55 protein-coding genes and 2 pseudogenes (2 of these 57 cut by a window edge) are annotated in these 57671 nt (G+C 61.2%); 32 read left to right on the top strand and 25 right to left on the bottom strand.

Annotated features, from left to right (window positions below; genetic code table 11):
• Nucleotides 1-45 carry the beginning of a DNA polymerase I gene (gene polA / locus R3E82_23095; protein ID MEZ5553782.1) on the bottom strand. The gene continues 2694 nt to the left of window position 1, outside the view, so 45 of the gene's 2739 nt are visible here — the first part of the coding sequence; it begins with the start codon at nucleotides 43-45; its stop codon lies off the left edge, out of view.
• Nucleotides 46-104: 59 nt separating this feature from the next.
• On the opposite strand from polA, the gene R3E82_23090 reads away from it, so the two are divergent.
• Together R3E82_23090 and R3E82_23085 are read left to right on the top strand one after the other, a co-directional pair.
• Nucleotides 105-452, top strand: a complete 348-nt coding sequence (locus tag R3E82_23090; protein ID MEZ5553781.1) for a DUF2782 domain-containing protein — start codon at nucleotides 105-107, stop codon at nucleotides 450-452.
• A gap of 84 nt (nucleotides 453-536) precedes the next feature.
• A complete protein-coding gene (locus R3E82_23085) occupies nucleotides 537-1517 on the top strand; it encodes a homoserine kinase (GenBank protein MEZ5553780.1) in 981 nt (326 codons plus the stop codon).
• A 509-nt stretch (nucleotides 1518-2026) separates the two neighbouring features.
• Here the strand turns inward: R3E82_23085 and R3E82_23080 are convergent.
• The 15 genes and pseudogenes from R3E82_23080 to R3E82_23010 all read right to left on the bottom strand — a co-directional run bounded on the left by R3E82_23080 (nucleotide 2027) and on the right by R3E82_23010 (nucleotide 15005).
• The gene (locus tag R3E82_23080) at nucleotides 2027-2686 is read right to left on the bottom strand and encodes an SCO family protein (GenBank protein ID MEZ5553779.1); all 660 of its coding nucleotides are present in this window, start codon (nucleotides 2684-2686) and stop codon (nucleotides 2027-2029) included.
• Complete coding sequence (gene cyoE, locus R3E82_23075) at nucleotides 2683-3609, bottom strand: heme o synthase (protein ID MEZ5553778.1); 927 nt, start codon at nucleotides 3607-3609, stop codon at nucleotides 2683-2685. The genes R3E82_23080 and cyoE overlap by 4 nt, the downstream gene beginning before the upstream one ends.
• A gap of 57 nt (nucleotides 3610-3666) precedes the next feature.
• Entirely contained in the window at nucleotides 3667-4212 is a 546-nt protein-coding gene (locus R3E82_23070) for a hypothetical protein (GenBank protein ID MEZ5553777.1), read from the bottom strand.
• Complete coding sequence (locus tag R3E82_23065) at nucleotides 4205-4909, bottom strand: SURF1 family protein (protein MEZ5553776.1); 705 nt, start codon at nucleotides 4907-4909, stop codon at nucleotides 4205-4207. The genes R3E82_23070 and R3E82_23065 overlap by 8 nt, the downstream gene beginning before the upstream one ends.
• An 80-nt stretch (nucleotides 4910-4989) precedes the next feature.
• Nucleotides 4990-5202, bottom strand: a pseudogene (locus tag R3E82_23060) (twin transmembrane helix small protein).
• 145 nt (nucleotides 5203-5347) lie between these two features.
• A complete protein-coding gene (locus R3E82_23055; GenBank protein MEZ5553775.1) occupies nucleotides 5348-6262 on the bottom strand; it encodes a cytochrome c oxidase subunit 3 in 915 nt (304 codons plus the stop codon).
• A gap of 85 nt (nucleotides 6263-6347) precedes the next feature.
• Nucleotides 6348-6953 carry a cytochrome c oxidase assembly protein gene (locus R3E82_23050; GenBank protein ID MEZ5553774.1) on the bottom strand — a complete coding sequence of 202 codons (606 nt, stop codon included), beginning with the start codon at nucleotides 6951-6953 and terminating at the stop codon, nucleotides 6348-6350.
• Nucleotides 6954-6970: 17 nt separating this feature from the next.
• Entirely contained in the window at nucleotides 6971-8584 is a 1614-nt protein-coding gene (gene ctaD / locus R3E82_23045) for a cytochrome c oxidase subunit I (protein MEZ5553773.1), read from the bottom strand.
• A gap of 18 nt (nucleotides 8585-8602) precedes the next feature.
• Complete coding sequence (gene coxB / locus R3E82_23040) at nucleotides 8603-9658, bottom strand: cytochrome c oxidase subunit II (protein ID MEZ5553772.1); 1056 nt, start codon at nucleotides 9656-9658, stop codon at nucleotides 8603-8605.
• Nucleotides 9659-10305: 647 nt separating this feature from the next.
• Nucleotides 10306-10620, bottom strand: a complete 315-nt coding sequence (locus tag R3E82_23035; protein MEZ5553771.1) for a YheV family putative metal-binding protein — start codon at nucleotides 10618-10620, stop codon at nucleotides 10306-10308.
• Nucleotides 10617-11453, bottom strand: coding sequence for a shikimate dehydrogenase (gene aroE, locus R3E82_23030; GenBank protein MEZ5553770.1), 837 nt, complete (start codon nucleotides 11451-11453; stop codon nucleotides 10617-10619). Before aroE ends, R3E82_23035 begins: the two co-directional genes overlap by 4 nt.
• Entirely contained in the window at nucleotides 11453-12061 is a 609-nt protein-coding gene (locus R3E82_23025) for an L-threonylcarbamoyladenylate synthase (GenBank protein ID MEZ5553769.1), read from the bottom strand. Before R3E82_23025 ends, aroE begins: the two co-directional genes overlap by 1 nt.
• A 35-nt stretch (nucleotides 12062-12096) precedes the next feature.
• Nucleotides 12097-12591 carry a 5-(carboxyamino)imidazole ribonucleotide mutase gene (gene purE / locus R3E82_23020; protein MEZ5553768.1) on the bottom strand — a complete coding sequence of 165 codons (495 nt, stop codon included), beginning with the start codon at nucleotides 12589-12591 and terminating at the stop codon, nucleotides 12097-12099.
• A 64-nt stretch (nucleotides 12592-12655) separates the two neighbouring features.
• Nucleotides 12656-13672 (bottom strand): DNA-processing protein DprA, encoded by a 1017-nt coding sequence (gene dprA / locus R3E82_23015; GenBank protein ID MEZ5553767.1) that lies wholly within the window; start codon nucleotides 13670-13672, stop codon nucleotides 12656-12658.
• Nucleotides 13673-13931: 259 nt separating this feature from the next.
• Nucleotides 13932-15005, bottom strand: coding sequence for a LysM peptidoglycan-binding domain-containing protein (locus R3E82_23010; protein ID MEZ5553766.1), 1074 nt, complete (start codon nucleotides 15003-15005; stop codon nucleotides 13932-13934).
• Nucleotides 15006-15274: 269 nt separating this feature from the next.
• On the opposite strand from R3E82_23010, the gene def reads away from it, so the two are divergent.
• Genes def through R3E82_22985 form a run of 5 tightly spaced genes read left to right on the top strand, consistent with a single transcriptional unit; the run spans nucleotide 15275 to nucleotide 21084 of the window.
• On the top strand, nucleotides 15275-15778 hold the full coding sequence (gene def / locus R3E82_23005; protein ID MEZ5553765.1) for a peptide deformylase: 504 nt from the start codon (nucleotides 15275-15277) through the stop codon (nucleotides 15776-15778).
• Nucleotides 15779-15782: 4 nt separating this feature from the next.
• Nucleotides 15783-16877 (top strand): methionyl-tRNA formyltransferase, encoded by a 1095-nt coding sequence (gene fmt, locus R3E82_23000; GenBank protein MEZ5553764.1) that lies wholly within the window; start codon nucleotides 15783-15785, stop codon nucleotides 16875-16877.
• Nucleotides 16864-18234, top strand: a complete 1371-nt coding sequence (gene rsmB / locus R3E82_22995; GenBank protein ID MEZ5553763.1) for a 16S rRNA (cytosine(967)-C(5))-methyltransferase RsmB — start codon at nucleotides 16864-16866, stop codon at nucleotides 18232-18234. The genes fmt and rsmB overlap by 14 nt, the downstream gene beginning before the upstream one ends.
• Before the next feature lie 12 nt (nucleotides 18235-18246).
• Nucleotides 18247-19620, top strand: coding sequence for a Trk system potassium transporter TrkA (gene trkA / locus R3E82_22990; GenBank protein ID MEZ5553762.1), 1374 nt, complete (start codon nucleotides 18247-18249; stop codon nucleotides 19618-19620).
• A gap of 18 nt (nucleotides 19621-19638) precedes the next feature.
• A complete protein-coding gene (locus tag R3E82_22985) occupies nucleotides 19639-21084 on the top strand; it encodes a TrkH family potassium uptake protein (protein MEZ5553761.1) in 1446 nt (481 codons plus the stop codon).
• A 6-nt stretch (nucleotides 21085-21090) separates the two neighbouring features.
• Here R3E82_22985 and R3E82_22980 read toward each other — a convergent pair whose 3' ends face one another.
• Both R3E82_22980 and R3E82_22975 read right to left on the bottom strand, forming a co-directional pair.
• Complete coding sequence (locus R3E82_22980) at nucleotides 21091-21975, bottom strand: lysophospholipid acyltransferase family protein (protein MEZ5553760.1); 885 nt, start codon at nucleotides 21973-21975, stop codon at nucleotides 21091-21093.
• Complete coding sequence (locus R3E82_22975) at nucleotides 21963-22553, bottom strand: DNA-3-methyladenine glycosylase I (GenBank protein ID MEZ5553759.1); 591 nt, start codon at nucleotides 22551-22553, stop codon at nucleotides 21963-21965. Before R3E82_22975 ends, R3E82_22980 begins: the two co-directional genes overlap by 13 nt.
• Before the next feature lie 64 nt (nucleotides 22554-22617).
• Here R3E82_22975 and gmhB point away from each other — a divergent pair, with 64 nt between their 5' ends.
• Nucleotides 22618-23235: a D-glycero-beta-D-manno-heptose 1,7-bisphosphate 7-phosphatase gene (gmhB, locus tag R3E82_22970; GenBank protein MEZ5553758.1), complete on the top strand. Its 618-nt coding sequence runs from the start codon at nucleotides 22618-22620 to the stop codon at nucleotides 23233-23235.
• Nucleotides 23232-23993 carry a lysophospholipid acyltransferase family protein gene (locus R3E82_22965; protein ID MEZ5553757.1) on the top strand — a complete coding sequence of 254 codons (762 nt, stop codon included), beginning with the start codon at nucleotides 23232-23234 and terminating at the stop codon, nucleotides 23991-23993. Before gmhB ends, R3E82_22965 begins: the two co-directional genes overlap by 4 nt.
• On the opposite strand, the gene gyrB is transcribed toward R3E82_22965, so the two are convergent.
• The 4 genes from gyrB to dnaA form a co-directional block, all read right to left on the bottom strand.
• Nucleotides 23977-26379, bottom strand: a complete 2403-nt coding sequence (gene gyrB, locus R3E82_22960) for a DNA topoisomerase (ATP-hydrolyzing) subunit B (GenBank protein MEZ5553756.1) — start codon at nucleotides 26377-26379, stop codon at nucleotides 23977-23979. The two genes, R3E82_22965 and gyrB, sit on opposite strands and share 17 nt — an antisense overlap.
• Nucleotides 26380-27609, bottom strand: coding sequence for a DNA replication/repair protein RecF (recF, locus tag R3E82_22955; GenBank protein MEZ5553755.1), 1230 nt, complete (start codon nucleotides 27607-27609; stop codon nucleotides 26380-26382). It abuts the gene before it with no gap.
• 23 nt (nucleotides 27610-27632) lie between these two features.
• A complete protein-coding gene (gene dnaN / locus R3E82_22950) occupies nucleotides 27633-28748 on the bottom strand; it encodes a DNA polymerase III subunit beta (protein MEZ5553754.1) in 1116 nt (371 codons plus the stop codon).
• 155 nt (nucleotides 28749-28903) lie between these two features.
• Complete coding sequence (gene dnaA, locus R3E82_22945; protein MEZ5553753.1) at nucleotides 28904-30244, bottom strand: chromosomal replication initiator protein DnaA; 1341 nt, start codon at nucleotides 30242-30244, stop codon at nucleotides 28904-28906.
• Between the two features lie 1069 nt (nucleotides 30245-31313).
• Between dnaA and rpmH the strand changes: the two genes are divergently transcribed.
• The 20 genes and pseudogenes from rpmH to R3E82_22845 all read left to right on the top strand — a co-directional run bounded on the left by rpmH (nucleotide 31314) and on the right by R3E82_22845 (nucleotide 51217).
• Nucleotides 31314-31448 carry a 50S ribosomal protein L34 gene (gene rpmH / locus R3E82_22940; protein ID MEZ5553752.1) on the top strand — a complete coding sequence of 45 codons (135 nt, stop codon included), beginning with the start codon at nucleotides 31314-31316 and terminating at the stop codon, nucleotides 31446-31448.
• A gap of 524 nt (nucleotides 31449-31972) precedes the next feature.
• Nucleotides 31973-32200: pseudogene (yidD, locus tag R3E82_22935) on the top strand (membrane protein insertion efficiency factor YidD).
• Between the two features lie 143 nt (nucleotides 32201-32343).
• On the top strand, nucleotides 32344-34071 hold the full coding sequence (yidC, locus tag R3E82_22930; protein MEZ5553751.1) for a membrane protein insertase YidC: 1728 nt from the start codon (nucleotides 32344-32346) through the stop codon (nucleotides 34069-34071).
• Entirely contained in the window at nucleotides 34049-35470 is a 1422-nt protein-coding gene (mnmE, locus tag R3E82_22925) for a tRNA uridine-5-carboxymethylaminomethyl(34) synthesis GTPase MnmE (protein ID MEZ5553750.1), read from the top strand. Before yidC ends, mnmE begins: the two co-directional genes overlap by 23 nt.
• A gap of 48 nt (nucleotides 35471-35518) precedes the next feature.
• Nucleotides 35519-37549 carry a tRNA uridine-5-carboxymethylaminomethyl(34) synthesis enzyme MnmG gene (locus R3E82_22920; protein MEZ5553749.1) on the top strand — a complete coding sequence of 677 codons (2031 nt, stop codon included), beginning with the start codon at nucleotides 35519-35521 and terminating at the stop codon, nucleotides 37547-37549.
• Nucleotides 37549-38280 carry a 16S rRNA (guanine(527)-N(7))-methyltransferase RsmG gene (rsmG, locus tag R3E82_22915; protein ID MEZ5553748.1) on the top strand — a complete coding sequence of 244 codons (732 nt, stop codon included), beginning with the start codon at nucleotides 37549-37551 and terminating at the stop codon, nucleotides 38278-38280. The genes R3E82_22920 and rsmG overlap by 1 nt, the downstream gene beginning before the upstream one ends.
• Nucleotides 38265-39095 (top strand): ParA family protein, encoded by an 831-nt coding sequence (locus tag R3E82_22910; GenBank protein ID MEZ5553747.1) that lies wholly within the window; start codon nucleotides 38265-38267, stop codon nucleotides 39093-39095. Before rsmG ends, R3E82_22910 begins: the two co-directional genes overlap by 16 nt.
• The gene (locus R3E82_22905; protein ID MEZ5553746.1) at nucleotides 39088-39978 is read left to right on the top strand and encodes a ParB/RepB/Spo0J family partition protein; all 891 of its coding nucleotides are present in this window, start codon (nucleotides 39088-39090) and stop codon (nucleotides 39976-39978) included. The genes R3E82_22910 and R3E82_22905 overlap by 8 nt, the downstream gene beginning before the upstream one ends.
• A gap of 145 nt (nucleotides 39979-40123) precedes the next feature.
• Nucleotides 40124-40465, top strand: coding sequence for an ATP synthase subunit I (locus R3E82_22900; GenBank protein MEZ5553745.1), 342 nt, complete (start codon nucleotides 40124-40126; stop codon nucleotides 40463-40465).
• A gap of 137 nt (nucleotides 40466-40602) precedes the next feature.
• The gene (gene atpB, locus R3E82_22895; protein ID MEZ5553744.1) at nucleotides 40603-41451 is read left to right on the top strand and encodes a F0F1 ATP synthase subunit A; all 849 of its coding nucleotides are present in this window, start codon (nucleotides 40603-40605) and stop codon (nucleotides 41449-41451) included.
• Between the two features lie 86 nt (nucleotides 41452-41537).
• Nucleotides 41538-41774: a F0F1 ATP synthase subunit C gene (gene atpE, locus R3E82_22890; protein ID MEZ5553743.1), complete on the top strand. Its 237-nt coding sequence runs from the start codon at nucleotides 41538-41540 to the stop codon at nucleotides 41772-41774.
• A 43-nt stretch (nucleotides 41775-41817) separates the two neighbouring features.
• Entirely contained in the window at nucleotides 41818-42288 is a 471-nt protein-coding gene (locus tag R3E82_22885) for a F0F1 ATP synthase subunit B (protein ID MEZ5553742.1), read from the top strand.
• Nucleotides 42289-42302: 14 nt separating this feature from the next.
• On the top strand, nucleotides 42303-42842 hold the full coding sequence (locus tag R3E82_22880; protein ID MEZ5553741.1) for a F0F1 ATP synthase subunit delta: 540 nt from the start codon (nucleotides 42303-42305) through the stop codon (nucleotides 42840-42842).
• 61 nt (nucleotides 42843-42903) lie between these two features.
• A complete protein-coding gene (gene atpA / locus R3E82_22875; protein ID MEZ5553740.1) occupies nucleotides 42904-44448 on the top strand; it encodes a F0F1 ATP synthase subunit alpha in 1545 nt (514 codons plus the stop codon).
• A 22-nt stretch (nucleotides 44449-44470) separates the two neighbouring features.
• Nucleotides 44471-45331 carry a F0F1 ATP synthase subunit gamma gene (atpG, locus tag R3E82_22870; protein ID MEZ5553739.1) on the top strand — a complete coding sequence of 287 codons (861 nt, stop codon included), beginning with the start codon at nucleotides 44471-44473 and terminating at the stop codon, nucleotides 45329-45331.
• Between the two features lie 239 nt (nucleotides 45332-45570).
• Nucleotides 45571-46953, top strand: coding sequence for a F0F1 ATP synthase subunit beta (gene atpD, locus R3E82_22865; protein MEZ5553738.1), 1383 nt, complete (start codon nucleotides 45571-45573; stop codon nucleotides 46951-46953).
• Between the two features lie 20 nt (nucleotides 46954-46973).
• On the top strand, nucleotides 46974-47396 hold the full coding sequence (locus R3E82_22860) for a F0F1 ATP synthase subunit epsilon (protein ID MEZ5553737.1): 423 nt from the start codon (nucleotides 46974-46976) through the stop codon (nucleotides 47394-47396).
• Nucleotides 47397-47561: 165 nt separating this feature from the next.
• Nucleotides 47562-48980 carry a bifunctional UDP-N-acetylglucosamine diphosphorylase/glucosamine-1-phosphate N-acetyltransferase GlmU gene (gene glmU / locus R3E82_22855; GenBank protein ID MEZ5553736.1) on the top strand — a complete coding sequence of 473 codons (1419 nt, stop codon included), beginning with the start codon at nucleotides 47562-47564 and terminating at the stop codon, nucleotides 48978-48980.
• Between the two features lie 5 nt (nucleotides 48981-48985).
• A complete protein-coding gene (gene glmS, locus R3E82_22850) occupies nucleotides 48986-50821 on the top strand; it encodes a glutamine--fructose-6-phosphate transaminase (isomerizing) (GenBank protein MEZ5553735.1) in 1836 nt (611 codons plus the stop codon).
• Between the two features lie 111 nt (nucleotides 50822-50932).
• Nucleotides 50933-51217 carry a hypothetical protein gene (locus R3E82_22845; GenBank protein MEZ5553734.1) on the top strand — a complete coding sequence of 95 codons (285 nt, stop codon included), beginning with the start codon at nucleotides 50933-50935 and terminating at the stop codon, nucleotides 51215-51217.
• 6 nt (nucleotides 51218-51223) lie between these two features.
• Here the strand turns inward: R3E82_22845 and R3E82_22840 are convergent, their stop codons facing one another.
• Nucleotides 51224-51751: a hypothetical protein gene (locus R3E82_22840; protein MEZ5553733.1), complete on the bottom strand. Its 528-nt coding sequence runs from the start codon at nucleotides 51749-51751 to the stop codon at nucleotides 51224-51226.
• A gap of 266 nt (nucleotides 51752-52017) precedes the next feature.
• Between R3E82_22840 and uvrD the strand changes: the two genes are divergently transcribed.
• From uvrD to R3E82_22825, 3 genes are read left to right on the top strand one after another with little or no spacing between them, the layout of a single operon-like run.
• Nucleotides 52018-54261, top strand: coding sequence for a DNA helicase II (gene uvrD / locus R3E82_22835; GenBank protein ID MEZ5553732.1), 2244 nt, complete (start codon nucleotides 52018-52020; stop codon nucleotides 54259-54261).
• Between the two features lie 6 nt (nucleotides 54262-54267).
• Nucleotides 54268-55482, top strand: coding sequence for a TRAP transporter substrate-binding protein (locus R3E82_22830; GenBank protein ID MEZ5553731.1), 1215 nt, complete (start codon nucleotides 54268-54270; stop codon nucleotides 55480-55482).
• A gap of 1 nt (nucleotide 55483) precedes the next feature.
• Nucleotides 55484-56344, top strand: coding sequence for an enoyl-CoA hydratase-related protein (locus R3E82_22825; GenBank protein ID MEZ5553730.1), 861 nt, complete (start codon nucleotides 55484-55486; stop codon nucleotides 56342-56344).
• Between the two features lie 21 nt (nucleotides 56345-56365).
• Here R3E82_22825 and R3E82_22820 read toward each other — a convergent pair whose 3' ends face one another.
• Both R3E82_22820 and R3E82_22815 read right to left on the bottom strand, forming a co-directional pair.
• Nucleotides 56366-57535 carry an amidohydrolase family protein gene (locus R3E82_22820; GenBank protein MEZ5553729.1) on the bottom strand — a complete coding sequence of 390 codons (1170 nt, stop codon included), beginning with the start codon at nucleotides 57533-57535 and terminating at the stop codon, nucleotides 56366-56368.
• Between the two features lie 16 nt (nucleotides 57536-57551).
• A protein-coding gene (locus R3E82_22815) for a TRAP transporter large permease subunit (protein ID MEZ5553728.1) crosses the window boundary here: on the bottom strand, nucleotides 57552-57671 show its 3' end. 1332 nt of this gene lie beyond the right edge of the window; 120 of the gene's 1452 nt are visible here — the last part of the coding sequence; the start codon falls outside the window, past its right edge; the stop codon is at nucleotides 57552-57554.

Genomic DNA, 57671 nt, shown 5'->3' with positions numbered 1-57671 from the left:
CAGGTATGAAGACCCGTCCACCAGCACCAGTGGTTTATCCGCCATGTGTTTTGCCTTGCCGCCCCGAATGGTTCACCATTCTACTTGAAGGTAAGGACGCATCGATGCGGCATCTAACTGCACAACACCCACGGCCCCGGCTCATCCGCCACGCACACCGCATATCGGGGCGCCGGCTGCCGGGTTTCGCCCTTCTCAGCGCCTGTTTACTTTTCCCCGCCGCCGGCTGGTCGGCGGAGTCCGTGGACATCCGCGGCCCGGATGTCACCATCATCGCCGAAGAAGAACGCACCGTATTCGAATACCGCCAGGGCGGCGTGCTGCGCATGGTGCGCGTCGTACCCAACTGGGGAAAGCCCTACTACCTGGTACCCCGCGACCAGACCACCGGTGAGACAGATCTGGAGCGCGCCGAAACCCTGATCCCCAGCTGGGTGATCGTGGAATTCTGATGAGCGGCCATCGCTTATGCATGCCGGTTCGCAATGAATGCACGGTTACAACGACCGCAAGGTCAGCTTGAACGCTCGGTCAGCATGAACGCCATTACCAGACTCGATGTGCTGGACCTGGAAGACACCATCGCCCGCTACGGTATCGGCGAACTGGTGAGCTACCGACCGGCCGCCAACGGCATCGAGAACTCCAACTATTTCCTCCGCACCCTCACCCGGGGCCGCGAACGGGAGTTTGTGCTCACCGTGCTGGAGCAGGCTTCCAATGCGGGTACTGCGTTCGTTCCTCTGTTAGATCTGTGTATCGAATCCGGACTGCCTGTCCCCGGCATACTGCGCAATCTGGCCGGTGAGCCCTTCGAAGTCTTCGAGCATAAGCCGGTGGTGCTCGCCCCTCGACTGCCCGGGCGCCACGTCTACAACCCGACCCTGCGCCAGGTCGAAGCCCTGGCACGCTTCATCGGGCGATTTCATGTCGCGACCGCAGGATGGTCCCAGACAGTACCCGCTCATCCCCGCAGAACCGACTGGCTCAAACACCACGCCCAGCTCACCCGGGGTTATCTGCCCTATCTGTCGTCCAGGCTGCTGGATGAGACGGTCAAGGAGGTGACCTCACTGCTTGCACGCCACGATGTTCAGTCCCTGCCGAAAGGCGTCATCCATGCAGACCTGTTCCGCGACAACGTGCTCTTCAACGAGCGGGGCTTGAGTGGTGTGCTGGATTTTCACCACGCATCGGAAGGATTTCTGCTCTATGACCTGGCAGTGGCCGCCAACGACTGGTGCACGGACGCCAGCGGTCTGCTCGATGAAGAGCGCACCCTGCGCCTCATCCGCACCTACCACCAGATCCGACCCCTGTCCCGTGCGGAGCTGTGTTTCTTCTCCGCCTTCGCCCTCTACGCCGCCCTCGCGTTCTGGCTGTCCCGTCTTGCGGTCGCCGCCAGACGCGATGAAACCGGCGCCGTGCGTTTCAACAATCCGGAAGAGTTCCAGCGCATCGTGCAGCAGCATCGCGCCCACTTTCTCTATCTGGACGAGCGCATGCTCGAAGCCTGATTTCGCCGCCTGTTGAGCGGTCTGTTATCAGAGCTGTTAGAGAGGCTGGGGTGGAGAGGGGGGTGTGACGGACCTACGCTCGGGCCCTCCGGGCTACCCTCCGTTGACGGACTTGCCTCGCGTGAGGCACGCGAGTCAATCCGTCGCCCTCGGCCTCGCTCCACGGTCCGTCACACCCCCCACTCCACCCCACCTTCGCGATCGATCCGAGACAGGCGGTCGGGGCAGCGACGACATGAGCGTTTCGGAAGTCGAGCAGGACCCACAGTCAATCGATCCCCCCTGCGCCAGCCAGACACACAGACACGAAACTCGGAAAGATTTACCTGGCGTGGGTGAGAACCCGTGTCCCCGGGCCGTGTAGCGAGGCCGAGTACGGCGTTTTGACTCGTGTTCCTACGCGAGGCAAAACGCCACACGAGGGCACAGCGGAGCTGCCGAGCGAGGCCCGGGGACACGGGTTCTCACCCGCGCCCTGATCAACCTCATTCCGAAATTCTGAGCTGAGATTAAAAGCGCGCCTGCAACGACCGAAAGGTCGCCAGCACATTCTCCGCCGTCTGGGGATATTTGATGAAACCGTGGTAATGACCACGGGGATTGATGATCACGATGTTGGCCGAGTGATCCACATCATAGCTGTCGGTCAGCACTTCTCCTGCCTCATCGCGTCGAGGCACCTTGGCGAACGCCACATTGACCTGATCGGCGAAAACAGCCAGCGCCTGGGGCTCGCCCCGCACACCGAGGAAGTCGGCGGAGAAGGCGCTTACATAGCGGCCGAGGGTTTCGGCGTCGTCCCGTTCCGGATCGACCGAGACCAGCACACCCTGGAACAGGCCCGCCAGCTCCGCATCCGCTGCAGCCAGCGTCCGATAAGCCTGGCCCATGACCGCCATAGTGGTGGGGCATATGTCCGGGCAGTTGGTAAAACCGAAGAAGGCAAACGTCCAGCGTCCCTGCAGATCGTCCAGATCAAATGCCGCACCGGTGTGCGTGTTCAGCTCGAAGGGCGTGATCTCCCGCGGCCTGGGCAGGATGAAGGTGCCCACCGCACGCAGCTCTTCTTCGGTCAGGGTGGGGGTGCGGGTCACACTGTTGACAAACAGCCCCACCACCACCGCGATGAAGAAAATGCACAGCGCAACCGTGGTGCGGACAGGTGTCACGTGCCGGACGCGGTCCCGACAAATCCGGTACCGATGCCGGCCACAACCAGGTAGTGATCCACCAGCAGCAGGGTAAAGAGTGCGATCAGGTAAACGATCGAGTACTTGAAGGTTTCCATCGGTGCGGCCGGATTGCGGTTGCGCAGCAGCACCACCGCCCAGTAGATGAACCCGGCACCCAGCGCCAGGGCACCCGCCAGATAGAGCAGCCCGCTCATGCCGATCACGAAGGGCAGCAGACTGCCGGCGAGGAGAATCAGTGTGTACAGAAAGATCTGCAGGCGCGTGTGCGACTCGCCGTGTGTGACCGGCAGCATGGGTACACCGGCGGATGCGTAGTCCGCCTTGCGGTCCAGCGCCAGCGCCCAGAAGTGCGGCGGGGTCCAGGCGAAGATGATGAGCACCAGCAGCAGCGCACCGGGCTCGATGCTGTTGCTCACCGCCGCCCAGCCAAACAGCGGCGGCGCGGCGCCGAACAGGCCACCGATCACGATGTTCTGGGGTGTGGCTCGCTTCAGAAAGAGGGTATAGATCAGGCCATAACCCACCCAGGAGGCCAGGTTCAGCCAGGCAGTCAGGGGATTGACCAGAAAATACAGCATCGCCATGCCCGAGACGCCAAGCAGGGCGGAAAACGCGACGCCCTGAAGGAGATCCACCCGGCCCGTGGCGACAGGACGGGCCCGGGTCCGGTCCATGCGGGAGTCTATCTCGGCATCCGCAATGTGGTTCACCACCGCGGCGGATCCTGCCACCAGCCCGATGCCGGTCAGGCCGAACACCAGCACCGGCCAGGGCACCATGCCCGGCACCGCCAGAAACATTCCGACCAGTGCGCAGAGCAGCATCAGCAGCACCACGCGGGGCTTGGTCATTTCCAGATAATCGCGCCAGCCGGCGCGGCTGATGGTCAGTTCACTCACTTTTTTCGCTGGGGTGGTTTGTGCGGGCCGCTAGTCTACGCAAGGCGGCCTCAGGTTTCATCCAATCTGGGACAGCTTGAGCAGACGTTTCAGATCTTCCAGCACCGGCTTCCCGGCATCGGCAAGGGGATACCAGAACACCAGATTACCGATCGGATCCACCACATAGACGCCCGTCTTCAGTGCCTCCAGATTGCCCTGCAGGTGCCGCAGTTTCGGAAATTCCGCCAGTACCCCGGGCGCTGGCGAGCCCTGCTGAGTAACCAGACCCCGCTGCACCCGGGCAGCATCCTTGGCCAGCAGCACGTGCAGCTGACGCAGCTGCAGCACCGCATCGGCACAGCCGCTGTCGCAGGATTCCCGGGCCACCACCCACAGCCACCAGGTTTCACCCGTGCTGAGCACCTGGCCTTCCGAATCTTCCAGCTGCAGCTCGGCCAGGGTCAGTGCGGGCTGCACGAATTCGCCATGGTTCACCGTGCCCCAGACACCGCCACTGCGCGCACCGTAAAACAGCGCCGATGCGCCAGCCAGAGTTAATCCGGCAATACCGAACAGGGCCACCAGCTGCAGCCGGTTGCGTCGTTTCAAACCTTCATCCATCTTTTCTGAATCCAAATATCAGATAACCGATTGCCAGAGCCGCACTGAGCCCCAGCCACTGCGCAGCGTAGCCGAGGTGTTTTGCCGGCGTCACCACCAGCTCCAGCCTGGCTGGCACGAAGACACCCGGTGAGCCCCGCTCGAGTCGCACCTCCAGCGGCGTGGTGCGCTCGATCAGGCCGGCCATCCGCGTCACATCGAGGCGCTGCACCCGCTTCGGCCAGTGCTCCGGCCAGTCGTCGGGTTTCAGCAGCGGTGGCAGACCGAGTTCCGGCCAGATCACGCCGACAATACTCACCCGACCCTCAGGGACGGTAACGCCCGGCAGCCGCTCTCGGGATTGTGGTGCTGGCACCCAGCCACGATTGATCAGCCAGCGCCGGTCATCCTCCGTCTCAAACACACCAACCACCTGATAGCCAACCTGGCCGTCCTGAATCTGATTGTCGATGAGGAAGTAGCGCACCGGATCATAACGGCCGTCGAGGCGAACCCTCAGGAAGTCCCCCTCCGCGCCTTCGAGGGCAGCCGCTGCAGGCACAACGGGCATCTCGCCGAGGCGCTGGTAGTAGCGATCCTCATACACACGTTTCTCGTCTGCCCGATCGAGCTGCCACAGACCCAGACTCAGCACCAGTGGCAGCATGAGCACCGTGAACAGCGTCATTTTCCAACCCGGATGCCAGCGCCTGCTCATGACACGAGTCCTGCTCAGTCCGGGACGGGCTCCACAGGCGCCGTCTCCCCGGGTGCGGCTTCCGGATGCCGCTCGGCATGCCAGGGTGCATTACTGCCCAGACGCAGCTGGCCGGAGTAGAAGCCGTAGAAGATCGTACCGAGCAGCGCTGCCGCCAGGGTAATGCGCACGCCGAGCGCATGCAGGGTGCGGCGGGAGTCAGGCTTCCCGGTGTCCTTGAACAGAAACACCAGTCCGCTGAACAGACTCACCAGCACCCCGATGAGCAGCACGACGATGATGGTCTTCAGCAGCAACAGGCCCGATCCTCACCCGGTATAGCCCGGATTTCAGCAGGCGCCTCCTGGAAGCGCCCCGTAGAAAGTAAAAGGCGGGCTCCATGGCCCGCCTCCTGTTCGATGTGCGAGTTCCACGGGCCCTCGGCCGTGGAAGAGACCGCTACATCACATAGACGAAGATAAACAGGCACACCCACACCACATCCACGAAGTGCCAGTACCAGGATGCGGATTCGAACCCGAAACAGTCCTCGGGTTCAAAATGCCCTTTGAACGCCCGCAGCAGCTGAATCAGCAGGATGAATGTCCCGAGGGTGACGTGGAAGCCGTGGAAGCCCGTGAGAATGAAGAAGGTGGATCCGTAAATGCCGCTCGAAAGGGTAAGTCCGAGCTCGTTGTAGGCGTGGATGTATTCTTCCGCCTGCAGGGCAAGGAACATCACTCCGAGCAGCACCGTCAGTCCCAGCCAGCCCAGCAGCTTGCCGCGCGCTCTGTCTTTGATCGCCGTGTGGGCGAAGTGCACGGTCACGCTGGAGGACAGCAGAATCACCGTGTTCCAGAAGGGCAGATAGGACGCCCAGCTCAACACACCGGGTGCCGCCATACTCTCGTGTGGATTGGCGAACCGACTCGGATCCGGATTGTTGACCACCGGCCATTCCGGCGTGAACTCCGGCCACAGGTAGTCTCCCGTGAGGCCCTTGTCACCTTCGCCACCGAGCCAGGACACGGCAAATTCCCGCGCATAAAAAAGCGCGCCAAAGAAGGCGGCAAAGAACATCACTTCAGAGAATATGAACCAGCCCATGCCCCAGACATAAGAGCGCTTGAGCTGGGCATTGGCCAGGCCCTGATGATTTTCTTCAATGACCTTCGCGAACCAGTAGAAAAGCACAACGCCGAGAATCGCTCCGCCAATATACATCGGCGCAACACTGCCAGGTTCACCCGCCTTGATGGCGTTGAGCCAGAAGCCCAGGCCGCCGAGCAGACAGGCCACTCCCGCCGCTACACCAATCGGATACCAGCCGTTATGGGGAATGTAGTAGACCGATTGATCGCTCTGACTAGCCATTGGATGTGTCTCCAGTTCTCTGCAATTCTTTTTTCATGCGTCCTGTCTGTATCGTCTCAGGCGCTGTTCTATCTGTGTTCCGCAATCAGTCGCCGTTGTTGCCACTGCCCGGGAGCGCAGCCTGCCCGGAGAGCTCAGTCACATCGAAGAGTGCATAACTCAGCGAGATCGACTGCACCGACTTCGGCAGGCTGGCATCCACCACAAAGCGCATCGGCATCTCCATCACCTCGCCGGGTTCGAGCACCTGGGAGTTGAAGCAGAAGCATTCCGTCTTGTGAAAATAATCGGTTGCCGAAAGCGGTACCAGAGAGGGCACAGCCTGGCCCACCATGCGCCGGCTGGTCGTGTTCTTCACATAGAACATGGCTTCGTTGAGTTCGCCCGGGTGCACGCGCACCCCGCCTTTCTCGGACCAGAATTCCCAGGGCATTCCGCCATTGGCATTGGTGATGAAATTCACCTTCACCAGCCGGTTGCGATCGATACGTGTTTCGGCCGCATCGAAGGCATAGGCGCCGCCCGTGCGGCCACCAAGTCCGGTGATATCGCACAACAGGTCATACAACGGCACCAGCGCAAACCCGAAGGCGGACATGCCGACCACGATCAGGCACAGCTTCGCGACTGTACGCCTGATCGGTACACCCGCCTGGGTGTTCTGACTCTTCATGTCCTGCCGTGTATCCATCTATGCCCGGACCCGCCTTACGAGTGCGCCTCTGCATCGGTGATCTTCGGCGGGTGGGTGAAGCTGTGATAGGGCGCCGGTGAGGGAATCGTCCACTCCAGGCCGTGTGCACCTTCCCAGACCCGATCCGTGGCCGGCCTGCCGCTGCGGATGGCCTTGATCACCACATAAAGGAAGAACACCTGGGAGAAGCCGAAGATGTAGGCGCCGATCGACGACACCATATTGAAATCGGCGAACTGCAGCGCGTAGTCGGGTATCCGCCGCGGCATGCCGGCCAGGCCCGAGAAGTGCTGTGGAAAGAAGGTGACGTTCACACCGATGAAAGACAGCCAGAAGTGCAGCTTGCCCAGTGTCTCGTCGTAATAGCGTCCACACCACTTCGGCAGCCAGTAGTACACGGCAGCGATGATCGAAAACAGCGCGCCCGGCACCAGCACGTAGTGGAAGTGCGCGACCACAAAGTAGGTGTCGTGATACTGATAGTCGACAGGCGTGATGGCGAGCATCAGCCCGGAGAATCCACCGATGGTGAAAAGCACCACGAAGGCGATCGCAAACAGCATGGGGGTTTCGAACGTCATCGAACCTCGCCACATGGTCGAGACCCAGTTGAATACCTTCACTCCGGTGGGCACCGCAATCAGCATGGTCGAGTACATGAAGAACAGCTGACCGGCCAGCGGCATACCCACGGTGAACATGTGGTGCGCCCACACGATGAAGGAAAGGAAAGCGATACTGGCCGTGGCGTAGACCATCGAGTCGTAACCAAACAGCGGTTTACGCGAGAAGGTCGGAATGATCTGGGACACCACGCCGAACGCCGGCAGAATCATGATGTACACCTCGGGATGCCCGAAAAACCAGAAGATGTGCTGGAACATTACCGGGTCGCCACCACCCGCGGCATTGAAGAAGCTGGTGCCGAAGTGGATGTCGAACAGCATCATGGTGACCGCACCGGCGAGGACCGGCATCACTGCCAGCAGCAGGTAGGCGGTGATCAGCCAGGTCCACACGAACAGCGGCATCTTCATCAGGGTCATGCCCGGGGCGCGCATGTTCAGAATGGTGGCGATGATGTTGATCGATCCCATGATCGATGAGGCACCCATCATGTGCACACCGAAGATGAAGAAGGTCACCGTCTCCGGCGCATAGGTTGTGGACAGCGGTGCATAAAAGGTCCAGCCGAAGTTCGGGCCGCCGCCTTCCATGAACAGGGTGGAAATCAGCAGCGCGAAGGCGAAGGGCAGGATCCAGAAAGACAGGTTGTTCATGCGCGGCAGCGCCATATCCGGCGCGCCCACCATCATCGGCACCAGCCAGTTCGCCAGGCCCACAAAGCCGGGCATGATTGCGCCGAACACCATGATCAGGCCATGGTTGGTCGTCATCTGGTTGAAGAATTCCGGCTGCACGAACTGCAGGCCAGGCTGGAACAGTTCAGCGCGGATGATCAGCGCCATCACCCCACCGATGAGGAACATGGTGAAGCTGAACCACAGATACAGCGTGCCGATGTCCTTATGGTTGGTGGTGAACAGCCAGCGCGCCAGACCTTTGGCAGGTCCGTGATCGTGGTGATCATCGTGGGAATCGTGGTGTGTCTCTACGACTTCGCTCATTGCTCGTCCGCCTTCTGCTTACTGTTGCCCGGACATGAATTCGATCACGTCCCGGGGTTGGGTAATGTCACCGGTGCTGTTGGTCCAGGCATGACGCTCGTAATGGGTGACCGCCGCAATCTGCGCGGCATCGAGCTGTCGGCCGAAAGCCTGCATTGCGGTGCCCGTCTTACCATTGACGATGATGTCCAGGTGCGCATCACGCGGACCGATGGCGATCGCGCTGCCGTCGAGCGCCGGGAACACCGGGGGAATGCCTTTGCCGTTTGCCTGGTGGCAGGAGGCACAGAAAGTCGCATAGACCTGCTCTCCCTGCACCATCAGTTCTTCTTCAGTGAAGGTTTTCGACAGGGCTTCCTTACGGACCTGCTCGGCGCTCACCTGCTGTGCATACCAGGCGTCGTACTCCGCCTGAGGCAGCGCCTCCACGACAATGGGCATGAACCCGTGGTCCTTGCCGCACAGCTCGGTGCACTGACCGCGATAGATGCCCGGTTCCGGCACGATGGTCCAGAGTTCGTTCAGCATGCCCGGCACTGCATCACGCTTGATGCCGAAGTCCGGCACCCACCAGGCGTGGATCACATCTTCAGCGGTGATCAGAAACCGCACCTTGCGGTCCACCGGAATGCGCAGCGGGTTGTCCACCTCCAGCAGGTAGTACTCGCCCTTGGCCTGACGGTTATCGATTTCGTCTCTCGGGGTGGACAGGTTGGAGAAGAAACCGAAAGTGCTGTTGAAGTCCTCGTCCAGGTACTTGTACTGCCACTTCCACTGATAGCCGCGCACTTCGACCACCATGTCTTCACCGCCGGTGTCGTACATGGCAACCAGAGTCTGCGTAGCCGGCCAGGCGCACATGATGAGAATAAGGGTGGGAATGAGCGTCCAGCCGATTTCCAGCCTCGTGCTCTCGTGGAACTGCGCCGCGACGTGTCCGGCGGATTTCCGATGGTGGATGACCGACCAGAACATGGCGCCGAACACTACGATGCCAATCACCACGCAGATCCAGAAAAGGAACATATGCAGGTCATACACTGAGTTGCTGATCTCGGTGACGCCACGACGCATGTTCAGCTCGTCTGCCACCGCGCCAAACGCCAGCGTGGCAAGCACACCTGCGAGACCCCACCGGGTCATCTGCCTTGTTTTTCTCACTTCGGTCTTCACCTCGGTCTTCACCTATATACCTGTGTGCTTCTCTCAGGCACCTTATATCAGGTCCCTTTTGTCGGGCCACTTTTCCTGAGCCGACTCAGTCTTTACTCAAACGCCTGAACCGAAAGGTCCGGGCGGGTGAGCTGCCCTGTCATACCTGTCGGAAGCAGAGTTTGAGAAACAGGAGGAAAAGCCCGCCGTTCGCCTGCCAGCGAGATTTTCCTTCTGCCATCGCAATCTTTGAGCCCGATCCCCGATCCCCGATCCCCGATCCCCGATTACAAGTCGACTTCCACACCGCGGGCTCGACGGTGGTTTGTCCCGGTCCGTATTGCTCAGATCCTGTTGTGTATCTGCTCTATCGCCGATGCTGCGGCGAATCTATCACCGCTGCTGTGGCTCGAAACCGAACCTCGACTCGCTGCGCCTGGCTCCTGCTATCCCCGGGTAGCCCGCTGAACCGGCGGCGGCAATTATACTGTGGCGCATCAATAACACAACAAAACCCAACGGAACTACTAGGTTTTCAAGGTGTTAGCCAGATACCTCGCGATCCGACCTCAGCCCCGCCGCGGATCGATGATGCGCACCGGATCTGCAGGTGTGGCGGGATCTTCAGCCGGCCGTTTCAGCCCACCGTCGAGGCGGGTTCGCGGCGCGCCGGCCCCCGCCACCGGCTTCTCATCGATAAACCCACAGTTCACGCAGCGACGGTATTCCTTCCCGGGTCCACGCCCGGCGGAGGATCGCCCGGCGGACGCGTCGTCGGCACCGGGGTCCGCCGGTTCCACAGGGTGCAGCGTCTCCACCACCAGGCGATCCGTTTCGCCGCACTCGGGACACACCGCTCCTGCAATGAAGCGCCTGCGGCTCAAGTTGATCCATCCTCTCTCAGTGCAGTCAGCACGGGCCCGGTTTCCGGGCGCACACCCCGCCACAGCTCGAAAGCCAGCGCTGCCTGTTCCACCAGCATGCCCAGCCCATCGACCGCGACACGGGCCCCGGCCCTCCGAGCCCAGCGGCAGAAAGCCGTCTCAGCGCCATAAACCATGTCGTAGCAGAGGGCACCCCTGGCCAGCGCCGGGTCAATGGCCGGTGCCTGATCATCGAGACCGGCAGAGCTTGCGTTGATGACCAGATCAAAGGCACCCGAAGGCGCTTCCAGACCACCGCCGGAAACTTCCAGACCCGGTATCTGAGCGCTCAGTGCCGCAGCGATCTGTCCGGCGCGCTCCGGGGTCCGATTGGCAATCACCAGCCGGCTGGCCAGCGCCCTGGCCAGCGGCCGGGCCACACCCCGGGCCGCGCCACCGGCACCCAGCAGCAGAATGTTCAGTTTCACCCCGGACCTGACATGGCGTCCAAGGTCGGCGACCAGCCCCGGACCGTCGGTGTTGAAGCCCTCCAACGCTCCGCCCGGGAGCAGTCGTATCGTATTCACCGCGCCTGCAAAGCGCGCGTCTTCGTCCAGTTCGTCCACCCAGGCCGCAGCTTCGAGCTTGAACGGCACGGTTACATTCAGGCCCCGGCCACCGGCTGCGAAAAACCCAGCTGCCGCTTCCCGAAAGCCATCCAGCGGTGCGAGCAGACGGTCGTACTGCAGGCGCTGGCCGGTCTGCTCTGCGAACAGGCTGTGAATGCGCGGCGACAGGGAATGGCCGATCGGGTTGCCGATTACCGCGTAGCGGTCTGTCCCGGGTGTTGCCATCAGTGCCGGACCGCGCCTGCAGATTCCCGCAGGGTGGCACCTTCCGGGGTGCGGATTGCACTGGGTCCCCGCAATCCCAGCACCTCGCCCGGAAGCATGTAGTCGACGGCAGGTTCGGATCGGCTGGCGAAGCGCAGTGCCTGCCAGCGATTACCCGCAGGCTTCTGTCCGCCCGCATTGGCGGAAGTGGAAACCAGGGGGCCGCCGAAGCCCGCAGCCAGCGCGCGCGCCTGGGGATGACCCGGTACCCGCACCGCGACCGTTTCGTGTTCACCTGTGATCCACGCCGGGAACCGCTGTTGCGGCAGAATCCAGGTTACGGCGCCGGGCCAGGTGGCTTCGATCCGCGTGCGCGAAGCCGGGTCGACCAGCAACAGCTCCGGCTCGAAACAGTCGGCTGTGGACCCGATCAGAATCAGTCCCTTGTTGACGGGGCGTCGCTTGATCGCCAGCAGGCGCGTAACAGCGCGCGCATTGAAGGGGTCGCAGGCGAGACCCCATACGCCTTCTGTAGCGTGGAGCACGATGCCGCCCGATCGCAGAACGCGCACCGCCACTGTAATGTGCCAGCCACCCGCCGTGCAGGCAGGACCGGTCCCGGCAGGCATCGGACCTGGGGCGGCGGCGCTGGACGGATGCGCGCTCACAGTTCCTTTTGCAGCGCCTCGTTCTGCTCCGCGATCTTCTGCTGATTTGCCTCCCGGTCGGCGATCAGCCGTTTGCCCAGCGCTGCATCCGACAGCGCCAGCATCTGGGCGGCCAGATAACCCGCATTCTTCGCTCCAGCCTTACCCACGGCAACCGTGGCCACCGGGATACCGCCGGGCATCTGCACGGTGGACAACAGTGCATCGAATCCCGCCAGTGGGCCGGCGTCGATCGGCACACCAATCACGGGCCGGGTGGTGTGCGCGGCAACTGCGCCGGCCAGGTGCGCGGCCATGCCTGCGCCGCAGATGAACACAGCACAGTCTCTGCTTACCGCATCGGCAACATAGGCTGCCGTCTGTGCAGGCGTGCGATGTGCAGAGCTGACCCGAACTTCATAGCGGATGCCGAGGCTCTCCAGCACTTCGCTGGCACTGCGCATGGTGGGCCAGTCGTTTTTCGATCCCATCAGAATGGCGACAAAACTCATACTTACTCCAGGTCGGATGTCTTTCAGGCGTCTACCGGAACGACGGTGTGCCTCACCGGGCGACTCAGGAAGGCCGGCGAATATACCCCTCACCGCTGCGAGCGACAAACCCCTCAAGCTCGAGCTCGGTGATCGCCACAGCAATCTCCTGGGTGGCCAGATTCAGGCGGGCGCCGAGCTGGTCGGTGTCCAGCGGACCGGGACCGAGCAGCTCGAGGATGCGCTGTGCGTTCCTGCTCAGCGCGGCCCTGATACCGTCTTCGAAACGCTCCGGTATCTGGTCGCTGATCAGCCCCAGAGCATCGAAGACATCCGCCGCACTTTCCACCAGCGCAGCACCCTGACGCAGCAGCCGGTGACAACCCGCATTGCCATTCAGCCCTGCCGCACCCGGTACCGCCATCACTTCCCGACCCTGCTCGAGGGCACAACGCGCAGTAATCAGCGAACCGCTGCGCAGCGAAGCCTCCACCACGATGACCCCGGCACTCAGTCCGCTGATGAGGCGGTTGCGTTCAGGAAAGTGGTGCGGCAGCGCGGAGCGCGCCAGCGGGTACTCGCTGAGCAGACCCCCACCTGCCTCCAGTATCCGTCGTGCCAGGCCCAGGTTGGACACCGGCGCGATGCGCTCGAGCCCGCTGCCCAGCACCCCGACAGTAGCACCTTGCGAAATCAGGGCACCGCGATGCGCGGCGCTGTCAATGCCCAGCGCCAGGCCACTGACGATGACAGCACCTCGAGCCGCAAGATCTGCTGCGAGCTGTTGCGCAAACTGCAGACCGTAAGCGCTGGCACGCCGGGTCCCGACGATGGCGATTGCGGGTCTGTTCAACAGCTCGGTGTTGCCCTGGTAGTGGAGAATCAGCGGCGGATCCGGAATGCTGCCGAGGCGCGCCGGATACTCCGGACTGTCCTGAACGAGGAGGGCGACTGCGCTCTGAGCGCAGAGATGCAGCAGATTGTTCACCAGCAACGGACCACGCAGCGGCTGCAGGCGGGACAAAGCCGTCCACGCATCGCCGTGCTCGGCCAGCAGTCGCGCCAGCGCTGCCCGGGACCTCTGTTCTGACAGGATGGCCAACGCAGCCGCCCGACGGTCAGAATCCGCAGCAGCCCGCTTGAGACGGCTCACAGAATACTTAACACCCCGCTGCTCTGAATTCCTGAGGCAGGCGATGTTAAATCCTCTGGTCGAAGGGCGTTGTAAGCCAGGCGCGCGAGGGTGCTGCAGTGCATGCCATGCCGGCATGTGCGTCGGCGCACACGCTGAAAACGGCAGGTAGAGGGGTTACCGTCGAAAACGGTCACCCTCATAAAAGTTGCGGATTAAAAGTTGCGGATTAAGGGTTGCGGATTTCGTCTCCGACTTCCAGAGGTCGCTCGGTGGCCAGAACCAGAGCGTAAGCCAGCTTCTCGAAGGTGCGGAACACCATCATGATCCCGGCACGCTCGCTCGGCAGCTGCACCATCTGTTTCGCGATCCGGTCCCGGGCCAGTTCGCCCTTCTTGTAGATGGCGAACACGTTCCCGACTTTCAGCATTTCCCGCTCACCGCGGTTGATCACCACCACGTCGTACTGACCGACCTGGGTCACACCGCCGAACACCGAAATGATCTCACCCCGGATCGACTGGGAGGGTGCGCTCGGGAAAAAGGTCGAGTCGACCCGGCGCTCTTCGGTCGGCAGTACACGGTCACCAATCTGAACTTCTTCCCGGGTATCACTCATGATCATGGTGGCAATATCCGCCTCCTGACCGACCACCTGACCGAGTCCGATGTAGGTTGCTTCGCGACCCAGCACCTCATTCGTCTGCGGATCGACGTAAAGCGGGCCCCGCCGCACCAGGTTGAAGCTTTCGCTTTCCGGCAGCAGACCGCGGATATAGAGCCGGTCACCGGCGCCCAGAATCAGCCGCTCGCTTTCACCCTGCACGACATAAGGCGCATTCGAGAGTACCTCGGGATCCACAACCCGGTTCTGCACCAGGAATCCCTGAATGGCATCGAGGCGGATGGCCGGGATCGCAGACTCCAGGGGCTCGTAACGGATCTCAGGATGCAGCGTCTCGGTGTCTGAAGGCGTCATGCGCACGGTGCGTCCGGCGTCACCGCGCTCCAGCATGAGTCGAGGCTGACCATCGATATAAACCAGCGCGATGCGGTCACCGGGATAGATGAGATGCGGATTTTCGATCTGGGGATTGTTGCGCCACAGTTCGGGCCACAGCCAGGGCCGCTGCAGAAATTTTCCGGAGATGTCCCAGAGCGTGTCGCCCTTTACCACTGTGTAGACGTCCGGGTGATCGGCCTTGAGATATTGACTCAGATCCCCGGTCGCACTCCATGCCAATGCGGCAATGCTGACAGCCAGACCGAGCAGGACCTGGCGTAAGGTGCGCATCTTCCTCATCGTTGACGTTCCTTTTCTTTTCACGACTGCGAAATCTGCAGCCGGGTAGCTTATCCTTACCGACGAGCCTTCATTCTTCGTTCGCATCCGACTTCATCTGCAGCCGGCAGATGGCGTAAAAGGCGCGCACTCGGTCGAAACCTGAAGAAAAACTTTATAGACTTCACAATCTTAGCAGCCCGAATTAGACCAATACTAGAGATAGATCACACCGATGTGCACCCCGCTGGCACCCTTAACTGAGACTGGCTGAGCATCGCCGATTCATTATGGCCATACTGCAGATTCTCGAATACCCGGATCCCCGCCTGCGCACCAGGGCGAGCGCCGTTGCTCATGTGGATGACGGCCTGCGCGACTTTATCGACAGCCTGTTTGAAACCATGTACGCCGCACCAGGCATCGGCCTCGCAGCCAGTCAGGTGAATGTCCACAAACGCATCATCGTCGTGGATGTCTCGGAAAACCGGGATGAGCCGCACGCTTTCATCAATCCTGAGCTGACCCTGCTCGGGGAGCGGATCGAGACGGAAGAGGGTTGTCTTTCCGTGCCGGGCTTCTATGAACCGGTGATCCGTTCGGAGCGGGTCCGGGTTGAGGCACTGAATCGGGAAGGTGCCCCCATTTCCCTGGAGCTTGACGGGATGCTGGCGGTCTGTGTCCAGCACGAATGCGACCATCTCGAGGGCAAGCTGTTCGTCGACTACCTTTCCAACCTGAAGCGCTCGCGGATTCGCAGGAAGCTCGAAAAGCAGCACAGAGAGCGCGCCTGAGTCTGTGAGTGCCCCACTTCGTCTGGGTTTCGCGGGGACACCGGCATTTGCAGCCACCATTCTTGAGCGACTGCTCGGTGCAGGTTTCCCCGTTCATCTGGTCCTCACCCAGCCGGATCGTCCCACCGGTCGCGGCCGCAAACTCCAGCCCAGTCCCGTCAAGGTGCTGGCCCAGAGTCACAACATCCCGTTGCGGCAGCCGTCGTCTCTGCGGCGTGAATCTCTCGTCGACGACCGCCTCGATGTCCTGATCGTCGCCGCCTATGGTCTGCTGCTTCCCGCACACATTCTCACCGCCCCCCGCCTGGGCTGCGTCAACGTGCACGCCTCGCTGCTGCCCCGCTGGCGCGGCGCGGCTCCGGTGGAGCGCGCCATCATGGCCGGGGATGAGACGACCGGGGTCTGCATCATGAGGATGGATGAAGGGCTGGATACCGGACCGGTCTATGCGCGGGTGGAACTGCCCATCGCTGCGGACATCAGCGGCGGCGAGCTCGAAACCGAGCTGGCAAAGCTGGGTGCGGAGCTGCTGATCGACGTCCTGCCCCGGCTCGAGACCCTGATGCCCCAGCCTCAATCCGAAGTGGGCGCTAACTACGCGCGTAAGCTCAGTCCGGCAGACAGCCGTGTCGACTGGCAGCGCAGTGCCTGGGAAATCGAGCGGCAGATCCGGGCCATGAGGGACCGCGCCCCGGTCACGCTGTTCGGCGTCCGGTCCGACACAATCCGGCCCGCTGAACCGGCAGGCCCGACTCCGGGTGCGAGGCCCGACCGCAACGCGGTGCTGCGCATCCGGCTGCTGGCAGCGGCGGTCCTGGACACTGCGCCACTGGAAACGACGGCGCAGCGCGGGGCACCAGCGGAGACCAGCACATCCGCGCCTGTCGAGCCAGGTACCCTCACAGCCACAGACGGACAGCACATCGACGTACGTTGTGGCAGTGGCCTGCTGCGCATCACCCGGGTACAGCTCGATCGAGGCAAGGGCCGGCCGCTCGACGCCCGCAGTGCCCTCAATGGCTTCGGAGAATACTTTACACCCGGTGCACGCCTACTGGCCGCAGACCCGACGGCGGATACCGGACATGGCGGACGCTAACGAGCGCGCCCAGGCAGCCCGCCTGCTGGAAGCGGTGATCTGCCAGCATCAAACAACCGACCAGTCATTCGGTAACCAGACGGTTACTTCCCTGGTCAGCGAGCTGGTCTACGGCACGCTGCGACACTACTTCTCCCTCACCGAGGCGCTCGACCGCCACCTCAGCCGCCCCTTGAGAAGCAAAGACCAGGACCTGTACTGCCTGATGTTAGTAGGCGCTTACCAACTCAGGCATTTGCGGATTCCGGCCCACGCAGCCGTCCATGCGACGGTCGACGGGTGCCGGACACTGCGCAAACCCTGGGCGGCAAAACTGGTGAACGCAGTGCTCCGGGCGATGGCTGCAGAAGCGTCGGCGGCCGAGCCGGAGTCCGCACAAAACGAACGATCGTTTGAGTTACCCGATTGGCTCAAAGCCCGCCTGGAGGCGGAATATGGCGGTCGCGCCCCGGCCCTCATGGGGGGCCTCCTCAAGCGGGCGCCCATGTGCCTGCGCGTCAATCAGACACGCACAAGTGTCACCGATTACACCACCCGGCTGAACGAAGCAGGGATTGCGCATCGCCCGGGCTGGATGCCCGAAAGTCTGTACCTCGAAGTGCCGGTGCCCGCCAGAAAGCTCCCCGGCCTGGCGTCCGGGGAGGTGAGTATCCAGGATGCCGGGGCGCTGTTTGCCTGTGGTCTCCTCACCAGGCCTCATGCCGCCAACCCCTATGCCCCCGATCTGCAGACCGCCGACCACCGACCGCCGTCAGGCGAAGCACAGGACATCCTCGATGCCTGCGCGGCGCCAGGCGGCAAACTCTTCCATCTCGCAGAGGCATGCCCCGACGCCAGCCTGTGGGGAGTTGAGCTGAGCAGGTCGCGCCTGGAACACCTCCGCACCGAGGCCAGGCGCCTCGGTCACAATCAGGTCAACCTTATCGAAGGAGATGCCACGGAACAGACCTGGTGGCCGGGCCAGGCCTTCGACGCCATTCTCCTCGACGCCCCCTGCAGCGGCACCGGCACCCTGCGCCGTCATCCCGATATCAAAATACTGCTGGCACCCGAACGGCTGACCGAATACGCCGGTCTGCAGAGCGCCCTTCTGCGCAATCTCTGGCAGATGCTCCGACCGGGTGGGGTGCTCGTGTACTGCACCTGTTCACTGCTCGAAGCGGAAAACGATGCAGTGATCGGCGCCTTTCTCGCAGAAACCGCCGATGCTGCGATCGCGCCCTTTGCACTGCCAACCGGAATTCCGACCCGCCACGGCTGGCAGTTACTTCCCGGCATCGAGCCGCCGGCGGCGCCGGCCCTGAGCACGGATGGTTTTTATTACGCCCGCCTCTTCCGTCGGCACAAAGCGGGGTAAGATGCGCCCCCAATGAAAATACTCATCATCGGCGCCGGCAAAGTCGGCGGCACACTGGCTGAAAATCTCGCGAGCGAAAAGTTCGACATCACTTTAGTCGACAGCAATGTGGTCGCCCTTGAAGAGCTGCGCAACAAGATAGATATCCAGACCGTCGCCGGTCATGGCTCCCATCCTGACGTGCTGCGCAGGGCGGGTGCGGACGACGCCGATATGCTGATCGCGGTGACCTCCAGCGACGAGGTCAACATGGTGGCCTGCCAGGTCTGCTACTCGCTGTTCCGCACGCCGACCAAGATCGCCCGTATCCGCTCCACCAGTTATCTCACCCGGGAGGGTTTTTTCAGCAAAGAGCACATGCCCATCGATGTGCTGATCAATCCGGAAGTGGTCGTGACCACCAACATCCGCCAGCTGCTCGAACACCCGGGCGCGCTGCAGGTGCTCGACTTCGCCGATGGCCGTGTGCAGCTGGTTGCTGTGAAGGCCTACTACGGCGGTCCGCTCGTCGGGCAGGAACTCAGCTTCTTAAGAGAGCATGTGCCTAACGTGGAGATGCGGGTCGCCGCAATCTTCCGCCGCGGCAAAGCCCTGATCCCGAAGGGCAACACGGTAATCGAGGCGGACGACGAGGTCTTCTTCATCGCGGCCTCTGAACACATCAATGCGGTGATGGCCGAGCTGCGCCGGGTGGAGCGGCCCTTCAAACGGATCATGATTGCCGGCGGCGGCAATATCGGCACCGCTCTGGCGAAGGCGATCGAGCCCTACTTTTCGGTGAAGGTGCTGGAGCTGAACGCACAGCGCTGCGAAGAACTTGCCGAGATTCTCGACAGCACTGTGGTGTTGAACATGGACGTCACCGACCGGGAGATGCTCCTCGAGGAAAACATCGAACAGTGCGACGCTTTCTGCGCAGTGACCAACGACGACGAGGTCAACATCATGTCGTCGCTGCTCGCCAAGAAACTGGGCGCGCGCCAGGTCATCACCCTGATCGGCAAACCGGCCTATGTGGATCTGGTGCAGGGCGGTGAAATCGATATTGCGATATCGCCCCAGCAGGCAACCACCAGTCAGCTGCTCACCCATGTACGCAAGGCTGACGTGGTGCAGGTGCACAGTCTTCGCCGCGGCGCCGCCGAGGCCCTTGAGGCCATCGCCCACGGCGATCCTAAGAGTTCCAAAGTGGTTGGCCGCGCCCTGCGGGACATCGATCTGCCAGAAGGCTCTTCGATCGGGGCAATCGTGCGCGGCGGCGAAGTGATCATCGGACACGACGATGTGGTGATCGAGTCTGAGGACCACGTGATTCTGTTCCTCACGGACAAAAAGCAGGTGAGCGCAGTCGAAAAACTTTTCCAGGTCGGCCTGACCTTTTTTTAGGCAACCACCCGGGGCGTCATGCATTTCTCTGTCATTCTGCGCATCACCGGCATCCTGCTGATGCTGTTCAGCACCACGCTGGCTTTACCGGTGATCGTCGCCCAGATTTATCAGGAGACCACCACCCCCGCCTTTGCCCTGGCGTTCGCCATCACCCTCTTCACCGGTCTGCTGCTTTCCCTTGCACCCAGGGGCCGGCGCGAGCTGCGCGGGGGTGACGGGTTTCTGATCACCGTGCTGTTCTATCTCGGGATCGGACTGTACGGGGCGCTGCCCTTCTACCTGACGGACTCGGTGCATGCGACCTTCACGGATGCTGCGTTTGAATCTCTGTCGGCACTCACGACCACCGGCGCCACCGTGTTTACCGGTCTGGATGATCTGCCGAAGTCGCTGCTGATATACCGCCAGTTCCTGCAGTGGCTCGGCGGCATGGGCATCATTGTACTGGCAGTCGCCATCCTGCCGATGCTGGGTATCGGTGGCATGCAGTTATACCGGGCGGAGTCTCCCGGCCCGGTCAAAGACGCCAAGCTTACCCCGCGGATTACCGAAACGGCCAAAGCACTGTGGATCCTCTATCTGATCCTCACCACCAGTTGTGCCTTCAGCTACTGGCTGGCCGGGATGTCAGTTTTTGATGCCATCGCCCACAGTTTCTCTACGGTCGCCATCGGCGGTTTCTCGACACACGATGCCAGCATCGGTTATTTCAACAGCGCCGCGGTAGAAGGGGTGGCCATCGTCTTCATGCTTTTTTCCGGCATCAATTTCGGACTGCACTTCATGGCCTTCAACCGGCGCAACCCTGCGCTCTACCTGCGGGATACTGAATCCCGCGTGTACGTCTTTGTTGTCAGCGCAGTGGCCGCCGTAGTCTGCTGGGTGCTGATACAGCATCCCGAGGCCACGGATACTCCTATTCGTTCGGGCCTGTTCCAGGCGGTATCGATCGCCACCACGACCGGATTCACCACCACCAACTTCAGCCTCTGGCCGTCGGTCACGCCCGTACTCCTCATGCTCGCCGCGTTCGCCGGTGGCTGTGCGGGATCAACTGCCGGTGGCTTGAAGATCATCCGGGTGCTGTTGATCTACAAACAGGGGGCGAGGGAGATCAAACGTCTCATCCATCCGAATGGCGTGTTCCCGATAAAGATTGGTGCTCAACGCGTCCCCGGGCGGGTGATCGAAGCCGTGTGGAGCTTCTTTTCGGTTTATGTGCTGGTGTTTCTCACCATGCTCACCCTGCTGATGCTGATTTCCGATCTCGATTTCACCACGGCGTTTTCAGCCATCGCGGCCTGCCTGAATAATCTCGGCCCCGGCCTGGGCAGTGTGGCCCTGCACTACGGTGATCTGTCCGAGCCGGTGAAGTGGCTGCTGGTGTTTGTGATGCTGCTGGGGCGCCTGGAAATATTCACACTGCTGGTGCTGCTTACTCCGGCATTCTGGCGCCGCTGAGCAGGTTCAGTCCGCGTAGAGTCTGGTTGCGCCAGCCGGCAGCCGCTTGAATCTTTTGTACTCCCACTGATACTGCGCGGGATCCTTTCTCACCAGGGTTTCGATGGCCCGGTTCATAGCGGTCACAGAGACGAGCTGGTCTTCTGAATACACCGCCTCATCCACCGGCTCGAAGCACAGTTTGAAGCCGTCCTTTACCCGTCGACACGAACACAGCAGCACCAGCGGTTTCGTGCTCTGAATGAGCCGGTGGGCAAAGGTCATGGTCAGCGCCGGGCGTCCGAAGAAAGGCGCATAGATGCCTGCGCTGGGCGCTGGAACCTGATCCGGGAGCAGCGCCGTGAGCCGACCGGATTTCAGCGCCTGAAAGACGGAGCGCAGTCCCGGGCCATCGATGGGTGCAAGGCTGCCGCCCGTCCGTTCCCTTGTTTTTCTGATCTGTGCATCCAGCGATGCCACCCGCGGCGGATCGTAAAGCGCGGTAAAACCGTAGCGTCCGATGTAGAGGGCTATCATCTCCCAGTTACCGAAGTGCGGGGCCAGCAGCAGCACGCCCTTTTTGATCGCCAGGGACGACTCCAGATACGAAGCGCCTTCGACATCCCTGTAGAGCGTCTCGAGTCTGTCCGGGCTCCAGTGAAAAGTGATGCCGGTCTCGGCCAGCAGACGACCGGTATGGCAGAGACTGGCTTTCGTGAGCCGATCGATTTCTGCATCGCGTAGCGCAGGGAAGCAGTGTTTGAGGTTGGCGCGGGTGACCTTCGCCGGTCGGGTTCTGAACAGCCAGCCGATCTGACCGATGAAGTTGCCAACCGTCACCGTGGCCCGGAACGGCAGTGCGGCCATGATCCGGGTCCAGATGCTCAGCAGCAGCGGGGCTAGAGCAGCCAAGACTTTGCCTCAACAGAGCATCGTTTGTGTGCCGCGCAGTCCACGAGGTGATCGTTCACCATTCCTGCACTCTGCATCAGGGCATAGCAGGTCGTCGGGCCGACAAAGCGAAAACCGGCTTTTTTGAGCGCGCCGGCCATCGCCCTGGATTCGCTGGTTTCCGATGGCACATCGGCCATGCGTTTGTAACGGTTCTGGATGGGTCTGCCATCCACAAAGGACCACAACAGATGCGCGAGTCCGCCGTCGAGCGCCAGCGTGGCCCGGGCGTTGCCGATCATGGCTTCGAGTTTACCCCGGTGACGGATCACCCCGGCGTCGTTCATCCAGCGCTCGAGCGCGGGTGTCCCTGCACTACTCAGCTTTGCGGGCTCAAAATTGAAAAATACCTTCTGCATGTGTGCCCGCTTGCGCAGCACGGTCAGCCAGGACAGCCCGGCCTGCATGCCTTCCAGCACCAGGCGCTCGAACAGCGCCCGCTCGTCGGCGACAGGGACACCCCATTCCTCGTCGTGGTACGAGACATAGAGCGGGTCGTCCCGGCACCATGGGCAGCGTCGGGGGTCGGTTTTGACCATGATCGGAAAGTCCCGTAGATTGCGCCGCGATTGTAACCAACCGCCCACCGAGAATAAGCGAACAATGTCCGATCACGCCAATTCGAATTGGGACCGGGGTGGTCCGGCGCCTCGGCGCCTGATCCTCCTGGATCGGGACGGCGTGATCAACTTCGACTCCCCGGCATTCATCCGCTCCGTCAGCGACTGGCGTCCGATCCCGGGTGCCCTCGAGGCAATTGCCCGGCTGCACCACCGCGGGTTTCAGATCGGTGTCTGCACCAATCAGTCCGGAATCGGCCGGGGTCTGCTTACCGAAGCCACGCTACTGGAGATCCACGCTCGCATTGACCGGGAACTGGCCGCCATGGGAGCCGGTATTCACGCCTGGCGCTATTGCCCGCACCTGCCTGAGGCGGGTTGCAGCTGCCGCAAACCCCGGCCGGGCATGCTCCTGGATCTCATCGCCACTTTCGCTGCGAACGCCGCCGACACCTGCTTTGTGGGAGATTCGCTGCGCGACCTGCAGTCCGCACAGGCCGCCGGCTGCGAGCCGGTTCTGGTACGCACAGGGCACGGACAGGCAGCGGAGGCCGAAGCGCGATCCTCCGGGGTAACACGGATCTACGATGACCTGCAGGCGTTCGCCACCGCGGAGATCGAAGCCCTCGGCAAACCGGCGGACGGACTGCAACATAAATGATGTTGCGCTCCGCCGCCTTTTATCTGGGGTATTCCCTCGCCACCATTGTCTGGGGGGCACTGTCAGTCCTCTTTGCCTGGATACTGCCGTACCGCCAGCGTTTCGCTTTTGTGGTCGGCTGCTGGACCCGCTTTTCGCTCTGGTGGCTGCGCATCACCTGCGGCATCGGACATCAGATCGAAGGTCTGGAGCATCTCCCGACCAACCCCTGTGTGGTGATGTGTCGCCACGAGAGCACCTGGGAGACCCTGTTTCTACAGACGCTGCTGGCCCCCCAGGCCACGCTCATCAAACGCGAACTGCTGTGGATTCCCTTCTTCGGCTGGGCATTCGCCCTGCTCAGGCCCATCGCCATAGACCGCAACAAATCACGTGGTGCGCTGAAGCGGCTGATCCGTTCCGGCCGCGAACGGCTGGACGACAACATCTGGGTGGTGATGTTCCCGGAGGGTACCCGCATGCCACCTGGCAAGACAGGTCGCTTTCAGGTGGGTGGTGCCGCTCTGGCAAGCGCCGCCGGCTCGCCACTGGTGGTGATCGCCCACGATGCGGGCCGGTACTGGCCGGCGCATCGGTTTCTGAAGACCCCAGGCACCATCCGGGTGAAGATCGCACCACCGATTCACAGCGCAGGCCGGGACAGCAAAGCGCTGACCCGGGAGGCAGCCAGCACTACGGAGCGACTAGTAAAAGAGCTTTACAGTGTTGCTGCGGTTGCGCAACGGCATCCTGCACCCGGTCTTAGACGTCCAGGTTGACCACCGACAGCGCGTTCGTTTCGATGAACTCCCGCCTCGGCTCCACCTGGTCACCCATCAGGGTAGTGAACATCTGATCCGCTGCGATCGCGTCATCCACAGTCACCCGCAACATCCGGCGGACTTCCGGATCCATGGTGGTCTTCCAGAGCTGGTCCGGATTCATTTCGCCCAGCCCTTTATAGCGCTGGATGTCCACACCCCTGCGGGCTTCGGTCAGCAGCCAGTCGACCACTTCCCCGAAGCGTGAAACCGGGGTCGATTTGTCACCCCGGCGAATATAGGCGCCCGGGTTCAGGAGGCTGGCCAGACGCTCACTCATCCGGGCGATACCCCGGTATTCGGTGCCGGAAAAGAACGCGTGGCTCAGTGTGATCTGCTCGGTAATACCCCGGATACGCAGCTCGACCCGCGGACAGTAGACCTGACGCTCCGGATCGAGACGAAGATCGACACTCACATTTTCAGCGGCGAGACGGGTTTGTAAGCGCTCGCTCCAGACCTTCATCTGCGCTTCGTCGTGGAGCATTTCCAGGGTGACGGCCGGCATGTCGATCAGGGCCTCGGTGATGCTCAGGGGATAGGCCCGGGACGCCTGCTCGAGCCGCAGCAGCAGCATCCGGTAGTCCTTCGCCAGGGTTTCCAGTTCGGCGCTGGCCATGGGTGTTGCATCCGGGCTGGTATAAAGCTGAGCTTCTTCCAAGGCAGTGGAAAGAAAGTGGCCATTGAGCTCCACATCGTCTTTTACGTAACGCTCCTGCTTGCCTTTCCGGACTTTGTAGAGCGGTGGCTGAGCGATGAAAATGTGTCCGCGCTCGATCAGCTCGGGCATCTGCCGGAAGAAAAAGGTGAGCAGCAGAGTACGGATGTGAGAACCGTCCACATCCGCGTCGGTCATGATGATGACCCTGTGGTAGCGCAGCTTTTCGATCGCGAATTCATCCCGGCCGATGCCGCAACCCAATGCGGTAACCAGATTGCCCACTTCTGCAGAAGAAAGCATCTTGTCGAAACGCGCCTTCTCGACGTTCAGGATCTTGCCGCGCAGCGGCAGGATCGCCTGGGTACGTCGGTCGCGACCCTGCTTGGCAGATCCGCCGGCAGAATCACCCTCCACCAGATAAAGCTCGGAGTGAGCGGGATCTTTTTCCTGACAGTCAGCCAGCTTGCCGGGCAGTCCGGCGATATCCAGTGCGCCTTTGCGCCGGGTCATTTCCCGGGCCTTACGGGCGGCCTCCCGCGCGCGCGCAGCGTCAATCATCTTGCCAACAACCGCCCGAGCATCCTGGGGATGCTCCACCAGATAATCCGAAAAATATTGGGCAAGTTCCTGTTCAACCGCAGTCTTGACCTCACTGGAAACCAGTTTGTCTTTTGTCTGTGAAGAAAATTTCGGATCATGCACCTTGACGCTGACCACAGCGGTCAGACCCTCCCGGGCGTCATCACCGGTGGTAGATACCTGGATCTTCTTCAGCAGCCCCTCCCGCTCGATGTAGCCATTCAGAGTCCGGGTAAGTCCCGCCCGAAAGCCGGCCAGATGGGTACCACCATCGCCCTGGGGGATGTTGTTGGTATAGGCAAACACCTGTTCCTGAAAGGCATCATTCCACTGCATCGCAACTTCCACAGTGATACCGTCTTGCCGCTCGCTGACGAAATGAAAGACCTGGTTCAGCGTGGTCTTTTTACCGTTAAGGTACTCTACAAAGGCCTTTAATCCACCTTCGTAAAGAAACTCTTCTGATTTACCCGTCCGCTCATCTTTCAGGCGTATGCAGACCCCGGAGTTGAGGAAAGCCAATTCCCGCAAGCGCTTTGTCAGAACATCGTAGTGAAACTGGATGTTCTTGAAGGTCTTATCCGAAGGTTTGAAGTAACACTCGGTGCCCCTGTTGCTGGTTTCACCGATTTCAGCGAGGGGCGCTTCCGGCACGCCATCCCGGTAGGTCTGTTCATACACCTTGCCATCCCGGCGTACGGTCAGACGGAACTCTTCAGAAAGGGCGTTGACTACGGAGACACCTACGCCGTGCAGACCACCGGACACTTTGTAGCTGTTGTCATCAAATTTCCCCCCGGCATGCAGGGTGGTCATGATCACCTCGGCGGCGGAAACACCTTCTTCTCCGTGTATGTCTACCGGAATACCGCGGCCGTTGTCCCGGACAGTAACCGCTTCGCCACTGTGAACAATGACATCTACCTGATCACAGTGACCCGCCAGCGCTTCGTCGATGGCGTTGTCCACCAGTTCCTGCACCATGTGGTGCAGCCCGGTGCCATCCTCCGTGTCGCCAATGTACATTCCCGGACGCTTCCGCACCGCATCCAGTCCCTTCAGGACTTTGATGTTTTTTGAGTCGTAGGTCGTATCCTGTGGCATTTAGTCTCCTGTGGGGCGCTCGCCCCGTTCCCTCTGCACCACGCCCTGTTTCACGTGGAACATCCTGAATTCCTGTCCTGACCCAACGTCCGGTGCCTGCGCAGGGGCTTGTGCACCCGTGAACCCAGCCGGAATAGCCGCTTCGACTGCACTGTCCCTGGCCAGCATACGGGGTGGGCCACCATCTGCGGAGAAAAGCGCCGCTAACTGCAGTTCCTGCGGCGGTGGGGTCGTACCCGTCGCCAGAATCTGGGCGCCGGTATCCCTCAACAGTGTGAGCAGCCTGCGGCCGTGATCAATATCCAGCTCCGCGCCCAGGTCATCTATGAGAAATACCGTGCTTCTCTGCTGGGTTTCAGCAAGCAGCGCGGCCTGACTGATCAACAGCGCACTCGCGACGATCTTCGCCTGGCCCCGCGACAGCACACCGGCTACCGCCTTTGTTTCATGGGTCAATACCACATCGGCTCTGTGTGGGCCGGATTGCGTCGCGCCGAATTTTAACTCGCGGCCCAGGCTTTCACCCAACACTTTCTCAAGCCCCGCCTCTTCCGACCAGCCGCAGACGTAATCAACCGTTATCTGCAGGCCCGGTGCAAGTGTCGCCAGAGTCTTATCGAAATGAGGCGACAGACGCTGCAGATAATCCCTGCGCTGCCCGGTAACCGTTTGCGCAAGTTCGACAAACTGACGGGTCCAGGGCGCGAGCCTGTCTGCTGCTGCACCGTCCCGGAGCAATGCGTTGCGCTGCTTGAGTACCCGCAGACACTCACGCAGTGTGATGAGGTAGTCATGTTTCACGTGAAACGTACCCCAATCCAGCCAGCGTCTTCGTTCTCCCGGTGCCCCGAAGACCAGTTCAGCGACATCCGGCAGCATTACCTGTAGTGGGGTCAGTCGCGCAATCTCAGACATGCGCTTCTCCTGGGCGCCATCTATCCGGAGTTCTGTTTTTAACTGGCGGTCTTTCCGCACAGCCAGTGTCACCTCACCCCGCCACTCGTCCAATCCCCGCGCCCGGACGATCAGCTCTTCCGAGCCATGAGAGATCAGGGGCTGGATTTTCGCCGTACGAAAGGATCGCCCTCTGCACAGGATATGCAGGGCTTCGAGCAGCGCCGTCTTCCCGGCGCCGTTGTTGCCACGGAAAAAATTGAGTCCACCGGCCAGCTCGATTGAAACCGACGCGAGATTCCGAACGTTCTGAATGTCGAGGCGCTGGAAACGCACGCGATAGGGTGCGCGCCGACTGGCTAGAGGCGCATGGGCATGACGACGTAAACCGCGTCTTCCTTACCCACGCCTTCAATCAGGGCGCTGCTGTTGGCATCGGAAACGCTGATCTGAATCTGTTCCGTGTGCAGCACAGACAGTACGTCCTGGAGATAACTGACATTGAAGCCGATTTCCACCTTCTCGCCCTGGTAAGCGACAGGCACGATTTCTTCAGCCTCTTCCTGCTCCGGGTTATTCGCCTGGATCGTCAGCTGATCATCCTCAACGATCAGGCGGACGCCGCGATACTTTTCGTTTGAAAGAATCGACGCGCGAATGAACGCCTGCCGGAGCGTCTCACGATCACCGGTGACCGACCGATTGAGATCCCGGGGCAGAACCTTTTCATAGTCAGGAAACTTACCATCTACAAGTTTCGTGGTCAGCTGATAAGCGCCGCGGGAAACCTTCAGGTGATTGGAGCCCAGCTGCAGAACCACCTCGTCATCGCCATCATCCAGCAACCTGCTGAGCTCGAGGACGCCTTTGCGCGGCACGATGGCCTGAACCCGACTGTCCCCCACGCCCTTTCCTTTCAGCGTGCACATCGCAAGCCGATGTCCATCCGTGGCGACCGCCCTCACATGATCCCGGCTGATCTCGAGGAGCATGCCATTGAGAAAATACCGCACGTCCTGCTGAGCCATGGAAAAGCTGACCTGGTCCAGCAAACTGCGGAACTCACCCTGGGTGAGGCGGATTTCGGTATCTCCAGCACCCCCCTCGACCTTCGGAAAATCCTGTGCCGGGAGTGTCGCCAGGGAAAACCGGCTGCGACCGGACCGGACTACCGCACGTTCGCCCCCCACCTCGACCGTGACCTGCGAGCCCTCCGGCAGCGAGCGCCAGATATCACTGAGTTTGCGCGCAGGAATGGTGACCTCACCTTCCTGGGTGATGTTGATTGCACCCGATTCAGTACTGAGCTCGGAGACCAGCTCAACTTCCAGATCCGTGCCGGTCAGGGAGAGCTGCCCATCCCGGGCCACCACTAACAGGTTTGCCAACACCGGCAGAGTCTGGCGGCGTTCGACCACCCCGGTAACCAGCTGCAGGGGACGCAGGAGTGACTCTCGATCGGTGGTGAATTTCATAGCTTACCTATTATCAACGTCGGGTTATCAGCGTCGGGCGTTCCACACCCGGTACGGGGCCCGGGGTTCGTTTTTCCAGGGCTGCAGCGCAAAAACAACCCACCGCCCAGACACCGGGCCCTCGTCGATATCGAGCCCGAACCCCGTCGCTGCCCTCAGTTGGTCAGAAGCCTGTTCAGGTTTTTGTAGTCTTCCGCGATATCCGCATTTGACTCTCTGAGCTCGGCAATCTTCCGACAGGCATGCAGCACCGTCGTATGGTCACGGCCGCCAAAGGCTTCCCCGATCTCAGGAAGCGAGTGATTGGTCACCTCTTTCGCCAGCGCCATCGCAACCTGTCGAGGTCTGGCAATGGTCCGATTTCGACGCTTGGAGAGAATATCGGAAATCTTGATGTTGTAGTACTCGGCAACCGTGCGCTGGATGTTGTCGATACTCACCTGACGATCCTGAATCGCCAGCAGGTCCCGCAGTGCACGCTTGACCTGTTCGATGCTGATGCGGCAACCGGTAAACCTCGCGTTCGCGATGACCCGCCGGAGGGCACCTTCGAGTTCCCGGACATTGGAGCGGATACGCTCCGCAATGAAAAAGGCTACCGAGGGCTCGAGGTCGATCTGCTCGGCCTCCGCCTTCTTCATCAGAATAGCCACCCGGGTCTCGAGCTCCGGTGGTTCAACTTCAACCGTGAGGCCCCAGACGAAACGTGATTTGAGGCGCTCCTCCAGGCCGTCGATCTCCCTGGGATACCGGTCGGAGGTCAACACCATCTGCCGGCCCTGCTCGAGCAGAGCGTTGAATACATGGAAGAATTCTTCCTGTGAGCGCAGCTTCTTGGCGAAAAACTGAATGTCGTCGATGAGCAGCATGTCCACCGACCGATAGTAGGACATGAAATCCGCCATCGTCCCCTGCTTGAGGGCACTGACCATATCCTGCACAAAGCGCTGGGAATGCAGGTAGACGACCTTGGCATCCGGATTGGCCTGTCTGACCGAATTACCGACCGCCTGCATGAGGTGCGTCTTGCCGAGTCCAACGCCGCCATATAGTAGAAGCGGGTTATAGGAACGACCGGCGTTCTGGGCAACCTGAGAAGCTGCCGCTTTCGCCATTTCGTTCGACTTCCCCTCGACAAATGTGCCGAAGGTGAACTCATCATTGAGCTTATGGATACCCTGGCGCTCTGCTACACCGCCGCTGCCATCCGCCCTCACAGGGGACGGTTCCGAGTCGGACCCGGTGTCCGTCGCAGCACCAATTTCCAGATGTACTTCGAGTGACTCACTGGCATCACCCAACTGTGCAAGCAGTTCGGTTATCCGATCAAGGTAGTCCGCCTGAATCTGATTCCGCACATAACGATTTGGCGCCATGATGCGCAGACGATTGTCTTCACGACGCGCCTGCAGCGGTCTGATCCAGGTGTTGTATTGTTGCGAGGATAGCTCATCCTGTAGCCGGTCAAGGCACTTGTGCCAAACGGAACGTCCCACCTAACTCTGCCCCCGAAAGTCATCCGTTCTCTTATTTTTAAGGGTCATTAAACCGTCCGACCCTTCGCTTTTATCAGCGCTCGTACTGCTGAGTCTGCTGTTATTCTCAGTTATTCATTCTGAGTAGTTTCAGTTTAGTCGCTTGCTTCTCTTATTCTTTTTTAGCTCTTATTCTTTTTTCAGCTCTTATTCTTTTTAACTTTCATTTCTTTTTAACTTTCATTTCTTTTTAACTTTCATTTCTTTTTAGCGCTTGTTTTTACTCTTCTTTCTGCTCTTCCACATTCTGTTTTGTCGTCTGCCGGGCAGCTTCGGGCAATCTCATCACCACCAGACCTGCCGGCACACTTAGACGACAAAGCCTTCCCGGTATCGAGCCTCCAGACTATTCGAATTTCCCGGACAGCAGTACTTCGTATTTCAGCTGATTCAAAGAGCTCGGATGGTGCAGAACCCGTCGAGCGCTCAACCCTCTTCTTCCGGGGTCTCGCTCGCTTAAGGCTGTCGTTTCCGATTCGCAGTCATTCTAGCCACGGTGCTGCGCAAATTGCTACGCAATGCTGAGCAATTACCGGCGCTTTTTTTTATCCCGCGCAATATCAGAAACTTAGCAGCCGGCCAGGTACATCTTATGTACCCACAACGCCGGACTACAGTGTGTGCAACCCGCTGGAGAACCTGTGGATAAAATGCGTTTCAAGACGGTTTTCCAGTGGCTATCCGGCCTGCCCGCATTCTATCCACACTCAACCACCGTTACTCAGGCCGGGATGTACACAGTTCCCCCCGGCCACAAGTCGCTCTTACCACTACGGAAACGGGCTTTATCAACAGGTCCGGGCGGCTCAACAAACAACAACCATATATCTCATTTCAAAATAGAAATTATTATTCTTAACTAACTCATCGTCATGTCAGTTCCCCGGTGCAAGGTCCGCGAGGGCCCGGGTCACGCACTGGCCACACCGGCGTTGACAGCCGCCTGCAGCGTTCATACAATCCCGCGCCCTTGTCGAGCCAGACCTTCTTACGACAGAGCGGTCCGGAGCGCGTCAACAGCGGTGACATCATGAAGCGAACCTTTCAGCCGAGTAACATCAAGCGCCTGCGCACCCACGGATTCCGTGCCCGCATGGCCACAAAAAACGGTCAGAAAGTGCTCAACGCCCGCCGTTCCAAGGGTCGCAAGCGCCTCTGCGTCTGAGCCCGGAGGTTTTGCATTGCTGTACCGGCGCTGAGGTCCCATTCCCGGCAGGTCCCCAGTTACAGGATCTCTGAACCCGCGCAGCTGAGGGCACCATCATGGCCACAGCCCCCGCGTTTGCGTTTCCTCCCAGCGCGCGTCTTTTAAAATCTGTCGAATTCGAGCAGGTATTGCGACGAGCGGATATCCGCCTGCGCGATGGACCGTTACGTCTGAACGCGGTTTTCACTAGAATGCACGACGCTCGACTCGGACTGATTGTGGGTAAGAAGGCCATTCCCCGGGCCCACACCCGAAATCGCGTCAAGCGTATCGTGCGCAACCGGTTTCGGTGCTGCAGGAGCACGCTGGGGCCTGTGGACGTGGTGGTACAGGTCGTCGGACCCGTAACACCTGCCCAGCTGCATCGGCATCTGGACCATCTGTTTGATGAACTGGAAGGCAGATGCAGGTCGGCGGCTGACACTGGGCGGCTGCCGGGGCAGCCCGGCTCAGATGATTGAAATGGAGAAATTGGGCGGACTATGAGACTGACGCATCTGCCAGCGCTGCTCGCCAGGGTGGTAATCCGCACCTATCAGGTGGTGTTGAGTCCTTTCATCGGCAATCAGTGCCGGTTTCATCCCACCTGCTCTCATTATGCGCTCGAGGCGATCGAACACTATGGTGCCGTTCGCGGGAGCTGGATGGCGCTGCGGCGTATCGGTCGCTGTCACCCGTTCAATCCCGGCGGTATGGATCCGGTGCCCCCTCGTGACTCCGGCAACCAGACCTCCCCGGGCAGGCCTCATCCGCTTACAGGAAAAAACAGCATGCACACACAGGCCCGGCACAGTGACGAAAAGACCCGCAGCCCTTCAACCGTGAGCCCGGGTTGATGGAGGGGTTGAAGTCCATGTTACCCACTGAGATCCAGAGAATCGTACTGCTCATCGGTCTGGCCGCGACCGGCTATCTGATGATCCTCGCCTGGAATGATGACTATGTGCAGAATCGTCCGGCCGCCAGCTATTCGAGCGCGCCAGACCCGCAGGCCGACAGTGCCGGCACAGATCAGCCCCTGGCAGACGCCGCACCCGTCGAGACCCCTTCCACTCAACTCACTGATGTTCCCGACGCTTCCCTGATCAGTGCGGGCGAGTCCAGCGCTCAGCCAGGGGTGCCGGTTGCAGAGGTCAGTGTCGATCGGCTTGTCAAAGTACAGACCCCCGAGCTGAACCTGTGGATCGATCGACGCGGTGGTGATGTGGTGAGGGTCGAGCTGCCGGCGTTCCCCATCTCCATCGACGAGCCGGACGTGCCCTATCTGCTGCTCGACAACGGTCAGGGACGCACTTATGTCGCCCAGAGTGGCCTGATCGGCGCAGACGGCATCGATGCCGGCAATGGCCGGCCATTGTATTCCTCAGCGTCTTCGACCTATCAGACGACTGGCACCGAGCCTTTGTCTGTCGTATTGCGGGCCGTCGTCGACGGTCAGGACGTGACCAAGACCTATCGCTTCACACCGGGCACCTATCTGGTAGATGTTTCCTACCAGGTGGTCAACCAGCTGGACAGGCCCATTCAGGCCAGCCTGTTTGCCCAGATCAAGCGGGATGACGGCGAAGCTTATGGTGAGTCCTCCTTCGCACTGGGCCCAAAACCCTATTTAGGCGGTGCGCTCACCACCAACGAAGAGCGTTACGAAAAACTCCACTTCGACGATCTGGAGGATGAGCAGTTCCGGCAGTCCGTAAATGGGGGTTGGATCGCCTTTCTGCAGCACTACTTCCTGAGCGCCTGGATTGCTGAACCTGACCAGACCAACACTTACTACGGCCAGAAGCGCAGCGATAACACTTATGTGTTCGGCTTTACCGCACCGCTGAAGACGGTCGCTCCAGGCGGTACCGGTATCTGGAAGGCCCAGTTCTATGCCGGCCCCAAGGATCAGAAGCAGCTCGAACTGATCTCGCCGAATCTCAATCTCACAATCGACTACGGCTTTCTGTGGTGGCTGGCGGTACCGCTGTTTTATGTGCTCGACTGGTTCCACGGATTTGCGGGGAACTGGGGAGTTGCGATCATTCTCCTCACCGTGCTCGTCAAAGCCATCCTCTATCCGCTGAGCGCAGCCAGTTACAGATCGATGGCCAACATGCGCCGGGTTGCGCCCCAGATGAAGCGACTGCAGGAGCGCTTCGCGGACGACCGGCAGAAGCTCTCTACGGAAATGATGGCACTGTACAAAAAGGAGCAGGTCAATCCGCTCGGGGGGTGTCTGCCGATGCTGCTGCCCATGCCGATTTTCATTGCCCTTTACTGGGTTCTGTTCGAAAGCGTGGAACTCCGGCAGGCACCTTTTGCACTGTGGATCAACGACCTGGCGGCCATGGACCCCTACTTTGTGCTGCCTCTGCTTATGGGTGCCAGCATGTACGTGACCCAGATGTTGAGCCCCGCGGTGGGTGACCCGATGCAGGTCCGCATGATGAAACTCATGCCGGTGATGTTCACGGTTCTCTTCCTCTTCTTCCCCGCAGGCCTCGTCCTCTACTGGCTGGTGAACAACGTTCTCAGCGTTGCCCAGCAGTGGTATGTGATCCGCCAGACCGAGCGTGCCACAGCCGCGAAAACCTGAGTCGGATCCGCCGATCCGTCAGACTCTGTCCACTGATACCATTGCAGCGGTTGCTACCGCTGCCGGTCAGGCGGGTGTGGGCATCGTGCGGGTCTCCGGTCCCGCCGCGCGCAATATTGGAGCAATGCTCAGTGGTGCGCCGCTGCAGCCGCGCCGGGTGACCTTCCGCACCTTTTCCAGTCCTGCAACCGGCGAGCCGGTGGACTCCGGGTTGCTGCTGTTTTTCGAAGGCCCGGCCTCCTTCACCGGAGAGGACGTGGTGGAGTTCCAGGGTCATGGCGGACCCGTAGTTCTGCAGATGCTGCTCGATGAGATCCTGGCCTCTGGTGCACGCATGGCCCGCCCTGGAGAGTTTACCGAACGGGCGTTTCTCAACGGCAAGCTTGACCTCGCCCAGGCTGAAGCGGTTGCTGATCTGATAGCCGGTGCCTCGGTGGCGGCAGTGCGGGGCGCCAGGCGCTCCCTGGCCGGTGAATTTTCTGCCGCCGTGCACAACATTGACCGTCAGGTGGTCGAGTTGCGCATGTATGTGGAAGCGGCCATCGACTTTCCCGACGAAGACATCGACCTTCTGGCCGATGGCCAGGTGGCTGCGCGAATCTCCACCATCCGTGCTGAGCTCGAGCGGCTGCGGGCCGCATCGGCCCAGGGCGTTCTGCTGCGCGAGGGCATCAGCCTTGCGCTGATCGGCGCGCCCAATGTCGGTAAATCGAGTCTGCTCAACCGTCTGGCCGGCGAGGCCCGGGCCATTGTGACCGATATTCCCGGCACAACCCGGGATCTGATCCGGGTGGATCTGGTGCTCGACGGTCTGCCTGTGGAACTGGTGGATACCGCCGGACTGCGCGAAGCGGGCGATGCGGTGGAACAGGAAGGCGTCCGGCGGGCCGTCGCTGCGGCACGGCAGGCGGATGTGGTGGTGTGGGTGCGGACGCCGGACGCCGTTGTCCGGCCGGTGGATGTGGTGCCGGGCGACACAGGCTCAACCGAATGGTCGTTCGATTCTTTACTGACGGATATCGAACCGGGCCGGCTGATCCGGGTGTTGAACAAGGTGGACCTTCTGCCGGTCGAGACGGCCATCGCAGCCGGGAACGACGTTGCGGTATCGGCGCTGACCGGCGCGGGGCTCGAGGCGCTCAAGCAGATGATCCGGGAGCGGGTGGGTTTCATGCCAACCGAGGGCACCTTCACCGCGAGAGCCCGACACCTCCACGCTCTGGATCGGGCTATGCAGGGGCTGGACCGGTCAGTCGAACTCTCCCGTGACGCGGTGCCCGGGGAGATCGTGGCGGAAGAACTCAAGCTGGTGCATGCAGCGCTCGGGGAGATCGTCGGGCAGATGACGAGCGATGCACTGCTCGGTGAGATCTTTTCGCGCTTCTGTATCGGCAAGTAGTAAAGAGTATACTCGCGCCCCCGAAAATCAGGCGTTTACGGGCTGAAAGTGAACACTGCAGAGGATTTCCCGGACAGTTTCGATGTGATCGTGATCGGCGCCGGCCATGCCGGATGCGAAGCCGCGATGGCGTCCGCGCGGCAGGGCGCGCGCACGCTGCTGCTTACCCAGTCACTGGAAACCATCGGCCAGATGTCCTGTAACCCCGCCATCGGCGGCATCGGCAAGAGCCATCTGGTGCGGGAGATCGATGCCCTGGACGGCATTATGGCGAAAGCCGCCGACAGGGCAGGCATTCAGTTCCGCATCCTCAATTCGAGTAAAGGACCGGCCGTGCGGGCGACCCGCGCCCAGGCGGATCGGCAGCTCTATCGTCAGGCCGTACAGACCCTGCTCGCGGAGCAGGACAACCTGCGCATATTTCAACAGTCGGTGGTGGACCTGATTCTCAAAGGGGATCGTGTGACCGGTGTCGTCACCCAGATGGGCCTGCGCTTTCATGCCGCCGCAGTGGTGCTCACCACCGGGACCTTCCTCGGCGGTCGGATTCACATCGGCCTCGAGAACCATCCCGGCGGCCGGGCGGGCGATGCCCCGTCCAATGCTCTCGCAGAAAAACTTCGGGCGCTGCCCCTGCGCGTGGACCGACTGAAAACCGGCACGCCACCGCGCATCGATGGTCGAACCGTCGACTTCAGCGTGCTGCAGACTCAACCCGGGGATGAGCCGACCCCGATGATGTCCTTTCTGCACGAGGCGGAAGGCACCGCGGACGGTCAGCTGTCGCCGGTACAGCTGAGTGGCCAACCCTCACCGGATTCGGATTCATCCCGGCACGAGCTGCGCCGGCCCCGTCAGGTGCCTTGTTACATCACCCACACCAACGCGGCCACACACAGAATCATTCTGGGTGCGCTCGATCGCTCTCCGCTCTACACCGGAGTGATTGAAGGGGTCGGGCCACGCTATTGTCCGAGCATCGAAGACAAGGTCGTGCGTTTTGCCGATCGGGTACAGCATCAGGTGTTTGTCGAGCCCGAGGGGCTCAACACCCCGGAGCTCTATCCGAACGGCATTTCGACCAGTCTCCCCTTTGATATTCAGCTCGCGCTGGTGCGCAGCATCGCAGGCTTCGAAAACGCCCACATCACCCGCCCGGGTTACGCGATTGAATACGACTTCTTCGACCCTCGGGATCTGCAGTACTCACTGGAGACCAGGGTACTGGGCGGGTTGTTTTTTGCAGGCCAGATCAATGGCACCACGGGATACGAGGAAGCGGCCGCCCAGGGTCTGCTGGCTGGCCTCAATGCTGCCCGGCAGGTTGCAGGACGTGCGCCCTGGTGTCCGGGCAGAGACGAAGCCTATCTGGGTGTCCTGGTCGACGATCTGATCAACATGGGCACCAACGAGCCTTACCGCATGTTTACCTCCCGGGCGGAATTCCGACTGCGTCTGCGGGAAGACAATGCAGATCAGCGCCTCACCCCTACAGGCAGAGAGCTCGGCATAGTCGGCGACCGGCGCTGGCAGGCGTTTTCCCGCAAGCGCGATGCGCTCAGTGCGGCCGGCAAAGCGCTGGCGGCGGTGCACGTCAACCCCGGCACCCGGCTGGCCCAGGCCCTCGAACAGGCAAGCGGCGAACGCTTCACCCGGGAAACTCCGCTGGTTGCCTTTCTGCGGCGCCCCGGGGTGAGCCTGGAAGCCCTGAGTCAGACCCTGACAGACTGCGGAATTGCCGGTCTGGACGGTGCAGGGTCTGTGCTCGGTCAGCTCGATATCGAGACCAAATACGCAGGCTATATCCTTCGCCAGGACGAAGAGATCGCCAAAATCCGTCGTCACGAGGGCATAGCCCTCTCCCCTGAGATGGATTATCAGGCAGTCTCGGGGCTGTCTTCCGAACTCAGGGAAAAACTCAAGGCTGTCCGGCCCGAAACGCTGGCCAGGGCGTCCCGCATTCCCGGAATGACCCCTGCGGCACTTTCTCTGCTGCTGGTCCATGCCAGAAAAACCGCAGGCACCGGACCCCAGGTCGGTGGATCGCCGCCCCTCGACCTTGCGGACACGGCGCCCTAGTGGCCGGTCGTGCAGAACCGCCGGGTGGCATCGTTGCAGCCGCTGCCCGGCTCGGGGTCGCACTGGACGCCCACCAGGCTGAGCAGCTGGAAAGCTTCGTGGATCTCCTCGGGCGCTGGAATGCGCGCTTCAACCTGCTGTCACGCCAGGATATGGAGCGTATCTGGAGCCGCCATGTGCTCGACAGCCTGAGCCTGCTGCCCCTGTTGCCTCCCCCGCCCCGGAGCAGAGTGCTCGATGTGGGTAGTGGCGCCGGCCTGCCCGGCCTGCCGCTGGCTGTTGCCAGTCCTGAGCGTACCTTTCTCCTTGTGGATCGCAATCAGCGCAAGACGCGCTTCCTCGAACTGGCCGTTCACACCCTTGGACTCGTCAACGTGCGCTGTGTCTGCGGTGATGTTGCCGGGCTTTCCGGGGAGGAGCGCTTTGATGTCATCGTGTCCCGGGCGGTCGCGCAGCCTGCGCAGCTGTGGGCCTGGTGCGGACATCTGCTCGCCGAGGGCGGCAGACTCGTGCTGATGACGGGGGCCGGTGGACACCCCGCCAGGGAAGCTGCCGAACCGGACCCATCCGGGCAGCCGGAAGCGCGGTCAGCGATCCCGCTGACGGGCGCGCACATCGAAGCGCGCTGTGAGATAGAGATCCCGGGGCTTGATCGCCCCCACGAAGTGACCATCATCCGTGCAGGGGAGATTGCACAGACTACAGGGAGACCCGAGTGCCGGATGTCATAGCCGTTGCGAATCAGAAGGGTGGGGTCGGCAAGACCACCACCAGCGTCAATCTCGCAGCTTCCCTGGCGCTCTCCGGCAGCCGGGTGTTGCTGGTGGATCTCGATCCACAGGGCAACGCGACCATGGGCTCGGGGGTTGATAAGTCGGAGCTGGAGAACAGCACCTACGACTGGCTGATCGACGGGGTTGGCCTGGCCGATGTCGTGCAGCGATGTCCGGGCGGGTTTTCAGTGGTGCCTTCCAATACCGACCTGACCGCCGCCGAGGTCAGCCTGCTGCGGATGGAGCGTCGCGAGTACCGGTTGCGCGAGCGTCTCGAAGAAGCGGTCGCTTTCGACTTCGTGATCATCGATTGCCCGCCTTCGTTGAACATATTGACGCTCAACGGACTGATTGCCGCACACAGCGTGCTCATTCCCATGCAATGCGAGTATTACGCGCTCGAGGGGCTCACCGCCCTGCTCGAGACCATCGAGGGTGTGAAGGCTGCCGCCAACCCCGACCTGCGCATAGAGGGCTTGTTACGAACGATGTATGATCCGCGCAACAGCCTGACCCGGGATGTGTCTCGACAGCTGATCGAATATTTCGGCGATCGGGTGTTCCGCACAGTGATCCCCCGCAATGTCAGACTGGCCGAAGCACCCAGCCACGGCCTGCCGGTAATCCTCTATGATCGGCTGTCCCGGGGTGCGGTAGCCTATATGGCGCTGGCTGGTGAGATTAAGCGCAAGCACACACCGGAGTTCAACAGGGCACCGCAGTCACGTGCCGCAACCTCCACCACAAAGGACAGTGCAGACAAGGGTGAGTAAGAAGCGTTTGGGACGAGGACTGGACGCATTGCTGTCCGTGAACAGGTCGGCGTCTGAAGAGACGCCGGTGAGCCCGGTTGCCGGTGAAGACCAGGCCGCAAGGCCCGACCAGCTCCAGCACCTGGCTATTGAGAGCGTGGTCCGTGGCCGCTATCAGCCGCGCCGCACGTTTGACGAAGACAGCCTGGCAGAGCTTGCCGCCTCGATCCGCAGCCAGGGGCTGATGCAACCGGTGGTGGTGCGTGCCCGACCCCAGGGGGGCTTTGAGCTGATCGCCGGCGAGCGGCGCTGGCGGGCGGCCCAGATTGCCGGCCTTACCCGGATACCCGCTCTGATTCGGGAGGTAACCGACGAGCAGGCCTCGGCGATGGCCCTCATCGAGAACATTCAGCGTGAAGACCTCAATCCCCTCGAAGAAGCCGGCGCGCTCGAGCGGCTGAAGGACGAGTTCGGCCTGACGCAACAGCAGGTCGCCGATGCGGTCGGCAAATCCCGGGTGGCAGTGACCAACCTGCTGCGTCTGCTGCATCTGGCCGCTCCAGTCCGGGAAATGCTGCTCTCTGGTGCCATAGAGATGGGTCATGCCCGGGCCCTGCTGTCGCTGGAACCGCTGGACCAGGAGCGGCTGGCCAGAGAGGTATCCGCACGCCAGCTGTCGGTGCGTGCGACAGAGGCCCTGGTACGGCAGAAGCTGGCGCCCGTTTCCAGGGTGCCGAAACGCGCACCAGGCAAAGACGCGGATACCCGTCGTCTCGAGCGGGACGTGAGCGAGCGTATCGGGGCGCCGGTGTCCATAGACCATGATGCCAACGGCCGCGGCAAGGTGGTGATCGGCTACAGCACCCTCGATGAACTCGAAGGCATACTGCGCCATCTGCGCTGAGGAGCCGGCTACCCAAGGACGCGGGCCCGGCAGGTGAGCACCTGTCAGCCCTCCGCAGCTAAATAAGCCGGCCACGCGCCGCTTTTCATTGAATGCCGGATAGGGGCTCCCTATAATACGCGCCGCTTTTCCGCAGGCTCGTCGAGTGTCGTTGCCCTACAGAATCGTGACGCTGCAGCTGCTGGCTGCGGTGACGGCAGCGGCAGGACTGCTGATCTGGGACGGTTCGCAGGCGTTTGCTGCGCTTCTGGCTGGGGTCGTGTGTCTGATACCGGGTGGGTTTTTTGCCTGGCGGGCCGATGTTGAGCGCTCGCCGGCGAAGCTGTTGAAGCAGGGTGTGTTTAAATTCGCCCTCACGATTGTGTTGCTTGCACTGGCTATCGCCCTGTTCAAACCGGCGGCGGCAGGTTTTTTCGGCACATTCGCACTGCTGCAGGCCATGTACGTGGTGGGCCCGCTGCTTGCACCGATTGCCGGAAGGCACTGACGGAGCAGCGAGCGCGCTGAGGCAGGATTTTCCCGCAACTACACGCGGGGTAATTGCCGGGTTCGGGTGAAAGAGTAGAAAGAGAGTGACGAAAGTGACAGGTAACAGATTGAGCATCAGGATCCAGCGAGGCAGTCATGGCTGACGCAAGCGAAAATTCTGCGGAATATATCCAGCATCACCTGACCAACCTCACCTATGGTCAGCTGCCCGACGGAACCTGGGGCTTTGCCCACAGCGCCCAGGAAGCGGCAGCGATGGGATTCAACTCCATCAATGTGGACTCCATGTTCTGGTCGATCACCACCGGGCTGGTGTTTTTCTTCGTTTTTTACGGCGCAGCCCGCAAGGCGACCGCCGGCGTACCTGCCGGCATGCAGAACTTCGTGGAATGGATTGTCGACTTCATCGACGACACCACACGCAGCATCTTCAACTACTCGAACTCCCTGATTGCCCCCATGGCGCTGACCATATTCGTGTGGGTCTGGCTGATGAATTTCATGGACCTGATTCCGGTCGACTGGATACCCGGTCTGGCTGCCGCCGCGGGCATCCATTATATGAAGGTGGTGCCGAGTACCGATCCGAATGTCACCATGGCAATGGCATTCAGTGTTTTCGTCATGATTCTGTTCTTCAGCATTAAAGAGAAAGGCCTCGGCGGATTCCTCGGCGAACTGGCCTTCCACCCCTTTCCGAAATTTCTCGCCCCGATCAACCTGATCCTCGAAGGTGTCACGCTCATCGCCAAGCCGCTTTCACTGGGCCTGCGGCTGTTCGGCAACATGTACGCCGGTGAAATGATCTTTGTGCTCATCGCCCTGATGTTCGGCGGTGGTCTGATTTTTGGTGTGATGGGCGGCGTGATGCAGTGGGGGTGGGCGATGTTCCACGTGCTGATCATCTCCCTGCAGGCCTTTATTTTCGCGGTGCTCACGGTGGTGTATCTCGCGCAAGCCCACGACGTGCCGGAAGAGCACTGACGGGACAACGGGCGCCATACGCCCACATCGGGTGGATCAAGCCCGGACTTTGAATCGAAAACAGCAACTCGAAACTTGGAGTAAACATGGAACTAGCAGTTCTTCTTTATGTAGCTGGCGGACTCATGATGGGTCTTGGTGCGGTTGGCGCAGCCATCGGTGTGGGCGTGCTCGGTGGAAAATTCCTCGAGGGTGTTGCCCGTCAGCCCGAACTGCTGCCGATGCTGCGCGTTCAGCTTTTCATCGTGCTGGGTCTGGTCGACGCGGTGCCCATGATTGCCGTTGGTATCGGCCTGTACGTGATCTTCGCGGTAGGCGGTTAACTGACAACGACCGCGCAACACTCACTACCTCGGAGGTAAGGGCATGAATATCAACTGGACGTTCTGGGGCCAGTCGATCACGTTCATCGTGTTCGTTTGGGCCTGCTGGAAATTCATCTGGCCACCGCTCATCAATGCGATGCGCGAACGCCAGCAGATGATCGCCGATGGTCTGGCGTCCGCGGAGCGTGCGGCCAAGGATCTGGCGCTCGCCCAGGAGCGCGCGACCGATCAGATGAAAGAGGCCAAGGAACAGGCAGCAGCGCTGATCGACGATGCCCGTCGTCGCGCTCTGCAGATGATCGAAGAAGCGAAAAACGATGCCCGGGAAGAAGGCGAGCGGGTCAAGGAAGCCGCTCGTGCGGAAATTCAGCAGGAGCTCAATCGCGCCAAGGAAACCCTGAGAGTGCAGGTGGCATCCCTGGTGGTCAACGGCGCTGAGCGCGTGCTTGGTGAGAGTATCGACGCAGGCAAGCACAGCCGTCTGCTCGATGAGCTGGCCGGTCAACTTTGAGAGCGGGTTAGAAGATGGCTGAATTAGCGACACTGGCACGACCCTACGCGAATGCGGTGTTCGATATGGCGAGACAGTCTGGTGATCTCGATCGCTGGTCCCGCACGCTGGGCTTTCTGGCCGCCGCCGCCGCTCACCCCCAGATGCAGAGTTATCTCGAAGCACCCGGCCTGCCGGAGGAAGCGAAAGCCACCCGACTGTCGGATGTCTGCGGTGATGAAATTCAACCCTCGGCGGTGAAGTTTCTCCAGGTGCTGGCCCACAACAAGCGGCTGTCGCTGCTGGCGGAAATTCGCGAGCAGTTCGAAAGCCTGCGTGCGCAGGAGCAGCAGACCCTCGACGTGGAAGTCACCAGCGCGTTCGAGCTGTCGGCGGCCGAGTCCGACAAACTCAAGGCAGCGCTGCACACCCGCTTCAAGCGGGAGGTCAGCATGACGAGCAAGGTGGATGCCAGCCTGCTCGGCGGCGCGGTGATTCGGGCTGGAGATACGGTGATAGACGGGTCGGTGCGCGGCAAGCTGCGCAAACTCGCAGAGTCCATTCAGCGGACGTGATCGGATACCAGGTCCCGGCAAAAGAAGATGAGCCGGGCGCAGGAAATTTGAGGAATCGAAAATGCAGCAACTGAATCCTTCTGAAATCAGCGACATCATCCGCAGCCGGATCGAGAGTCTCGATGTTGGCGCGAGCGCGCAGAATGAAGGAACCATCGTCAGCGTATCCGACGGTATTGTCCGCATTCACGGGCTCGCCGAAGCACAGTACGGCGAGATGATCGAGTTCACCGGCGGCCTCTACGGCATGGCCCTGAACCTCGAGCGGGACTCGGTCGGTGTGGTGGTGCTCGGGGACTACCTCGGGCTTTCTGAAGGTATGACAGCCCGCTGCACGGGCCGCATTCTCGAAGTGCCCGTTGGACGCGAGCTCCTCGGCCGTGTAGTGGACGCACTCGGCAATCCCATCGACGGCAAAGGTCCGCTCAATGCCAGCGGTACCGCGCCGATTGAAAAAGTGGCACCCGGTGTGATCGAACGGCAGTCGGTGGACCAGCCGGTGCAGATCGGACTCAAGTGTATCGACTCCATGGTGCCGATCGGCCGTGGCCAGCGCGAGCTCATCATCGGCGACCGTCAGATCGGTAAGACGGCGGTGGCCATCGACGCCATCATCAACCAGAAAGACAGCGGTATTAAGTGCGTGTACGTGGCCATCGGTCAGAAGATGTCCACCATCGCCAATGTGGTGCGCACACTGGAAGAGTACGGCGCGATGGAAAACACCATCGTGGTTGCTGCCAGTGCGGCGGATCCGGCTCCCATGCAGTTCATCGCCCCTTACTCCGGCTGCAGCATGGGTGAGTTCTTCCGCGACAGTGGCGAAGACGCCCTGATCATTTACGACGACCTTACCAAGCAGGCCTGGGCCTACCGCCAGATCTCCCTGCTGCTGCGTCGTCCGCCGGGTCGCGAAGCCTATCCCGGAGACGTGTTCTATCTGCATTCCCGACTGCTCGAGCGTGCGGCACGTGTGAACGCCGACTATGTGGAGAAGATGACGGGTGGCAAGGTGAAGGGTAAGACCGGTTCCCTGACCGCGCTGCCGATCATCGAAACCCAGGCGGGTGATGTGTCCGCCTTCGTCCCCACTAACGTGATCTCGATCACCGATGGACAGATCTTCCTGGAGATCGAACGCTTCAACTCGGGTATCCGCCCGGCGATGAGCCCCGGAATTTCGGTTTCCCGGGTGGGCAGTTCCGCCCAGGTTCCTTTCATGAAGAAGATCTCCGGCGGTATCAAGCTGGCGCTCGCCCAGTATCGGGAACTGGCCGCTTTCTCTCAGTTTGCGTCGGACCTTGATGACGCAACACGCCGGCAGCTCGAGCATGGCCGCCGGGTCGAAGAACTGATGAAGCAGACACAGTACAAGCCGATGAGTGTCGCCGAGCAGGGGGTGGTGCTGTTTGCCGCCAACCAGGGTTACCTGGAGGAAGTACCGGTAGACAAGGTGCTCGATTACGAACGCGATCTGCTCGCTTATATGAATTCGGAGCACGCTGACTTCATGCGCGCCACCAACGAAACCGGTGCGTACAACGACGACGTGGTGGCCCAGATGCGCGAAGCGCTGGACGCCTTCAAGAAGACCCAGAGCTACTAACCCACCGGAATCGGGAAGCGTTATGGCCGTTGGCAGAGAGATCAAGAAGAAGATCAACAGCGTGGAGAACACGCAGAAGATCACCAGTGCCATGGAAATGGTGGCGGCGAGCAAGATGCGGCGCACCCAGGAGCGCATGCGTCACGGCAAGCCCTACTCCGAAAAGATCCGCCAGGTGATTGGTCACCTGGCCCATGCGAATCCGGAATACAAACACGTCTATATGACCGATCGTGAAGTCAGGCGCATCGGTTACCTGGTGGTGTCGTCGGATAAAGGCCTGTGTGGTGGTCTGAACGTCAACCTCTTCCGCGCACTGCTGCGGGACATCTCCGAATGGGGCAAGAAAGGGGTCGAGGCCGAGCTCGGACTGATCGGCAATAAAGCCGATCGCTTCTTCCGTTCCATTGGCGGCAATGTGCGCGCAACGATCAACAACGTCGGCGAGAATCCGACCCTTTCTGATCTGATCGGCGGTATCAAGGTGATGCTGGATGCGTTCTCCGCAGGCGACATCGACCGGCTGTACATAATCAGCAACGATTTCGTCAACACCATGACCCAGGCGCCAACCATCCGGCAACTGCTGCCCCTGGCACCCGAAGACAACACCGAGTATCGCCATCGCTGGGATTACATCTACGAACCGGACGCGCGCCAGCTCGTGGAAGAGCTGCTGACCCGATTCATCGAGTCCCAGGTCTATCAGGCGGTGGTTGAAAACACCGCCTGCGAACAGGCGGCAAAGATGATCGCGATGAAGAACGCCACAGACAATGCGGAAAAACTCATCGACGAACTGACCCTGGTCTACAACAACGCGCGCCAGGCGGCGATCACCCAGGAGATCGCCGAAATCGTTGGAGGCGCCGCGGCGGTTTGATTGCCGGAGGCAATCAAACAAAAGACAGATAGCGCGGCGGTTTGATCGCCAGGGGCGATCAAACAAAAAGTAAAAAGAGCGGCGGTTTGATTGCCGATGGCAATCAAATGGAAGACGAAGAGCGTAGCGGGCTGCGCAAGGCAACAATGAGCCTGCGAGCGCCCGCGGCGGTTTGATTGCCAAAGGCAATCAAACAAAAAGACAACAGACAGATCTGGAATTAAGAGGCGAACCTGATTATGAGCAGTGGCAAAATCGTACAAATCATCGGCGCTGTGATCGACGTGGAGTTCCCGCGTGAATCGGTCCCGAAAGTTTATGATGCGCTCACCGTATCGACCACGGGACTGACCCTGGAAGTGCAGCAGCAGCTTGGCGACGGCGTGGTTCGCTCCATCGCCATGGGTTCGTCCGACGGCCTGTCACGCGGACTCGAGGTTGTGAACACTCAACATCCGATCATGGTACCTGTGGGCAAAGAAACCCTCGGTCGCATCATGAACGTGCTGGGCGATCCCATCGACGAAAAGGGCCCGATCAACGAAACCCAGCGCATGCCCATTCACCGCAAAGCGCCCAAGTACGAAGATCAGCGCGGTGGCAATGAGATTCTGGAAACAGGTATCAAGGTGATCGACCTGATCTGCCCCTTCGCCAAGGGCGGTAAGGTCGGCCTGTTCGGCGGTGCCGGCGTGGGTAAGACGGTGACCATGCTCGAGCTGATCCGCAACATCGCCACCGAGCACTCGGGACTGTCCGTGTTCGCCGGTGTCGGAGAGCGTACCCGGGAAGGCAACGACTTCTACTACGAAATGGAAGAATCCGGCGTGCTCGACAAGATCTCCCTGGTGTTCGGTCAGATGAACGAGCCGCCGGGTAACCGCCTGCGGGTCGCGCTCACCGGTCTCACCATGGCCGAAAATTTCCGGGACGAAGGCCGCGACGTGCTGCTGTTCGTGGACAACATCTATCGCTATACCCTGGCGGGTACCGAAGTATCCGCGCTGCTCGGCCGGATGCCCTCCGCGGTAGGCTATCAGCCCACCCTCGCCGAAGAGATGGGCGTACTGCAGGAACGCATCACCACCACCCGGGAAGGTTCGATCACCTCGGTGCAGGCGGTATACGTACCTGCGGACGACCTCACCGACCCGTCTCCGGCCACCACTTTCGCGCACCTTGATTCGACAGTGACCCTGTCCCGGGCGATTACCGACCTGGGAATCTATCCCGCGGTGGATCCGCTGGACTCGACCAGCCGCCAGCTCGATCCGCTGGTCGTCGGTCAGCAGCATTACGAAGTGGCCCGGGGTGTGCAGCAGGTCCTGCAGCGCTATCAGGAACTGCGCGACATCATCGCGATTCTGGGTATGGACGAACTCTCCGAAGAAGACAAGCAGCTCGTGTACCGGGCACGGAAGATTCAGAAGTTCTTCTCCCAGTCCTTCTTCGTGGCAGAGGCCTTCACCGGTAACCCGGGGGTTTATGTTTCCCGGGACGACACGGTGCGCAGCTTCAAAGCGATTCTCGACGGTGAATACGACCATCTGCCGGAAGATGCCTTCTACATGGTGGGCACCATCGAAGCCGCCGTCGAAAAGGCGAAGACCCTCAAGCGCTAGGCGCGATAGAAGGAACAACAATGGCCATGACCATCCATTGCGACATCGTCAGCGCCGAGCAGGAGATCTTCTCCGGCCGGGTGACGATGGTCAGTGCCACCGGCACCATTGGCGAACTCGGCATCATGCCGGGTCACGCACCGCTGCTCACCGGCATCCGGCCGGGTCCGGTGCGCCTGAAGAAGGACGATGGTGAAGAAGAGGTGTTCTACGCCTCGGGCGGCTTCCTCGAGGTTCAGCCCGGCGTGGTCACCATCCTCGCTGATACCGCGCTGCGCGCGGACGATATCGATGAGGCTGCAGCCGTCGAGGCACAGGCTGCCGCGGAGCGGATGCTCCACGAGCAGACCGCGGAGTTCGAGTTCTCGGCGGTGGCCACCATGCTGGCGGAAGCCATGGCCCAGCAGCGCACCCTCGCGGAATTGAAGAAGCGCAAGCGCTGAGTCAGGCAGCAAGGCCAGGCCGGCCGGTGCTGGCAGGCCAATTCCGGCTCGCTTCTGCCGGCGGTGCTTACAAACAGGGGTGACACTGGTCGCCCCTTTTCGATTGAGCACTCTCTATAATCCGGACGTCCTACCCACATACCGCAGGGACCGCGGGGCTCCTCCATGACCCAATTAGACAAACAAGCAGACAGTTCCCTCGAAGTGGTCGTGCTGGCCGCTGGTCAGGGAACCCGCATGCGCTCGAGCCTGCCGAAAGTTCTGCATCCTCTGGCCGGACGCCCGATGCTGGCGCATGTGCTGGCAACAGTCGGCGAGCTGCAACCTGCCCGAGTGCACGTGGTGGTTGGCCATGGTTCCGGGCGGGTGCGCGAAACCATCGGAAACGCGGTCAACTGGGTGGAGCAGGCCGAGCAGAAAGGCACCGGTCATGCCGTCGCTCAGGCACTGCCATATATAGAAGACGCCGCAACGGTGCTGGTGGTGTATGGGGACGTGCCGCTGGTCAGCGCGGCGACACTGACAGCCTGTGTGGCGGCTGCTGCCAGTGGTGCTCTCGGGCTGGTCACCGCCCATTTCGATGATCCGGCAGAGCTGGGTCGAATCCTTCGGGATAGCGCGGGACGCATTCAGGCCATAGTCGAATACAAAGATGCCAGCGCGGATCAGCGCGGTATCCACGAAATCAATTCGGGCATCCTCGCCCTCAATGCTCAAGCCCTGCGTGAGCTGCTCGCGAAAATTGAGCCGAAGAACGCCCAGGCCGAGTTTTACCTGACCGATCTGATCACTCTGGCGCACGAACACCAGATCGAAGTGAAGGGACTGCTGGCCGCCTCCCAGGTGGAAGTCACCGGAGTGAACGACCGGGTGCAGCTTGCCCTGCTGGAGCGCAGCTACCAGCAGCAGCAGGCACAGAAACTGATGCGCTGCGGCGTCACCATCGCCGATCCGTTCCGGCTGGATATCCGCGGGGTGGTGGTGGCCGGAGAAGATTGCACCATCGATGTGAACGTGGTCTTCGAAGGCAGCGTGCGACTTGGTCGGGGCGTATATATCGGTCCCGGTGCGGTCATCCGTGACAGTGAGCTGGGAGATGGTGTGCGGGTCGAAGCGCATACCCTGGTGGATGGCGCGACGGTAGACGCGAATTGTTCCCTCGGCCCATTCGCACGGATCCGCCCCGGCACTGTGCTGGGCGAAGGCGTGAAAATCGGTAACTTCGTGGAAACCAAGAAGGCCAGGCTCGGTCGCGGCACCAAGGCCAGCCATCTCACCTACCTGGGCGATGCGAACATCGGCGAAGACTGCAACATCGGCGCCGGCACCGTGACCTGCAACTATGATGGCATTGAAAAGCACCAGACAGATATCGGAGACCGGGTCTTCGTCGGGACCAACAGCACCCTGGTGGCGCCGATCGAAATCGCCACGGATGCCTTTGTGGCCGCGGGATCGACCGTCACTTCGAAAGTAGCAGAAGGTGAGCTTGCAGTGGGCCGAACCAGGCAGCGAAATATCAAAGGCTGGGTGCGTCCCGATCAGCGTGCTCCGGAAAAAAACAGGAAAACGGACGAGGAGTAGGGACTATGTGTGGCATCGTCGGTGCGGTAGCCGAGCGCGAAGTTCCGGCGATTCTGCTTGCCGGTCTCCAGCGGCTCGAGTACCGGGGCTACGATTCCGCCGGAGTGGCGGTCATTCCGGAGGACCATGGACGCATCGATCTGCGCAAGCGTACCGGTAAGGTCAAGGAGTTGTGTGACGAGCTCACGGCCCGACCACTGACCGGTCATATCGGTATCGCCCACACCCGCTGGGCCACTCATGGTGTGCCGACGGAGATCAATGCCCACCCGCATATCTCAAATGATCACATCTGCCTGGTGCACAACGGCATCATCGAAAATTTTGAAAGCCTGCGCGATGAACTGATCGAACAGGGTTACCACTTCGTCTCGGCAACAGACTCCGAAGTCATCGTGCATCTGATAGACGCGTACTTCCGGAAGACCCGTTCGCTGCTCGAAGCGGTACGCGCTGCCGTGAAGCGCCTCGAAGGCGCCTATGCCATCGGTGTGATCGCGCGGGATGAACCGGACAGGATCGTCGCTGCGCGCATGGGCAGCCCGCTGGTGATCGGCCGGGGTATCGGCGAGAACTTCATCGCTTCAGACCCGCTCGCGCTGCGGCCGGTAACGGATCGATTCATCTTCCTGGAGGAAGGCGATCTGGTGGAAGTCACCCGCACCAGTATCGGCATCTGGAACATCGATGACGAGTCCGTCATCCGCTCGACCGTCCGGGTGGAACTTGGACACGACGATGCGGACAGAGGCAACTACCGCCATTTCATGCAGAAGGAAATCCATCAGCAGCCGAAGGTGATCCGCGACACCCTCGAAGGCCGCCTCGGTCGCAGGCAGGTTCTTGAACAGGCTTTCGGGGTCAAAGCTCCGGACATCTTCGATCAGACTGAAGCAGTCACCATCGTCGCCTGCGGTACCAGCTATTACGCGGCTTCGGTCGCCCGTTACTGGATCGAGGAAATTGCGCGGGTGCCCTGCCAGGTGGAGATCGCCAGCGAGTTCCGCTATCGGCACGTGGCGGTCACGAAGAACAACCTTTTCGTCACCATCAGCCAGTCCGGAGAAACGGCCGACACGCTTGCCGCCCTGCGGGTAGCCAAAGATATCGGCTTCGCCCACACCCTGACGCTGTGTAATGTGCCGACCAGCTCGCTCGTGCGCGAGTCGGATCTGGCGCTCATGCTGCAGGCGGGTACCGAAGTTGGCGTGGCCTCGACCAAAGCCTTCACCACCCAGCTCACAGACCTGCTGCTGCTCACCATCCTTCTTGGCCGCCGTCACGGCATGACACAGGAAACGGAGCATGAACTGGTGGGTGCATTGCACTCGCTGCCGGATGCCATCGATGCCGCACTGGGACTGGATGAGCAGATCCAGAAGCTTGCCGAGCGGTTTGTGCACAAATCCCACACCCTGTTCCTGGGTCGGGGACCCATGTTCCCGATCGCCATGGAAGGCGCACTGAAACTCAAAGAGATTTCCTACATTCATGCCGAAGGTTATCCCGCGGGGGAGCTCAAGCATGGTCCACTGGCACTGGTGGATGAAAACATGCCGGTGGTGGCGGTGGCACCCAACGACGATCTGCTCGAAAAACTGCAGTCGAATCTGCAGGTAGTCCGAGCACGAGGTGGTGAGCTGATCGTGTTCGCGGATCCACACAGCGGTTTTCATGAAGAGCCGGGTGTGACGGTAATTGTCCTGCCCGAAGTGGATCCGATTCTTGCGCCCATCGTCTATGTGGTACCGCTGCAGCTGCTGGCTTATCACGTTGCCGTGCTCAAAGGCACGGATGTGGACCAGCCTCGTAATCTGGCGAAATCGGTGACGGTAGAGTAGCTCCCCATGCCCCGGGTGCCGATACGAGCCGGATTGTGCGGCATTACCGGAGCCTTAGCTGTACTGCTCACGCTATGGATCGGAAAACTGTACCTTGATGACGCAGAGACGGTGGCGCAGGCAGATCGGGTGCAGGACTACCTGAGGGAATTCTGCACAGAGCACGGAGTCTATCCGGCGGCGGCAACTCTGCAGGCTCAGTTTCCGGAGCTTTTTCCGGATCAGGAGTGGTACTACTGGCCTGACAGGGATCACGCCAGCGCTGCCTTTCAGTACCCGATGTCACTGCCCTTTGCCGGCGCCCCCGGCCGTTCGAAACTCTCGGAGTTTCTGCCGGTCATCTATGCCTATGCGGTCCGTAATCCCTGCGAAGGCCTGATCCGGACGACGCGCTGATTCCGATCACTCGGCTGGCGCAGTCGGCGCCGGCGGCTCCCACAGCTCGACCTTGTTGCCCTCGGCATCGAGAATCCAGGCAAAGCGACCATACTCATACTCTTCGACCTCGCCCACCTGCACCACACCCTCTGCCAGCAGTTCTGCCAGCAGGCCCCCCAGATCCTGGACGATGTAATTGATCATCACCTTCTGCTCGGACCGGCCGAAGTGTTCGCTGGTCTCGGAAAAGGTGGTCCACACGGTGCGATCGATTCGTTCGGGATCGTCGATATTGCGCCAGAGGAACTGGGTGTAGCCGGCTTCGGTGGCATCCACCCCCAGGTGGTCGCGATACCAGGCGTTGACCCGCACCGGATCTTCGACCTTGAAGAACACCCCTCCGATGCCGAGCACCCGGGGTGACCTGTCTGGTAGGGCGGTTGCTGTCGCGGCGGATCCGGCTGCTGCCGCAGCTGCAGTCCCGGTTGCCGCGGCAACTCCCGAGGTCGCGAGCAGAACGACGGTCAGGCGGGCCAGTGTTTGAGCGTGCATGGGAATCCTCCCGGCTGTTGCGAGACGCAGATTGAACCTTCAATGCAGGTGACCCCTCCCGGGGTTTGCGCAAGCATAGCGAAGCACCACCCGGGGCTGAAACCGTTGCTGGTGGCCATTGCGAAGCATTCTGCGCAGAGAATGTGGCTGCAGGGATGCGTTATGCTTCCCCATCTGAAGACTGCGCCCTGGACTGCCGACACTGATGAAGAAGTCACCATCACCTGACAAAGGTATCGATCCGCACGCCCTGTGCGCTCTGCTTCATGCGGCCGCCGGGGACGTCTGAGCAGCACGTGGACGTCACCCAAATTCTGGAAAATCTGAATGACGCACAGCGCGAGGCCGTGGCTGCGCCCCTGGGTAACAGCCTGGTCATCGCGGGTGCAGGCAGTGGCAAGACCCGGGTGCTGGTGCATCGCATCGCATGGCTGATAGAAGCGGAAAATGTTTCACCCCACGGCCTGCTGGCGGTGACTTTCACCAACAAGGCTGCTCAGGAAATGCGCGTGCGCATCGAAGAGCTGCTGAACATCTCCGTACGCACATTGTGGGTCGGTACCTTTCACGGTATCGCCCACCGCCTGCTGCGCATGCACTGGCAGGAAGCCGGACTGCCCCAGAATTTCCAGATCCTCGATGCGGACGATCAGCTCCGGCTGGTGAAGCGGGTGATGCGCGCCCTGGATATCGACGAGCAGAAGTGGCCGGCGCGTCAGGCGGTCTGGTTCATCAATTCTCAGAAAGACGAAGGCCGCAGGGCGAAGGATGTCTTATCCGGAAACACTGCAGGCGGCGATGATCTGTTTCAGATCACCCACAGGAAGATCTATGAGAATTACGAAGCCCTGTGTCAGCAGGGTGGCCTGGTGGATTTCGCTGAACTGCTGCTGCGCAGCCACGAGCTGTGGCTCGAACAGCCGGATCTGCTGGCCCACTATCAGCGCCGTTTTCAACAGGTGCTGGTGGATGAATTTCAGGATACCAACACCATACAGTACGCCTGGCTTCGCGTACTGACCGGCAGGACCAGCGGCATCATGGCCGTCGGCGACGACGATCAGTCGATCTACGGCTGGCGTGGCGCAAAGATCGAAAACATTCACCGCTTCAGCCAGGATTTCGCCGACGTAAACACCATCCGTCTCGAGCAGAACTACCGTTCCACCTCAACCATCCTTAAGGCTGCGAACGGCCTCATCGCCCACAATCTGGATCGACTGGGAAAGGAACTGTGGACGGCGGGCAACGAAGGCGATCCGATACGCATCTATTCGGGCTACAACGATCTGGACGAAGCGCGCTTCATCGCCGAGCAGACCGAAGAGTGGATAGACAACGGCGGCAGTCCGGACGAGGTCGCCATACTCTACCGATCCAATGCCCAGTCCCGGGTGCTGGAAGAGGCACTGCTGCGCCTGAAGATTCCCTATCGGATTTACGGCGGGCTGCGGTTCTTCGAGCGCGCTGAGATCAAGAATGCGCTGTGCTATATGCGCCTTATCCATGACCGTCACTCCGATACTGCCTTCGAGCGGGTGATCAATGTCCCCGCCCGGGGTATTGGCGAAAAGACACTTGAGGCGATCCGCAATCAGGCGCGTGTGCGTCAGGTTTCACTGTGGCAGGCATGTGTCGATAGTCTTGTCGAGCCGGGTACGGTCGGCGGTCTGCCCGGTAGAGTGACAGGCAAAGTCGCGCAGTTCATTCAGCTCATTGATGATCTGGCCCAGGGCACCGCCAGCATGTCTCTGCACGAGCTGGCTGACCATGTGATCGAAGCCAGTGGTCTCATGGCCTTTCACAGCAGGGAGCGTGGTGAGCGCGGCCTGGCCCGCAAGGAAAACCTTGAAGAACTGGTAACCGCCTGCCGGCAGTTCACGGGCGATCTGGTGTTTCCGGTGCTCGAAGCCGAGCAGGAGCCTGTCAGTGTGCTCGCCGAATTTCTCGACCAGACTGCGCTCGACTCGGGCGAGCGGCAGAGCGAATCCGGTCCCTGTGTGCAGCTCATGACCCTGCACTCGGCCAAGGGGCTCGAGTTTCCTCTGGTCTTTCTCGGTGGCATGGAAGAAGGGCTTTTTCCGCATCGCATGTCGGCAGAGGAACCGGGTCGCATCGAGGAAGAACGGCGCCTGTGTTACGTGGGCATTACCCGGGCGATGCGCAATCTCTATCTTACCTACGCCGAGACCCGCCGACTGCACGGCAATGACACCTACAACCGGCCATCGCGCTTCCTGCAGGAAATCCCCAGCGAGCTGACCGCGGAAGTGCGCATGAAGGGAATTGATCGACCCTATAACACACAGAACTCGAAGCAGGCGGCGCTCTACGAGGACTCCAGATCCGGTCTGCGCATGGGGCAGCGGGTGCTGCACCAGAAATTCGGTGAAGGGGTGGTGGTGCAGAGTGAAGGCAGCGGCGAACGTGCGCGCATACAGGTAAATTTTGCCGCAGCCGGGGCCAAGTGGCTCATGCTCGGTTATGCAAATCTACAGACATTGGATTAGACACAGATGGCAATGCATTTCGGATCGGCAGGGGTGGCTGGCGGGGTCAGACGATGCAGCCGGGCTTTTGGTCTGGCGATCGCACTGCTGCTCACCAGCGGCGGCTGCGGGCAGACAGATTCGAGCCCCAACGCGGCAGGCGCGGCAGCTTCCGGGGCTCCTGAGACGGCCCAGCGCTTCCGCTGGAAACTCATTACCACCTGGCCGAAGAATCTGCCCGCGCTTGGCACTGCGGTCGAACGTTTCGCCCGGAATGTTCGGGTCATGAGCAATGGCCGGCTCGATATCACCGTCTACGGCGCCGGTGAACTCGTGGGCGCCTTCGAAGTCTTCGATGCGGTGTCTCAAGGCACCGCCGAGATGGGCAATGGTGCTTCCTATTACTGGCGCGGCAAGCTGCCGGTCGCCGCAGTGTTCTCCACCATTCCCTTCGGCATGACGGCCCAGGAGATGAATGGCTGGATGCGCTACGGTGGCGGAATGGAGCTGTGGCGGGAACTGTACGCGCCTTTCGGACTGATTCCCTTCCTGGCAGGGAGCTCCGGTCCACAGATGGGGGGCTGGTTCAACAAGGAGATCCAATCGGTCGCGGACCTGAAAGGATTGCAGATGCGCATTCCCGGGCTCGGTGGTGAGGTGCTGGCGCGGGTGGGCGGTGTCCCGGTTGTGCTGCCCGGCAGCGAAGTCTTCACCGCGCTGCAGACCGGAGTGATAGATGCGACCGAATGGGTGGGCCCTTACAACGATCTGACCCTGGGCCTGCACACCGCCGCGCGCTACTACTATTACCCGGGCTGGCATGAACCGGGTGCCGCCATCGAAACACTGGTCAATGCGAAGGCCTGGGCCACCCTGCCGGAGGACCTGCAGGTGATGGTGGAAACTGCCGCCCAGGCGAGCAGCGACGACATGCTCAGCGAATTCACCATGCGCAATGCCCAGGCCCTGCAGACCCTGGTGGAGGAACACGGGGTGCAGCTGCGGGCGTTCCCGGCGGATGTGCTGGCCGCTCTGAAAGTAGCCTCGGCTGCCGTGGTTCGGGAGTCCGCCGCGGGCGATCCTCTGTCGGAGCGGATACTGGAATCCCAGCGGGAACATCAGAAAGTGCTCGAGGCATACCAGGACATCACCGAACGCGCTTATATGAACGCGCGCTCTGCGGACGCGGGTTCGTCGAGCTCGGCCGCTGCGGGCACGGCTGCCGGATCGACCCCCCGCTGACATGGAGCTCAAAGCAACGGAGCTGGCTATCGAAGACGGTATCGGGGTGATCACCCTGGCGCGCCCCGACAGGCTCAATGCCTGGACCGGCAGGATGCACACCGAATACCGCCACTGTCTGGCCGAACTGGACTCTGATCCGGCCGTGCGCGTCATCGTCGTGACCGGCAAAGGACGGGGATTCTGTGTGGGCGGCGATGCCGAAGCGCTGGCCGGTCATGCAAAGAAGGGCGGCTACGATCCCGGTACTCCGGAGACCCTGGCGCGACCCGGCTACGGCACAGACAGCAGTTTCGATGCGAGTTTCGCCTACCATTTCGGACTGCGGAAACCGGTGCTGGCAGCGCTGAATGGCCCGGCGGCCGGGGTCGGACTGGCACTGGCCTGTTTCGCCGACCTGCGCTTCGCTGCTGCGGGCGCGCGCTTCACCACCGCCCACGGCAAGCTGAATCTGCCTGCCGAGTACGGGCTGTCCTGGCTGCTGCCGCGCATGATCGGTCTGACCCGGGCCAACGAACTGCTGCTGTCGAGCCGTGTCTTCACTGCGGAAGAGGCTCTCTCCCTGGGTCTGGTGAATGAAGTCCATGCTCCGGAGGCAGTACTTGGAGCCACCCTCGATTACGCGCGTCGACTGATGCACAGCGTATCCCCCGGCTCGCTGCGGCAGACGCGCTGGCAGGTCTACCGGGACCTGCACCGGGATGTGGCATCCGCCGTTGTCGATTCGGAAGCGCTGCTCAATGCCATGATGCGCGAGCCCGACTATGCCGAAGGTGTGAGTGCGTTCCTGGAGAAGCGCCCGCCGCGCTGGCGCGGCATGGACGATGGCGGATCGGACGCCCCTGAAAATAGTGGCCTGTAGCAGGCGTTTTCTGGACCGCTGCTAGGCGGGCGCCCGCGCAACACGCCCGGCGGCCCAGACGGCGACCGGGCGGGTGAGGGCGGCCAGATCGAGCAGGGGATCACCGTCCACCACCAGCACGTCCGCCGCCCGACCGGGGGCAAGTCGGCCGGTCAGCGCACCCAGTCCGAGACCCTGTGCGGCATCTGCGGTCGCGCTGCGCAGGGTCAGTTCCGGGCTCAGCTCGGCAACTGCTGAGAGCACGGCCAGAGCCTCGGGCAGTTCATGATGATAGACACCGGGTATGCCGGCGTCCGTGGACGCCATGATCTGGATACCCATTTCGCGCATATGCTGCAGGGCGTGCCGCATGCGCGGCAGCGTCGGACTGCCTTGCAGCATCCGCTGCCAGCCCCGGTTGATGGTCGGTGACACCCACACTCCCCGCTCCAGCATGCGCCGGGCCACGGCTTCCTGGTAGTCGGCCGCCCAGCCGCCTTCGCCCACCCAGGAGCAGTGTTCGATGCTGTGTACGCCGGCCCGGGCGGCGGCATCGATGCCGGGTGTGCCGTGGCAGTGGGCGGCCACGGGCAGACCCTGGTCCCTGGCCGCACTCACGATGGCTTCGAGGGTCTGCTGATCGAACTGGGGGTCCAGAGGTTTCGAACCCCGGGTGAATCTGCCGCCCGTGGCCATGACCTTGATCAGATCGACCCCATGCTGGACCTGACGATCGATGACCCTGCGCGCCTCGGCGATGTTCGCCGCTGCTCCGCCCCAGAAGTGACAATGCCCCCCGGGACAGGTCACCGGCTGGCCGGCGCACAACAGCCGGGGTCCCGGGACCTCACCCCGACCGATGGCATCCCGCAGGATCAGCTCCCGCCAGGCGCCCCCGCCCAGATCCCGGGCAGTGGTAATACCCGCCCGCACCATCGCCGCCGCTCTGGTGCGCATCGCCGCAAGGTCCGGCAGGAAGTCGGCAGCGGGGGGTGAACTGTCATCCGGGTCGAGCACCATGTGCACGTGGGCGTCGATCAGGCCCGGCAGCGCCGTGCACCCCGGCAGGGCGATGACCGCTGCGGCACAGACCTCCGGCATGCCGGCCAGGTCCGCTTTGGCGCACACCGCCCTGATCCGGCTGCCGGTGATGATCAGGGTGTCTGCGGCCAGCAGGCGCTCGCCATCCCAGATCCGCAGATCGGTGAGCACAGTCGGTGTGTGATCGTCAGTGATAGAGGGCTCCCGGCAGCCAGGTAGCCAGACTCGGCCAGGTGAACAGGAGCGCCAGCAGTAACAGCTGCAGGCCTATGAAGGGGACAGCGCCGCGATAGATGTCCAGAGTTCT

The organism is Pseudomonadales bacterium (assembly GCA_041395945.1).
Classification (GTDB): Bacteria; Pseudomonadota; Gammaproteobacteria; order Pseudomonadales; family Azotimanducaceae; genus SZUA-309.
Note: the sequence above shows the minus strand (reverse complement) of the source record. Positions and strands in the feature narration are given on the sequence as shown.

What these genes read in the sequence shown, in the direction of transcription:
- R3E82_23090 (MEZ5553781.1), top strand. Translation starts at nt 105, where the DNA reads ATGCGGCATCTAACTGCACAACACCCACGGCCCCGGCTCATCCGCCAC.
- R3E82_23085 (MEZ5553780.1), top strand. Translation starts at nt 537, where the DNA reads ATGAACGCCATTACCAGACTCGATGTGCTGGACCTGGAAGACACCATC.
- R3E82_23070 (MEZ5553777.1), bottom strand. Translation starts at nt 4,212, where the DNA reads ATGGATGAAGGTTTGAAACGACGCAACCGGCTGCAGCTGGTGGCCCTG.
- R3E82_23065 (MEZ5553776.1), bottom strand. Translation starts at nt 4,909, where the DNA reads ATGAGCAGGCGCTGGCATCCGGGTTGGAAAATGACGCTGTTCACGGTG.
- R3E82_23055 (MEZ5553775.1), bottom strand. Translation starts at nt 6,262, where the DNA reads ATGGCTAGTCAGAGCGATCAATCGGTCTACTACATTCCCCATAACGGC.
- R3E82_23050 (MEZ5553774.1), bottom strand. Translation starts at nt 6,953, where the DNA reads ATGGATACACGGCAGGACATGAAGAGTCAGAACACCCAGGCGGGTGTA.
- ctaD (MEZ5553773.1), bottom strand. Translation starts at nt 8,584, where the DNA reads ATGAGCGAAGTCGTAGAGACACACCACGATTCCCACGATGATCACCAC.
- coxB (MEZ5553772.1), bottom strand. Translation starts at nt 9,658, where the DNA reads ATGCGTCGTGGCGTCACCGAGATCAGCAACTCAGTGTATGACCTGCAT.
- aroE (MEZ5553770.1), bottom strand. Translation starts at nt 11,453, where the DNA reads ATGGCAACACCCGGGACAGACCGCTACGCGGTAATCGGCAACCCGATC.
- R3E82_23025 (MEZ5553769.1), bottom strand. Translation starts at nt 12,061, where the DNA reads ATGCCTGCCGGGACCGGTCCTGCCTGCACGGCGGGTGGCTGGCACATT.
- purE (MEZ5553768.1), bottom strand. Translation starts at nt 12,591, where the DNA reads ATGAGTTTTGTCGCCATTCTGATGGGATCGAAAAACGACTGGCCCACC.
- R3E82_23010 (MEZ5553766.1), bottom strand. Translation starts at nt 15,005, where the DNA reads ATGAGGAAGATGCGCACCTTACGCCAGGTCCTGCTCGGTCTGGCTGTC.
- def (MEZ5553765.1), top strand. Translation starts at nt 15,275, where the DNA reads ATGGCCATACTGCAGATTCTCGAATACCCGGATCCCCGCCTGCGCACC.
- rsmB (MEZ5553763.1), top strand. Translation starts at nt 16,864, where the DNA reads ATGGCGGACGCTAACGAGCGCGCCCAGGCAGCCCGCCTGCTGGAAGCG.
- trkA (MEZ5553762.1), top strand. Translation starts at nt 18,247, where the DNA reads ATGAAAATACTCATCATCGGCGCCGGCAAAGTCGGCGGCACACTGGCT.
- R3E82_22985 (MEZ5553761.1), top strand. Translation starts at nt 19,639, where the DNA reads ATGCATTTCTCTGTCATTCTGCGCATCACCGGCATCCTGCTGATGCTG.
- R3E82_22975 (MEZ5553759.1), bottom strand. Translation starts at nt 22,553, where the DNA reads ATGGTCAAAACCGACCCCCGACGCTGCCCATGGTGCCGGGACGACCCG.
- gmhB (MEZ5553758.1), top strand. Translation starts at nt 22,618, where the DNA reads ATGTCCGATCACGCCAATTCGAATTGGGACCGGGGTGGTCCGGCGCCT.
- R3E82_22965 (MEZ5553757.1), top strand. Translation starts at nt 23,232, where the DNA reads ATGATGTTGCGCTCCGCCGCCTTTTATCTGGGGTATTCCCTCGCCACC.
- gyrB (MEZ5553756.1), bottom strand. Translation starts at nt 26,379, where the DNA reads ATGCCACAGGATACGACCTACGACTCAAAAAACATCAAAGTCCTGAAG.
- dnaN (MEZ5553754.1), bottom strand. Translation starts at nt 28,748, where the DNA reads ATGAAATTCACCACCGATCGAGAGTCACTCCTGCGTCCCCTGCAGCTG.
- rpmH (MEZ5553752.1), top strand. Translation starts at nt 31,314, where the DNA reads ATGAAGCGAACCTTTCAGCCGAGTAACATCAAGCGCCTGCGCACCCAC.
- yidC (MEZ5553751.1), top strand. Translation starts at nt 32,344, where the DNA reads ATGTTACCCACTGAGATCCAGAGAATCGTACTGCTCATCGGTCTGGCC.
- atpB (MEZ5553744.1), top strand. Translation starts at nt 40,603, where the DNA reads ATGGCTGACGCAAGCGAAAATTCTGCGGAATATATCCAGCATCACCTG.
- atpE (MEZ5553743.1), top strand. Translation starts at nt 41,538, where the DNA reads ATGGAACTAGCAGTTCTTCTTTATGTAGCTGGCGGACTCATGATGGGT.
- R3E82_22885 (MEZ5553742.1), top strand. Translation starts at nt 41,818, where the DNA reads ATGAATATCAACTGGACGTTCTGGGGCCAGTCGATCACGTTCATCGTG.
- R3E82_22880 (MEZ5553741.1), top strand. Translation starts at nt 42,303, where the DNA reads ATGGCTGAATTAGCGACACTGGCACGACCCTACGCGAATGCGGTGTTC.
- atpA (MEZ5553740.1), top strand. Translation starts at nt 42,904, where the DNA reads ATGCAGCAACTGAATCCTTCTGAAATCAGCGACATCATCCGCAGCCGG.
- atpG (MEZ5553739.1), top strand. Translation starts at nt 44,471, where the DNA reads ATGGCCGTTGGCAGAGAGATCAAGAAGAAGATCAACAGCGTGGAGAAC.
- atpD (MEZ5553738.1), top strand. Translation starts at nt 45,571, where the DNA reads ATGAGCAGTGGCAAAATCGTACAAATCATCGGCGCTGTGATCGACGTG.
- R3E82_22860 (MEZ5553737.1), top strand. Translation starts at nt 46,974, where the DNA reads ATGGCCATGACCATCCATTGCGACATCGTCAGCGCCGAGCAGGAGATC.
- glmU (MEZ5553736.1), top strand. Translation starts at nt 47,562, where the DNA reads ATGACCCAATTAGACAAACAAGCAGACAGTTCCCTCGAAGTGGTCGTG.
- glmS (MEZ5553735.1), top strand. Translation starts at nt 48,986, where the DNA reads ATGTGTGGCATCGTCGGTGCGGTAGCCGAGCGCGAAGTTCCGGCGATT.
- R3E82_22840 (MEZ5553733.1), bottom strand. Translation starts at nt 51,751, where the DNA reads ATGCACGCTCAAACACTGGCCCGCCTGACCGTCGTTCTGCTCGCGACC.
- uvrD (MEZ5553732.1), top strand. Translation starts at nt 52,018, where the DNA reads ATGCGGCCGCCGGGGACGTCTGAGCAGCACGTGGACGTCACCCAAATT.
- R3E82_22830 (MEZ5553731.1), top strand. Translation starts at nt 54,268, where the DNA reads ATGGCAATGCATTTCGGATCGGCAGGGGTGGCTGGCGGGGTCAGACGA.
- R3E82_22825 (MEZ5553730.1), top strand. Translation starts at nt 55,484, where the DNA reads ATGGAGCTCAAAGCAACGGAGCTGGCTATCGAAGACGGTATCGGGGTG.